Genomic DNA, 55,468 nt, shown 5'->3' with positions numbered 1-55,468 from the left:
CACCCACTGCCAGGTGGGGTGCCGGGGGCGGCGGCGTCACCGTGATCCGGCACCGCGACAGGCGGCCAGGGCGGCATCGCTCCCGGTGCCGACGCCGACCCGCATGCGGCAGCGGCCCCGCTCCCGCGCCGGCGCGGTCGGCCGCCGTACCCGGGCCCGGTTGACGCCCCGGCGACGGTACGGTTCCCCGACGGCCCGCTCGTACGGAACGTCTCGGTGCCCGGCGACGGCGCGCTGCCCAGCGCGGAAACGCTCCGCCCACCCGGGACGCACCGGACGGTCGAACAGGTGCGAGGCGGCGACCGCTTCGGCGACGCAGGCGGCCCGGCGGATCTCCCCGCGTCGTCGTACCACGGCCGGAGTACGCCCGGACAGGCCCGTACACCCCAGGGAGGGCGCACGGCTCCGCCCCACGGCAGCAGCGCTTGTCAGTGGCGGCCCGTACCGTTGACTCATGGATCTTCGACTCCCCGCCCTGCGGGGCCTGCTCCGGCGACCCCGGCGGCTCCTGGCCGCCGGAGCCGCCGTCGTGGTGCTCGCCGGCGCCGGGACGTGGACGGCGGCCGTCGCCTCCGACGACACGCCATCCGTGCGCCGCAGCGACCAGGTCATGGCGGTCGACGGGGTGCGCCTGGACACCTCGTACTTCACCCCGGCCGGCGCCGGCCGCCACCCCGCCGTCCTCCTCGCGCACGGCTTCGGCGGCAGCAAGGACGACATGCGCCGGCAGGCCGAGGACCTCGCCCGGGACGGGTACGCGGTCCTGACCTGGTCCGCGCGCGGCTTCGGCGGCTCCACCGGGAAGATCGGCCTCAACGACCCGAAGGGCGAGGTCGCCGACGTCTCCCGGCTCATCGACTGGCTGGCCCGGCAGCCCCAGGTGCGGCTCGACAGGCCCGGCGACCCGCGCGTGGGCGTGGCCGGCGGCTCCTACGGCGGCGCGGTCTCCCTGCTCGCCGCGGGCCACGACCAGCGGGTCGACGCCATCGCCCCGGCCATCACCTACTGGGACCTCGCGGACGCCCTGTTCCCGAACGGCGTGTTCAAGAAGCTGTGGACCGGCATCTTCTTCACCAACGGCGGCGGCTGCGCGAAGTTCGAGCCCGCGCTGTGCCGGATGTACGACCGGGTCGCCGAGTCCGGCACCCCCGACCAGGCCGCCCGGAAGCTGCTCCAGGAGCGCTCACCGTCCGCCGTCGGCGCCCGCGTCAAGGTGCCCACCCTGCTGGTGCAGGGGCAGACGGACTCCCTGTTCACCCTGGACCAGGCCGACGCGGCCCAGAAGGCGATCCGTGCGAACGGCGCACCCGTCGACGTCGACTGGATCGCCGGCGGGCACGACGGCGGCGACATGGAGACGAGCCGCGTCGAGGCACGCGTACGCGCCTGGTTCGACCGGTACCTGAAGGGCGACAAGGGCACCGACACCGGCCCGGCGTTCCGGATCACCCGCACCGGAGGCATCGACTCCACCGACGGCACCGCCCGGCTCCGCGGCGCGAGCGCCGCCGCCTACCCGGGCCTCGACGACCACCGGCGCGCCGTCGCCCTCACCGGCGGCACCCAGCACGTCGGCAACCCGCCCGGCGCCAGCCCCCCGGGCGTCTCCGCGCTGCCCGGACTCGGCGGCTCCGGCGGACTCGCCCAGCTGTCCGCGCTCGGCGTCGGCGTCTCCCTCGACTTCCCCGGCCAGTTCGCGAAGTTCGACTCGGCACCGCTCACCCGCGACCTGCGCATCACCGGCACCCCGACCGCCACCGTCCACATCACGTCCACCCGCGACGACGCCGTCCTGTTCGGCAAGGTCTACGACGTCGGCCCCGACGGCACCCGGCAGGTGCTGCCCGCCCAGCTCGTCGCCCCCTTCCGGGTCACCGGCGCCAAGGCCGGCAAGGACGTCACCGTCACCCTCCCGGCGATCGACCACGAGGTGCAGAAGGGCCACCGGCTCCGCCTGGTCCTCGCCTCCACCGACCTCGGCTACGCCTCACCGGCCGCACCGGCCGACTACACCGTCTCCCTGGAGGGAGACCTGAGCGTGCCGACGGCGCCCGCCGTCACCACCGCCGCCGCGCCCCTGCCCGCCTGGGTGTGGTGGCTGCCCGCGGCCGGCGCGGCCGTCGCCCTCGCCCTGCTGCTCACCGCCCGCCGCCGCACTGCCGCCCCCGCACCCGACCCTGAGCTGGCCGACGTCCCGCTGGTGATCAAGGACCTGAGCAAGCGGTACGCCGGCTCCGCCGACCGCTACGCCGTCCGGGACCTCTCCTTCCGGGTGGACAAGGGTCAGGTCCTCGGCCTGCTGGGCCCGAACGGCGCGGGCAAGACGACCACCCTGCGCATGCTGATGGGTCTGATCCGGCCGGACGACGGCGAGATCCGCGTCTTCGGCCACGCGATCCGGCCCGGCGCGTCGGTGCTCTCCCGGGTCGGCGCCTTCGTGGAGGGCGCCGGCTTCCTGCCCCACCTGTCCGGCCGGGAGAACCTGGAGCTGTACTGGAGGGCCACCGGCCGCCCGCCCGAGGACGCGCACCTGGACGAGGCACTGGAGATCGCCGGCCTCGCCGACGACGCGCTCGCCCGCGCGGTGCGCACCTACTCCCAGGGCATGCGCCAGCGCCTCGCCATCGCCCAGGCCATGCTCGGCCTGCCCGACCTGCTCATCCTGGACGAGCCCACCAACGGCCTGGACCCGCCCCAGATCCGCGAGATGCGCGAGGTGATGATCCGCTACGCGGCCGACGGCCGTACCGTGATCGTCTCCAGCCATCTCCTCGCCGAGGTCGAGCAGTCCTGCACCCACCTGGTGGTCATGGACCGCGGCCGGCTGGTGCAGGCGGGCCCGGTCCGGGAGATCACCGGCTCCGGCGACACCCTGCTCGTCGGCACCGCCGTACCCGTGGACGAGCCGGTGGCGGAGAAGGTGGCCGCGCTGGCCGGCGTCGCCTCCGCCGTGCGCACCGACGACGGGCTGCTGGTCCGGCTCGAACCCGGCGGCACGGCCGCGCGGCTGGTCGCGGAGCTGGTGCGGCTGGAGGTGCCGGTCGCCTCGGTCGGCCCGCACCGCCGTCTGGAAGACGCCTTCCTCACCCTGATCGGAGGTTCCGCATGAGCGCGCTCACCGAGACCGCCTCCGGCTACCGGGCGGGGCGCACCCTGCCGCTGCGGGTCGAGCTGGCCCGTCAGCTCAAGCGGCGCCGCACCCTGGTGATGGGCGCGGTCCTGGCCGTCCTGCCGGTCGTGCTGCTGATCGCCTTCGCGGTCGGCGGCGACCCGGGTGGCCGGAACAACCAGGTCACGCTGATGGACACGGCCACGGCCTCCGGGGCCAACTTCGCCGCCGTGAACCTCTTCGTCTCCGCGGGGTTCCTGCTCGTCATCCCGGTCGCCCTGTTCTGCGGGGACACGGTCGCCTCCGAGGCGAGCTGGTCCTCCCTGCGCTACCTGCTGGCCGCGCCGGTGCCCCGGGCCCGGCTGCTGTGGTCCAAGCTGGTCGTGGCGCTCGGGCTGAGCCTCGCCGCGATGGTGCTGCTGCCGCTGGTGGCGCTCGCCGCCGGCACCGCCGCCTACGGCTGGGGCCCGCTGGAGATCCCCACCGGCGGCGCGCTGGACACCGGTACGGCGGCCCAGCGGCTGCTGGTGGCCGTGGCGTACATCTTCGTGTCCCAGCTGGTCACCGCCGGGCTGGCGTTCTGGCTGTCGACGAAGACGGACGCCCCGCTCGGCGCGGTCGGCGGCGCCGTCGGCCTGACCATCGTCGGGAACGTCCTGGACGCCGTCACCGCCCTCGGCCACTGGCGGGACTTCCTGCCCGCGCACTGGCAGTTCGCCTGGGCCGACGCCGTCCAGCCCCGCCCCGAGTGGTCCGGCATGATCCAGGGCACCGCGCTGTCCCTCACGTACGCCCTGGTGCTGTTCGCGCTGGCCTTCCGGGGTTTCTCCCGCAAGGACGTCGTCTCCTAGAGGGGTTCCGCACGCCCCGTTGAAGGCGGTCGACCACGCCGACGAGGCCGTCTCCCGCGCCGAGTCGATCCACGCGTCCGCGCTGGTCGAAGGGGAGTGCACGGAGGAGAACGGACTGCTCACCCCGTCCCTGAAGGTCAGGCGACGCGCGGTGACGGCCGCGTACGCCGAGCAGATCGAGGCGCTGTACCGCCGCTGACACGCCGAAGCGGGCCGCCGGACCACCCGGCGACCCGCTTCGGACGGAAGGTCAGCGCTCGCTGTTCTGGGACAGGATCGACACGTCCTCCAGCAGGTGCGCCAGCGCGCCGTCGCGCTTGACGTTCGAGGAGTTCTCGGTGCACTGCTGCTGCATGTGGTCCGACAGGATCGGGATGTCCTGGACATTGACACCGATCAGGGCGCCGACGCCGATCGGAATGTCGTTCAGGGCGATGCACGGCTTGTTGAAAGATCCCTGGATCAGGGCGATCTGCGGGCTCATGTTCCCGTACGTGGCCGAGTTGCCGTAGCTCTGCCAAGCACCGTTGCCGTTGGCGGCGGTCGGCCCGCTGTCGTTTCCGATCGCCAGCGCCTGCGGTGCCGCGGCAGCGGAGGCGCCCATGGCCGAAGCGGCGACGGCCGCGGTGGCAACAATCTTCTTGATCACTGGCCAGTCCTTTCTGAGGAAACCCCGTCCACCGGAGCTCTTTGGTCAACTCCCCGGGCCCCTCTTGGTTTCTGCCGTTCACCCCGTCGGCCGATCCGGTGGGCTGGTGGTGTGTTTGTCCGATTGATGCTTTCTCGTCACCTCTCAGGCGTTTGGGCTCCAACCGAGTGAATCGGCGGAACCATTCCCGGTGCACCGGGTTGATGAGGCCGTAGGGCATGCGTCGCTACGAGGAAAGGAACGCGAAGTGCTCAAGAAGGCAATGGTCGCCGCCGCGACCGCCGCTTCTGTCGTGGGAATGGCGGTGGCGGCCGCGCCGCAGGCGCTTGCCATCGGCAACGACGACGGACCGACCGTCGCGAATGGCAACGGCGCCGCGTCGTCGTGGGGCAACTCGGCGACGAAGGGCAACATGAGCCCGCAGCTCTCGCTGGTGCAGGGGTCGCTCAACAAGCCGTGTGTCGGTATCCAGGACGTCGATGTCGCCGTCGACGTGCTCATCGGCATCACGGCCCAGGACATCCCGATCCTGTCGGACCACCTGCAGCAGCAGTGCAACGACAACTCCACCAACGCCAAGCGCGACGGTGCGATCTCGCACGTCCTGGAGGACCTGTCGGTTCTTTCGGCCAACGGCGAAGGCTGAGCCGACCCGGCGTGGCCCGGGCCGTCCGCTGCACCGTCTGCGGGCCGCCCGGGCCTTTTTCCACGGAATTCAGGCGAGGGAAATACGCGTGAGGAAGCGGTGCGATCGAGTGATTATCACGCGATCCGTGTTCCGCGGTCTCCTGTTGTGTCAATCCCTCGTTCCGTGCCACGACCGTTCACGTCGTGCTCGCACGGTTCTGGCCGTCATCGGGGCATGACCCCAGAGAAGGGAACACTCATGAAGAAGACCGTCGCTGCCGTCACAGGCGCCATCCTGGCCATGGGCCTGGGCGGAACCGCCTTCGCCGACGCCGGTGCGGGCGCCACGTCCGCCAACTCGCCGGGCGTCCTGTCCGGCAACGTCATCCAGGTCCCGATCCACCTGCCGATCAACCTGTGCGGCAACACGATCAACATCGTCGGGCTGCTGAACCCCGCGTTCGGCAACACCTGCGTCAACAGCTGAGGTTCGCCCGCGCACTCCACCAGCTTCCCCGGCTGAGTACAGGCCGGCCCCGGACCGTCGATCCGTCGATTCTTCGTTCCGGGGCCGGCCTTCCCACTTCTTCGAGCAGGAAGACCACGAGATTGCGACAGACTCTCAGCAAGGGCATCGCCGTGGCCGCCGCCGCGACCGGCATGCTGTCCTTGTACGGCGGCGCCGCGCTCGCCGACTCCCGTGCGCAAGGTACCGCCCAGGGTTCCCCCGGGGTTCTGTCCGGGAACAACGTCCAGGCCCCGGTCAACGTCCCGGTCAACGTCTGCGGCAATTCCGTGGACGCGGCCGCGGCGCTGAACCCGGCGTTCGGCAACTCCTGCGCCACCGCCGGACACGGAACGTACGGCCAGGCCGGCAGCGAGTCCCACGAGGAGCACGGCACCCCCGCGGACCACTCCGGTTACGGCACCCCGTCCGACCACTCCGGTTACGGCACCCCCGGCGACTCCGCCGACCTGCCCGGCCCCGGCGACTCCACCGGCCGGCCCGCCCCCGGCGCCGACCACTCCACCCCACCGACCGACGGCGGCAGGACGACCGCACCCCCGTACGGCGGGGAGGAGACGACCCCGCCCCCCTACGGCGGCAAGGAGACGACCCCGCCCCCGCACGGCGGAGGCAGGACGACCCCGCCCCCGTACGGCGGGGAGGAGACGACCCCGCCCCCCTACGGCGGCGGCGAGACGACTCCGCCGGGCGGCGGGTACGGCAGCCCGCCCGGTGGCGAGCACAGCACGCCCCCCGGCGGCGGTCACAGCACTCCTCCCGGCGGCGGGCACACCACACCCCCGTACGGCGGTGGCGAGAGCACGCCCCCGGACACGGACCACACCCCGCCTCCCGGCGGCGGTGGCGGTGGTGAGGAGCACCCAGGGCAGCCACCCGTGCTCGCGCACACCGGCGGCAACGGCCCCGCGTTGATGGCGACCTCGGCCGCCAGTGCCGCGCTGATCGCGGCCGGATCGATCCTCTACCGGCGAGGCCGGGCCACCGCCCGCCGATGACGCGCCGGGTGCCGGACCGGGCGTCCGGCACCCCGCCGCGCCCTGCTCGCAGGGGTGCGTCCGGGAGGAAGGGAGCGGGTATGGCTGCACGCCGGTGCAGGGGGCGGTCCGGGCGGCTGGCCGTCATCGCGGGGTCCCTCGTCGCGTCGGTCGCCCTGGCGGTCGGCCCCGGTTCCGCCGCACGACCCGCGACGGTGCCGGCCACCGCCCCGCCGCCCTTCGGGGCGTTCGTCGACTCCGGGCCCCCCGGGGTCGCGCGGCTGGCCGAGCTGAGCGACTGGCTCGGCGGGACCGAGGTGAAGGTCGCCCACACCTATCTGCCCGGCGGCAGCTGGCAGGACATCGAGGGCCCGCCCGGCTTCCTGGACGTGTGGGCGCAGTGGCGGCTGCAGAAGGCGGACCGGATGCTCGTCCTCAACGTGCCGATGCAGGAGCGCAACGAGGAGGACCTCCCCGACCCGGAGGTGCGGTCACTGCTGGCTCAGGCCGCGGCCGGCGCGTTCGACGGCCACTTCCGGGCCCTGGCCGAACAGCTGGTGCGGCTGGGGGTGCCGGACACGGTGATCGTGCTCGGCTGGGAGATGAACGGCACCACCTACACCCATCGCTGCGGGCCGGACCCGGAGGCCTGGAAGACGTACTGGAACAGGATCGTCGCCGTCATGCGCTCGGTGCCGGGGCAGGCGTTCCGGTTCGACTTCACGCCGAGCCGCGGCCGGGACGCCGTGCCCTGGACCGAGTGCTATCCCGGGGACGACACGGTCGACATCATCGGCATGGACGCCTACGACCAGCCGAGCGGAGTGCCGTTCGAGGAACAGGTCACCGAGCCCTACGGTCTCCAGCAGCACGTGGACTTCGCGAAGGCCCACGGCAAGCCCCTCTCCTATCCGGAGTGGGGGCTGTTCAGCAACGGGGACGACACCGTGTACATGGCGGGGATGCTCGCCTGGATCGAAGCGCACCGACCGCTGTACAACACGGTGACCGACTACTGCCCGCACGGCGTCTGGCAGTGCTCGGACAACCCCCGCTCCTCGTGGATCTACCGGGCCGCCCTCTTCGGCCGTACCTCCGCGCCCCCGGCCGGCTGCCCGTCGTCGCGCTCCCGCCACCGGTGCAGCAGCTCCCTGCCCCGCTGCCGGGCGGTGGCGTCGCACAGCGCGGCCGTCAGCAGCGGGGCGGTACGCCGCCTGGCCATGAGCAGCCGTTGGTTGACGACCCGTTCGGGCCGCCAGTGGTGCTTGTACGGCTCGTCGCCGCGCAGCAGGCTCAGCGTGCCCCGCTGCCCGTCGCCGCTGTGCTCGGCGCACGCCTCCAGCAGCATCACCGCCACGTCCGCCTTCCGCTCCCGCAGCACGGGGTGGGCGCCGTAGAGGTAGCCGCCGGCCAGGCTGCCCGACAGCAGCGTCAGGTCGACCCCCAGCACCTCGCCGTCGACCAGGAACTCGGTGACCACCGCGTCTCCCGAACGCACCATCCACCCCGCCGCGCGCACCAGGTGCTCGCGGAACCGCGGCCGCAGGTGCTCGCCCGTCACCTTCCGCCCCTGCCACTGCAGCCGGTGCAGCTCCAGCAGCCGGCCGAGCGCCGCCTCCACCTCCTCCGGGGCCACCGCCCGCCGCCGCACCCCCAGCGCGGCCAGCCGGCGCAGCTTGGCCCGCGCCCGCTGCCCGGACTTGCCCGAGGGCAGCCGGGCGATCAGCTCCTCCATCGGTACGGCCGGCAGCTCCAGGCACAGCGAGTCGCGGACCGTGCGGCGCGGCCCGGCCCAGCGGTCGTAGACCCGCATCACCGCGCCGCCCGGGCGCACCTCGCGGAAGTCGACCAGCGCGGTGCGCGCCGCGTCCGCGAGCGCCTCGGTGAGGGCGTCGGCCGCCCGCCCGTCGTCGGTGTCGTCCAGCAGGACGTCCGTGTAGTCGGAGATCGCCCCGCCGAGCGGCACCAGCGCGGGCCAGGGCCGGCGGACCAGCATCAGCGGCGCGGCGGCCACCAGTTCGGGCCCGGCCCGCACCACCAGCAGCCGGAGCCGGCCGGGCCGGCCGTACGACAGCCACCACGAGTGCAGCCAGGCGTGGCTCTGGAACGGGGTGGCGGCGGCGCACCGCCGGAACAGCCGCCCCCAGGCGGGCGCCAGCGCGGCGAAGGCCTCCTCGTCCGTGACGACGTCCGTGGTGAGGGCGGGTCCGGTGCCGGGGCCGGCGGGCTCTGTCGCGGTGGCGGGGCGCGCGGTGCCCGCCGGGTAGAGGGCGGTCACCGCCGGCCGTGCGCGTCGGCGGGGACGGCCGGTCCGGGCACCGAGCGCGACAGGAAGGTCTCCGGCTCCGGGCGGCGTCTCGGCCGTACCAGCAGGGCGAGGGCGCCGAGCAGGCCGCCCGCGCTCGCGCCGACCAGTCCGGTCACCCCCGGCGTCGGCGAGGACGGCTCGTCCGGCCGCGCCGCGCGGGAGAACTGCCGCAGTCCCACGTGGGTGTCGGCCTTGGCGGCGGCGGCGTGCCGGGTCAGCGCGCGGGCGACCGCGTCGGCCATGGCGGCGGCCTCGGCCGGGTGCTCGGAGGTGGCGGAGACGGCGACCATCGGGGCGTCCGGCGAGGTCGCGGTGCGCACTCCGGCGCGCAGGGTGCTCACCGGCACCCCGGCCTGCTCCTGGGCGTCGCCGAGCACCGCGATCTGGGTGGCGACCCGGCCGTAGGCCTGCGCGAAGCCGAGCGCGGTGGCGGTGTCGGCCCCCTCCCCGGGGACGGCCACGACATAGCTGGTCGCCGTGTACTCGGGGGGTTTGAGCACGCCGTACCCGCCGCCCAGCAGCCCGCCGGCGAGGACACCGGCCGCCACCAGCGACCAGGGCGGGAGCGTGCGGAGCCGGGAGGGGCGGGAGTGATGGTGGTTCTCGGTCATGACGGGGTGACTCCCTGAAGGGATCGGGGCGGGGGGACCGGGTGGGCGAGCGCCGCCGCGTAGACGTCCATCAGCCGGGCGGCGCTGCGGGTGATGCTGTAGTGGCGGGCCGCGTCGGGGGCGGTGCGCGGGCCGGGGCCGGCGGCGCGGACCTCGGCGAGCGCGCGGGCGTAGGCACCGGCGTCGCACGGCACCCGGACCGCGTCCGGGGCGGCCCCGGGCGGCAGGTCCTCCAGGGCCGGGCAGGAGCTGTAGCGCACCGGGAGCCCGGCCGCGAGCGCCTCCACGACCGCGAGGCCGAACGCCTCCTCGGAGGAGGGCGAGGCCAGCACGTCCATCGCCGAGGCCAGCGCGGGCAGGTCCGGTCCGGCCGAGCCGTCGGGCAGGTACGGGCGCTCCCCGGCGAACAGCACCCGGCCGGCCACGCCCGACTCGTGTGCGGCCCGCCGCAGCGCGGGCTCCTCAGGGCCGCCGCCGACCAGCAGCAGCCTGCAGTCGGCGGGCAGCTCGGCGAGGGCACGGATCAGGACGTCGAAGCGTTTGCCGGGGGCGAGCCGGCCGATGCCGCCGATGACGAACGCGCCGTCGGGCAGGCCGAGGCGGGCGCGGGTACGCAGCCGGGCCGCGGGGTCGTGGGCGAACCGCGCCAGGTCGATGCCGTTGGGTACGACCGCGACGCGCGGCTCGGGCACCCCCCAGCGGGCGAGCCGGCCGGCGACCGTGGGGGAGACCGCGACGGTGTGCCGGCCCAGCCGTTCCCCCAGCAGGTACAGCGCGCGCACCCCGGCGGTGAGCGGCCGGCCCTCCATCTGGGAGTCGCCCAGGGAGTGTTCGGTGGCGACGACCGCGCGGACCCCGGCCAGCCGGGCGGCGATCCGGCCGTACAGGCAGGCCCGGTACAGGTGGGTGTGGACGAGGTCGTACCGGCCGCGCCGGACGATCCCGGCGAGCCGGGGCAGCGCGGCCAGGTCGCGGTTCCCGGCCATCCCGAGGTGGGTCACCCGCACCCCGTCGGCCGCCAGTCCGTCGGCCACCGCGCCGGGGTTGGTCAGCGTCACCACCTCGGACTCGACCGGCAGATGCCGCAGCAGCAGCCGGAGCTGCTGCTCGGCACCGCCCACCCCGAGCCCGGTGATGATGTGCAGGACCCTCACCGCAGCCCCTCCACGGGCCGCCGGCGCAGCCGATGCAGCCGGTGCTTCAGGAACAGGCGCACGGCGGTGTCCCGCTCCCCGACGTAGACGCGCGGCAGCGCGTGCGGGCCGCTCAGCCGGCCGGGGTCGATCGCACAGGCATAGCCGTAACCGGCCTCCCGTACCGCCGCCACGGCGCGCGGGTCGACCGTGCCGTACGGGTAGCAGAATCCGGTGACCGGGACGCCGGTCAGCTCCTCCAGCGCCGCCCGGCTCCCGGCGGTCTCCGCCCTCAGCAGGGTGTCGTCGGCGCGTGTCAGATCGACGTGGGTGAGGCCGTGCGAGCCGATCTCCACGCCCGCGGCGGCGGCCCGCCGGATGCCGTCGGCGGTCAGCAGCGGCTTGCGCGGGCCCAGCGGGTCCCAGACGTTGTCGCCGCCGAGCCGGCCCGGCAGCACGAACAGGGTGGCCGTGCACCCGTAGCGGGCCAGCAGCGGCAGGGCGTTGCCGAGGAAGTCGGCGTACCCGTCGTCGAAGGTGAGCCCCACCAGGCCGCGCCCCTCGCCCCGGGCCCGGGCGGCGAGCAGCTCGGCGACCGACACCCCGCGCAGGCCCCGCCGGCGCAGCCAGCACAGCTGCCGTTCCAGCCGGCCGGGGCTGACCGTGACGCGGTACGGGTCGTCGGCACAGTCGCCGACCGAGTGGTACATGGCGATCCAGGGGACGGGGCCCGGGGCGGAGGCCCGGACGCGGTCCGGGGACTCGACGGAGGACGGCATGGGCGAGCCTTCGGGAGAGGGGGTAGGGAACGGGGTGCGGGGATGAGATGCGGTCGTCTCATTCCCGTCGTCCGCCCGGAGGGCGGGCTCGGCGTCTGGTGCGTGCGGCCGCGAGGCGCCGGAGCGTCCCCGTGACCGAGCCGCTCGGGCGCTCCGGCGACGCGGCCGGGGGCCCGCCCTCCGGGGGAGTGCCCGCCGGGCGTCGCCGAGTGGACGGGAAGTGCACGGCAGGCCCCGGGCCCCGGGCGCCCAGGGGCCGGCCGAGCAGCACGAAGACGACGGTCACCGTGGCGCCGCCCGCGGCCAGCCCGGCGAGCGGCACCGACGGCAGGCCCGCCACCAGCCCGCCGGCCACGGCGGCCACCACCGCCGCCCGCAGCGGCCGGCTCAGCTCGTGCAGCACCGGCCCGGTCCGGATGGGCACGCTGCGCCCGCGCATCCCGGCGAGCAGCAGGGCGGCGGTGAGGGTGATGCCGGTGGCGTTGGCCGCGGCGATCCCGGTCACCCCCCACGAGCCGACCGACCCCGCGCCGATCCAGCAGGTCACGGCGATGCCCACGGCCATCGCGGCCACCGGGTACCAGCTGGCGCGGCCCGCCGAGAAGTAGGAGCGGACCAGCACGCCGGTCAGGGTCTGACCGAGCAGGCCCAGCGCGTAGACCCGCATCACACCGGCGGTCGCCGCGGTGTCCTCGGCGGTGAACGCGCCGCGCTGGAACAACAGCGCGATCAGCTGCGGGGCACAGGCCACGATCGCGGCCGTACCGAGCAGCACCACGCAGCCGGCCACCGCCAGGTCCCGCTCGACCCGGTCCCGGGCCCGCTCGGTGTCACCGTCGGCCAGGGCCCGCGCGACCGCCGGGAAGGTGACCGTGCACAGCATCGTCGACAGCGTCATCGGGATCTGGGCGACCTTCTGCGCGTAGTTCAGGTGCGAGATGGCCCCGGCGGGCAGCCCGGCGGCGAGGAACCGCTCGATCAGCACCTGCGACTGCCGGCACAGCGCGAACAGCAGCACGGTGGACAGCAGCGGCACGTCCAACGGCCGCCCCTGGGCGACGGCCCCGCTCCCGCTCCCGCCCCCATCCGCCCGCCGCAACCGCCGTACCAGGGAGGGGACTTGCACCGCCACCATGAGACAGCCGCCCACCGCGACCCCGAACGCGGCCGACCGCACGCCCCAACGGCCGCCGAGCGCGTACATCGCCGTGATGATGCCGACGTTGTACGCCAGGTAGATCGCGGCCGGCGCCAGGAAACGGCGGTGGGCCCGCAGGGCCGCGCTGCAGTACCCGGCGAGGCCGAAGCTCAGCACACAGGTCGCGGTGAGCCGCGTGCAGTCCACGGCGAGCGCCCGGTCGGGCAGCCCCGGCGCCAGCGCGGCCACGAACTGCGGGGCGGCCAGCGCCAGCAGCGCCCCGACCGCCGTGAACGCCAGCGCCAGCCGGGGCAGGGTCCCGGCGACCAGCGCCCGCACCGGGTCCCCCGGCGCGCCCTGCGCCCGGCGGGCCAGAGCCAGGCTGAACGCCGGGACCAACGCGAAGGCCAGCCCGTCCTCGATCAGCAGCGTCGCCGCGAACTCCGGCACCGTCCAGGCGACCAGGAAGGCGTCGGTGTCCCTTCCGGCCCCGAACAACCGGGCCAGCGACTGGTCCCGCACCAGCCCGAGCAGCGCCGCCGCGACGGAGAGGGAGGCGGTGAGGAGGGTGGCACGGGCCAGGAAACGGGGGGTGAGGAGGGTGGGGCCCGGGGGTGGCGGCGGGGTCGGCGGGGTGGCTGTCCGCGTTGGGGCGGCGGGATCCGCCGGGGCGGTCGGAGGCGTTGGCGTGCTGGTGGATGCCGGATATCGGACCGCTTCCGTGCGCCGGGTGACGGTGCAGGCCGGAGGTGTCGGGGCGGTGGTGTGGGCCGGGACGGTGGGGGTTGCCGCGGGGCGGGGCGGTGGGGGTAGGGCGGGCCGGGCGCCCGGCAGGGGGAATCCGCCGGTGCCGGCCTCCGGTCCCGGCGCCTCGCCGGCCCTGGGATGTGTCATTCCGCCGGCCTCCGGCCGAGGCGGGACGCCGGTGTGGGGGGCAGCCGGCCGGCGCCGGCCAGGGCCCACCAGGTGATCAGGCCGAAGGAGACCGCCGTCAGGACGGTCGCGGGGCCGCCGATGTCGGCGTAGGCGAAGTCCACGAGCTGCCAGACCAGCAGCCCGCAGGCGACCAGCGCGCAGTCCAGGCCCCGGCCGCCGGCCGCACGGGTCCGCCACAGCCCGCGTACCGCGCACACCAGCAGGGCGAGCCAGCCGCCCGCGAGGCAGAGCAGCCCGATCAGTCCCTGTTCGCTGAGGACCAGCAGGTACATGTTGTGCGGGGAGAGCAGCGGCTGCCGGCGGAACGCGGCACCCGCTCCCTCGGTGTCGCTGCCCGACGACAGCGCGAGCGAGGCGTGCCCGTCGCGGTACTCCGGGAAGCCCTTCAGACCGACGCCGGTCAGCGGGCGGTCGCGCCACATGTCGGTGGCCGCCGCCCACATCGTGTACCGGTCGGTGACCGACTGGTCGGGCGCGTCGGTGACCCGGGTGATGCTGTCGATCCGCTCCTGGAGCATCGCCGTACCCACCCCCAGCCCGCCCACCAGCACCACCCCCGCGGCCACCGCGGCCGCCCCGACGCCCAGCGCGCGTCGCGGACCGGCCAGCACCAGCTGGACGGTGAGGGTGACCACGGTGGCGATCCAGGCGCCCCGGCTGAAGGACAGGGCGAGGGGGACCAGCAGGGCGAGTGCGCAGCAGACGGCGAGTGTCCGCTGCCGCGCCGAGGTCCGGCCGAGCGCCAGGCCCACCGCGCACACCAGCCCGAAGGACACGACCGTGGCCATGCCCATCACGTCCGACACCCCGAAGGTGCCGACCGCACGGATGTCCTGGCCCTCGTACGAGGCCCCGGTCCCGGTGACGTACTGGTGCACGCCGACCGCCCCCTGCCACCCGGCGAGGGCCACCAACGACCAGGCCAGCAGCCGGAAGTCGGCCCGGTCGCGGACGAGGAGCAGCACGGCGGCGGGGACCAGCACGAAGACCTGGAGGTAGCGGCCGAGGCCGGTGATCCCGGCGCCCGGCGAGACTGCGTGCAGCGCGGCCAGCGTCAGCCCGGCCACCGGCAGGCCGAGGAGCAGGGCGGCGGTCCGGGTGAGGGGACGGCGGCGCGCGCGCAGCAGTCGTACCGCGCAGAACACGACGACCAGCGCGGACAGCGCGTCGGCGGGGCCCGCGCCGCCGTCGCCGCCGGGGGCGACCGGCAGCGCGAGCAGCGCGACCACGGCCAGCACCGGCAGCACCGGGGAGAGCCGCACCGGGGAAAGCCGCATCGAGGACGGTCGCACCGGGGACCGCCACGACGGGGACGGGTGCGGCGGGGACGGCCGGGCGGGGCGGCGCGGCGGCAGGGCGAAGGCCATCGGTCAGCTCCCCGTGGACCGCACGAGCGCGGCGGCCGTGCGCAGCAGGATGCAGACGTCCTGCCACAGCGACCAGTTGTCGATGTAGGCGTTGTCGAAGCGAGCCCGGTCCTCGATGGAGGTGTCGCCGCGCAGGCCGTGGATCTGGGCCAGCCCGGTGATGCCGGTCTGCACGCGGTGGCGGGCCGCGTAGCCCGGGTAGGTGTGGCTGAACCTGCTGACGAAGTACGGCCGTTCGGGGCGCGGTCCGACCAGGCTCATGTCCCCCCGGAAGACGTTCCACAGCTGGAGGAGCTCGTCCAGCGACGTCTGCCGCAGCAGCCGGCAGAAGGGGCTCATCCGCGACTCGCCGGCCACGCTCCACCGGGTGGCCGCCTCCTGAGGGTCGGCCGGGCGGTGGGTGCGGAACTTCAGCAGCGTGAAGGGGCGGCCGTCCTTGCCGATGCGCTCCTGCCGGAACACCACCCCGGGCCCCTCGGTGAGCCGCAGGACGACCGCGCACCCGAGCAGCACCGGGCAGGCCAGCACCAGCAGCACCCCGGACACCGAGACGTCCAGCAGCCGCTTGGTGACGCCCGTGCGCCGCGGCAGACCCGGGTCCAGCCGGCGTACGGCGAACCCGGCGAGCTGGTCGCGCATCTCGTACGCCGGGCTGTCCGCGTCCACCTCCCACAACGCGCAGCCGGAGGCGGCCAGCGCCCGCAGCAGCGGCCCGTGCGCGGTACGCACGGCCGGGTCGACGGTGAGGACGACCCGCACCCCGTTCTGGATGAGCGCCCGCTCCACCTCGTCGCCGGTGGTGAGCACCGGCAGCCCGCCGGGGCCGTCCGGGCGCTGCGCGACCACGCCCACCGGCCGTACCCCGCAGCGCGGGTGCCGCAGCAGTGCGGCGGCCACCCGCTGCGCGGTCGCCGCGGGCCCGATCACCAGGGCGGTGCGCGGGTGGCGCCGCAACAGCACCCGGCTCCGCCAGTGCACGGCCCCGCGGGCCGCCCCGGCCGCCGCGGTGTGCAGCGCGCAGCCCAGCAGCAGGGTCCGGGCGGTGAGGGCGCGCCCGGGGTCGTACGCGGCGAGCAGCGCGGCCAGGCCCAGCCAGGTCACCACGATCCGCCCGCACACCACGGGCAGTTCGTCGAGCACACCCGGCACCGCACGCGTGGAGCGCGGGCGCAGCAGCAGCGCGCCGGTCAGCAGCGCGGCGACCAGCACCGGGCGGCGGGTGGCCGCGTCCAGCACGGCCGTGCCCGCCAGCGCGGCGAGCAGGTCGGCGGCGAGCAGGGGGAGCGGCGGCGAGGCGCGCCGCGCGGGCGGCCGCCGCAGCGGGAACCGGAAGCTGCCGGCCGTACGGGCCGGCAGGACGGAGACGGCCGGGAGGGGCGAGACCGGTTGGAGCGAGGGGACCGGCGAGATCGGCGAGCCGGGCGGGACTCCGTGGTCCCGTGGCTGCGCGCCGGGGGAGGGGACGGTGCTTTCCGCGGTCACGAGGGGATGGACTCCCTGCACTCGGAGGGCACGAGCCGGGCTGTTCCGCCGGCGTCGTCCGCCGCCGGGGCGCCCTGGCCGGGGCCGGTGTCGAGGAGGTCGCGGTAGACGTCCGCGACGCGTTCGGCGGTGTGCCGCACGTCGTGCGTGTCCAGGACGTGCCGGCGCCCTCGGCCGGCGAGCGCCGCCCGCAGCGGCGGGTCGGCCAGCAGCCCGGTCACCGCGCGGGCCAGGGCCACGGGGTCGTCGGGAGGTACCAGGCAGTGCGCGGCGAGCGAGGGCGGCAGGCTCTCCCGGGCGCCGTCGACGTCGGTGAGGACGACGGGCGTCCCGCAGGCCAGCGCCTCCAGCGGGGCGAGCGCCATGCCTTCCCAGCGCGAGGGCAGCACCACCAGGTCGGCGGCCCGGTACCAGGGTGCGGCGTCGGGGACGGCACCGGTGAACCGCACGGAGGGGGGAGCCTGTTGCCTCAAGGCCTCGCGGTCGGGGCCGTCGCCGACCAGCACGAGTCGTGCCCGCGGCAGCCTCGCGAGGACGTCTGGCCAGGCGGCGAGGAGGACGTCCTGGGCTTTCTGACGGCAGAGGCGGCCTACACAGACGACGAGGGGCGTCCCGTCGGCGGCTGCTTCTGCGCCCTGTGCGCCTTCCGAACCTTGGGGGCTGGGCGAGGAGTCCTGAGCGGCGTGCGGGCCCTGCGGGGTGAAGTGGGTGGTGTCGATGCCGTTCGGGACGACCGTGTACGCGGCGCGTACTCCGGCGCGCAGGCCCGTCGTGCGCTCTGCCTCGCTGACGCACACCACCCGGTGCGCCCAGCGCGCCCCCCACCGCTCCCAGCGCAGGGCGAGCGCCGCGGTGGGGCCGCCGACCGCCTCGAACGACCAGGCGTGCGGCTGGAACACGGTCGGGACGCGCCCGCGGACGGCGAGCCGCGCGGCCAGGCCGGCCTTCGCACTGTGCGCGTGCACCAGTTCGGGCCGCACCTCGTCGATCAGGCGGGCGAGCCGTCGTACCTCGCCCGGCAACCCGGGTCCCGGGGACCTGCCGGCGTGCCAGTCCCGGACGTCGGCGCCCAGCTCCCGCAGGCCCGCGGCCAGCGCGCCGCCGGGGCAGGCCGTCGTGACGCGCAGGCCCGCCGCGAGCTGGGCCCGGGCCAGGTCGAGCACGACCCGGGCGACACCGCCGTCGACGGGCTGTGCGAGGTGCAGGACCCGGGGTCGACGGGCGGGTGCTGACTGGTGCATTCGCGGGTTACCTCGCTCACGGGGGCGCTCGGGCTGCGGTCGTGAACGCGCCTTCCGGTTCCGGGCGTCCACGGCGGCGAGGAGCACGCCGGCCCATGCCGCGTCCGCGTGGGGAACGAGCCGGAGCCCGGGTGGTCACCGCCGCTCCGCGGGGCCGGGCCGAGATCGCACAGGTCGGAGACGTGGCCGGGTGTGTCGGCGTAGACAGGAATCCGTCGTATCGGTACACCACCCGGTGCATTGTGCGTGGACTTTCATACGTCGTCCGCAGGACGGGCGGGAGCCGCTGTGCGCGACGGGCGTACGCCGGGGCGGGAGGAGAGTGTGCCGGAGGGCGCGGAGGAAACCGTGGAGGAGAGGGCGGAGGAAAGCGCGGGCGTGGCGCCCGGGACGGGGAGGGGGCGGGGGAGAGAGCGCGCCGCGCTCCCTGCGCAGATCACTCCTTTGGCGGCACAACTCCCGGGTGTGCCGCGCGTTGACACAGCGCCGGGTATCCCGCCCGGATGTTTGTGTCGATCCCCAAGGAGCACCTCTCCATGTCGCGTATCGCGAAGGGCCTGGTCCTGACCTCCGCCGCCGTCGCGGCCGTCGCCGGCGGCGCCGGCGTGGCCTCCGCCGACGCCGGTGCGGGCGCCGTCGCCGCCAACTCGCCGGGCGTGCTGTCGGGCAACGCCATCCAGGTTCCGATCCACATCCCGATCAACGTGTGCGGCAACACTGTCGACATCATCGCGCTGCTGAACCCGGCGTTCGGCAACACCTGCGTCAACGACTGACCTCGCGACGCAACCCTTCGGCCGGCCGTCCGCCCCGTACGCATCCGTCGCGGGGCGGGCGGCCGGTTTTCTGCCCCGGACGGATCACGGTGGGTAGGTGAGCGGTTGCGCAGAGCGACCGGTGAACTGACGGTGGGCTCAGGTCCCACTGTTCACCGAAAGGAACACCCATGCGTGATCTGCCTGCCCGGCGTCTCGCGTCCACCGTCCTCTGCGCGGCCGTCCTGGTCGGCATCACCGGCCCGGTCGCCGTGGCCACGGCCCGGGAGCACGACCGCGCCGCCTCCCGGGCACCCGTTCCGGCGGCGGAGAAGGAGAGGCTGCTCGCCCAGGTCAGAGCCCTGAGCGCCACCGACTCCGCGCTCACCCCGGTCATCGACCTGCTCAACCAGTCGCTGGAGAAGGGCCAACTTCCCGCCGGCGAGGCCAAAAGGCTCGGCGACGCGGCCAAGGCGGCCATCGCCAAGGCCGCCACCGCCCCCGCCCGGCCGGCGACGCCCGTACGGCCGGCGTCCCTCACCGCGCCCGCGACTCCCACGACGGCTGCGACGCCCGCGACACCCACGACGCCTGCGACACCCACGACGCCTGCGACACCCACGACGGCGGCGAAGCCCGGGGTTACCGCATCGCCCACGGCCCCCGCGACGTCCTCGGCGTCCTCGGCGTCCGCGGCACCCGCCGCCGCCACCCCCACCGCGCCCGCGACCGCACCGGCACCGGCGAAGCCGGCCACACCCACGGCGCCCGCGTCACCGGCGACCCCCACCGCCCCCGTGGCCTCCGCCGCCCCCGCGGCCCTCACCGGGCAGACGGCGATGCGGCACGCGAACATCGCCCGCCAGCCCTCGGCCCGCGATGCCACCAGTGACCTGCTCTCCGCGCTGCAGACCGCGATCGACAACCTGGTGAAGGCGGTCACCGACCAACTCGACCAGATCCTGTCGTCCGCCGGCGACGTGGTCTCGGGCCTGGTCGACCTGCTGGGCGGCACCCTCCTCGGCACGGACGCGGCCGAACCCGCCGTCGAGTCCCTGCCCTCGCTGCCCGCCCTCCCCTCCCTCCCGGCGGAACCGACCCAGTCCACGACCACGACGACCGGCTGACCGCGACCGCGACCGAGTCCGGCCGGCCGCGACCCGCGTCCGGCCGGTGCACGGGATTTCATATGTCTTCTCGGCGCCGGGTTTCCGGCCCGGCCGGAACTCGTTAGGCACGGCGTCAGAAATCCGGGGTGACGTGAGTTGCCGGAGAAAGGAACACGATGAAGTCCCTCAAGGCTGCCGCCGTTGTCGCTGGTTCCGTGGCCCTCGTCGGCGTCGCCGCACCCGCGTTCGCCTACGACGCGCAGCACCTGCCGCCGATGAGCCTCAACGGCGGGCTCGCCCAACTCGCCGGGAAGCCGCCCACGGTCCAGGACCTGATGCCGGTGCAGCACCAGTCGGACGCGCTCGACACCGAGAACAAGGACTCCGTGCTGAGCAGCGTCAAGGGCGCCACCACGACCCTCAACAAGCAGGGCCTGCTCGGCGGCCTGCCCCTGCAGCACTGAGCAGTCTGACGCTCGACACCCCCGCCCGAGGCCGCGTCGCTCGTTCGTGTGGCGCGGCCCCGGGCACTGCTCCGGAAGGGTGAGAAGCCGCCGGGCGGCGCCACGGCCCGTCGATATGGTCGCGCGGTGACCTCAGTATCAAGCGAACCCCGCCTTTTCCGCCCCGCCGACCTGGGCACGCTCGCCCTGCTCGCCTGGATGGCCAGGAACGAGGAGGGCGACGGCAGGACGCCCTGTCTGCTCGCCTGTTCCCTGGGCGACGGCCCCGGCGGCCCGGAGGCCGCGTCCGCCGCCGTCACCCACCTCCTGGAGGACATGGGCCTGACCACGGGCGGCGAACCGGTGGACGGCACCACCCGGCCGAGCCTCAAGGTCAGCATGCTGGTCGTCGCCGGGCAGATCGTCCTCCAGCTGCCCCACAACATCAGCAGCCAGGTCACCCCGCCGGCGGACTGGCTGGAGGCGGTCCAGGAACTCGGTTACACCTACTTCATGTTCACCACCCGGGTCTGCCCCTCGACCGGCCCCCGCGAGCCGGCACAGGGAACCGAGCTGGCCGAGTTCGCCGGCTCCCCGGAGACCACCGACGCCGCCGCACACGTCTACCTGCCCGCCCGCGGCCTGCGGGCCTGATGCGCCGGTACGCGGGCGCCGGCCGCGGTTTCGCCCTGCTGACCGTGCTCACCGGGGCGGCCGGACTGCTCGCCTCCTGGGTCATCACCCTGGACGAGTTCAAGCTGCTCAAGGACCCGGGCTTCGTCCCCGGGTGCAGCCTGAACCCGGTGGTGTCCTGCGGCAGCGTGATGAAGAGCGCCCAGGCCTCGGTCTTCGGGTTCCCCAACCCGATGCTGGGCCTGGTGGCCTACGGCGTCGTGGTCTGCGTCGGCATGAGCCTGCTGGCCGGCGCCCGCTTCCCCGGCTGGTACTGGCTGCTGTTCGAAGCGGGTTGCGTGTTCGGCATCGGGTTCGTGTCCTGGCTGCAGTTCGAGTCGCTGTACCGGATCAACGCGCTGTGCCTGTGGTGCTGCCTGGCCTGGGCCGCGACCATTCTGCTCTTCTGGTACGTCACGTCGCTCTGCGTACGCGAGGGTTTCCTGCCCGCGCCCGCCCCGTCGAAGGCGTTCCTCGCCGAATTCACCTGGGTGCTTCCGCTGCTGCACATCGGTGTGATCGGAATGCTCGTACTGACCCGTTGGTGGGACTTCTGGACGAGCTGACTATTACGGCACTCGGGGGAATTGTGAAATGCAGGCGTTTTCCGCTCGTTACGCGGTAAGGACGTCGAACCCCCGCATCCTGAAAGGGACCGTAGCTGACATGAAGCCGACCACCCGAGGAACCCTTGCCGCCGTCGTCACGGGCGTCGCGGCCACCGTGGGGGCCGCCGGTCCCGCCGCGGCGGCCGGTACGGTCCCCGTCCCCCTGCCGCTGGGCGGCGTCTCCAAGGCGCTCGACATGGAGCTGCCCCGACTCGGTGCCGAGCTGCCGCTGATCAAGCCCGGTGCCCCCGAAGGCCCCCGGTACGTGACGGGCCGGCTCCTGCCCGACCGGGCCCTGCCCCAGCTGCCGGTCAGCACCGGCCTGCCCGGCCTGGACGCCAGGGCCCCGCTGCCGCACATCCTCGGCGACAACGCCTTCGACCACCTCGACGTGGACGGGCCCGGCGGCGACATGCGGGCCCTCGCCCCCGGCCTGTCCGTGGACGCCCCCCTGACCCAGCCCGACGGCGGCAACTTCGGCCTCCCGGCCACCAAGCTCCCCGAGGCCGGCGTCATCGCCCCGGTCGTGCAGACCGTCGCCGGCGGCAACCTGGCCACGGGCCCGGGACTGTAGCCGGACAGGACCGTGTCCACCGGTCGGCAGCAACGCCGTACGGCGGCCCGTCGTACGGCCGTGTCCGTCGTACGGCCGTTCTCGCCGCAGGGCCCGAACCCACCGTACGGCTGCCTCGCACCCGGACGGCTCTCCCGCTGACCCGTACGGCTCTCCCCGGCCCCCGAACCCGTAACGGCCCTCCCCGCTCCCCGGAAGAGGCCACTTCCCGACCCCTGAAGGGACCCTCCCCGATCCTCGAACGGGTCGTTCCCGATCCCCGAATGGCTCCTCGGCCGGCGCTTCGGCGGTGACCGCGCGCGTCCTCGATCGGTTAGCCGGTACGGACATCTGAACCCGGACGAGGAGCGAGCATGGTCGTCGGTGTCGGCGGAGTGGCGGTCGGTGCGGAACAGCAGGGCGGAGCGGGGACGGCCAGACCGTCGCGGAGGGAGGTGGCGCGGGGGCTGCTGGCATCGGCCGCCGCGCTGGGACTGGCCCCGGTCGTCGCCGCCTCCCGCCCCGTGCGGCAGGCCGCGGACCCCGGGGGCGGCTCCTTCGACGAGACGTACCGGGGCCGCCGTATCCAGGGGGTGCTGGTGCCCGTCACCGGGCAGAAGGCGGTCGGCGGTGAGTGGCGGATCACCGTCGACGGCCGCCCGCTGCACCTGATGCGCAGGGCCGACGGCACCTGGCTCAGCATGGTCGACCACTACACGTCGTACCGGACACCACTGGAGGCCACCCGGGCGGCCGTGGACGAGATCGGCCCCCGTCAGCGCCTGCGCGACCTCGCGCCGGGCCGGCTCGACGGCGAACACGGCGGCGCGCACATGGGGGGACGGCATGGCGTACGTGCGTAAGAACGTCAGGACGCTCACGGCGGGCGAGCGACGGCGGTTCGTGAACGCCCTGCTGACCCTCAAACGGCGCGGCGAGTACGACGAGTTCGTGCGCATGCACATCGACTTCTACACCGCCGACGGCGAGGACGGGCTGCGCACCGCCCACATGGCACCCTCCTTCCTGCCCTGGCACCGCAGGTTCCTGCTGGAACTGGAGCGGGCGCTGCGCCGGGTCGACTCCTCGGTGACGGTGCCGTACTGGGACTGGACCAGGGACCGTGGGACGACGTCCGTGCCGTGGACGAAGGACCTGCTCGGCGGGAACGGGCGGCGCTCCGACCGGCAGGTGACGACCGGGCCGTTCGCCTACGCGGCGGGCCACTGGACGATCAAGGAGGGCGTCACCGACGGCAGGTTCCTCACCCGGGACCTCGGCCGCTCCGCCGCGCCCCTGAAGCTGCCCACCCGCAGCGAGCTGCAGTGGGCCCTGGACGACCCCGTCTACGACGCGTGGCCCTGGGACTCGACCGTCCGCAAGGGATTCCGCAACAAGCTGGAGGGCTGGGGTGCCGGAAGCGGCAGCGCCTCCTGGAAGAACCACAACCGGGTGCACCGCTGGGTCGGGGGCGCGATGCTCGGCGGCGCGTCCGTCAACGACCCGGTGTTCTGGCTCCACCACGCCTTCATCGACCTCCAGTGGTCGCGGTGGCAGCGGGCCCACCGCAGCCACCGCTACCTGCCGGCCCAGCCGCCCGGTGTCGCCGACGCCCAGCACCAGCGGGTCGTCGCCCGGCACGAGAAGCTGCCCCCGTGGGACGAGACACCGGACCAGCTGGAGGACGTGAGCCGTATCTACCGGTACGCGTGAGCGCACACGCTGTGCCGGACACGGGAAGAGCCCCGGCGCTCGGAGGGCCGGGGCTCTTGCCTGGGGGTGCCGGTCGGCTCAGTTGCCGTAACCGTTGCCGTAGCCGCCGTGGCTCGGGCCGGGGTTGCCGTGGGTGTCCTTGCCCTTGCCGCTGACGTTGGCGCAGGTGTTGCCGAAGGTGGGGTTCAGCAGGGCGATGATGTCCACGGTGTTGCCGCACACGTTGATCGGGACGTGCAGCGGGACCTGGATGACGTTGCCGGAGATCACACCGGGCGATCCGACAGCCGCGCCCTGAGCACCCGCGTCCGCCAGGGCCAGCCCGGCCCCGCTGACCACCACGGCGCCGGTGCCGACAGCGACAGCGGCTGCCTTCGCGATGCGAGACATCACGTTCTCCTTTTGTAGCTCGGAAAGCGCAGCGGCAGACCAGCCGCCGCACTTCCCGTTCAACGGCGCGACGCGGGCGTGGTCACGGTGATCACCCGGGGATCACTCTTTTAACGGCAGGGCCGGAGGGCCCGCGGCGTGGACGCAGCTCAGGCGGGTCGGACCTCAGGGCAGCCGGCGTACCGGGGAGCCCGCCAGGTACGCCTGGATGTCCTCCACGGCCTGGCCGTAGTACGTCGTGTAGTTGGCGTGGGAGACGTAACCGAGGTGGGGTGTGGCGAGGAGGCGGGGCGCGGTGCGCATCGGGTGGCCGGCGGGCAGCGGCTCGATGTCGAAGACGTCGATCCCGGCGCCGGCGATCCGGCCCTCGTGGAGCGCGGCGAGGAGGGCGTCCTGGTCGACGATCGCGGCGCGGGAGGTGTTGACGAGGTAGGCGGTCGGTTTCATGAGGGCGAGTTCGGCGGCGCCGAGGAGGCCGCGAGTGCGGTCGCCGAGGGCGAGGTGCACGGAGACGAAGTCGCTGTCACGGAGCAACTCCTCCTTGGAGCCGACGAGTTCGACGCCCACCTCCTCGGTCCGCTCCTTGGTGAGGTTCTGGCTCCACGCGCTGACCCGCATCCCGAAGGCGAGACCGACCTGGGCCACCCGGCTGCCGATCTTCCCGAGGCCGAGCAGGCCCAGCCGGCGGCCGTCCAGATCGGCACCCACGGTCGACTGCCACGGCCCGTCGGCGCGCAGGGCGTTGCTCTCCTGGACGATCCCCCGGGCGAGACCGAGCAGCAGCGCCCAGGTCAGCTCGACCGGCGGGGTGCTCGAACTCGCCGTACCGCACACGGTGACGCCGTGCGCCTCTGCGGCGGCGTAGTCGATGACGCTGTTGCGCATCCCGGAGGCGATGAGCAGTTTCAGCCGGGGGAGCCGGGCGATCAGCGATCCGGGGAAGGGGACGCGTTCGCGCAGGGTGACGACGATGTCGAAGTCGGCGAGCGCCGCGGCGAGGGCCTCCTCCCCGTCGAGGTGCTCGCGCAGCGCGACGACCTCCACCCGCTCCTCGATCACCGACCAGTCGGCCAACTCGGTTGCCACACCCTGGAAGTCATCCAGCACCACACAGCGAAGTCGCACGTCGTCTCCCTTCCGCCCCGACTCTAACGACCCCCGCCCCACCCCCTCAGCCGCGCCCGGCCCCCCAGGCAGCCACTCGGCCCGGCTCAGCCCTCTCCCGGCACCCCCTCGGCCGAGCCCGCGTAGGCCGGGGAAGAAGACGAAGAACGCCAGAACCCCAAGACGCCCACGGCGGGAACACGCCGCATGCAACACTGTCCCCCCGTCTGATCCAGGGGGATCGTTGGACGAGACGGAACGAGTCGTCGTTGCTGCCGGGCAGCTGGTGCTTGAACCGCGAGGCCGCCGGTGGGCCCATGCCTCCCTGTGTGTCCTGGACGCCGTCTTCTCCATCAACGCCCATTACGAGCGGCACACGGTCCCGACCTGCCAGCGCTACGCGGCCTGGGCCGGCATCCCGGTCCCGTTGTCAGGTAATGCGCAGCTCCCCGTCCGCGACGAGCAACCCCTACAGGGCTTCGTCACGCACGTCCAGGCCCACGGCGAAGCGGCGTTCGCTTCCGAGGTCCTGGCGAACAGGCAGCGCACACGGGCGCACCGCGATGCCCCCGTGAAGGCTGCCCGTCGGTATGCCGAGATCCTGGTATCCCACGGCATCGCAACTCTCGCTGACGCCAACGCGCTGCTCGCTGATTCGGACAGGCTGACAGCCGTTGAGCGGGACCTCGCGGGGGTTGCCGGCCACGGCTCCGGCGCACGTCTCGCCTACCTGTGGATGCTGTTGGGAGACGACAGCCGCATCAAGCCGGACCGTATGGTTCTTCGATGGTTGCGAACAGTGCTTCAGCGCACGGTGACCACAGCCGAAGCGATCGAACTCATCACCGAGGCCGCGGCGCGCTTGAGGTGTACACCGTGGGAGCTCGACCACGCGATCTGGGAAAGCCGGCGGAAGGCCTGACCGCAGCCGACGTGTGCGCCCTTGTGAGACGCACACGACGACCACCCGCACCTGGCACCGGAGAATCTCCGGGCCGCCGCGTCTTGCCTGGCGGCCCCCCCCGGGCCCTCCAACCGGCTAGCGTTCCGACCGGAGAGTGCGACCAGTGCGACTGCCTCGATGAAGGCGTCCCGAGTAACTGTCAGGCCTCGCGACCCCCGGCAGCCGCGCTGCTACGGGTCGATCGCCCCTGGAAGGACGGGTCCATGACCACGTACACCTGCCCCAACTGCGACGTCGACTTCGGCTACCCGCAGGGCCTGGCCATTCATCAGGAGCTCGGCTGCGAGTGGGGCGACGACGGGACCGACGGCGACGCCAAGTACTGCTGCGGCATGATCTATGAGGAGGGCGAGTCCACCTGTCACAGTTGCGGGGAGCCGCTGTAGCCCTGCCCCGCTCAGCCGGCACCGCTTCTGTGGCTCGAGACACTTTCTGCCCCCGCCGGCATGACTTTCTCGTCCCGACGCACCGTCGGCTCGCTCAACGGTCTGTCGCCGGCGAGCCCGTTGTCACTGCCTGCGTCCAAGGTCTAGAGCGGCCGCACTCTTCCCCGCAGCACGGGAGACGGCCCGCGGCCAGGTGCCGGAGCCGCCGCCATTCGTGCGCCTAAGCTGTCTCGGCCCGCGCCGCACGTAGGACCGAGGCAGGCTCCGGTGCGTCGAGTGGCCAGGTCTCGTCCTCCCCGAAGTCAGGGGCCTGGAAGGGGTTGGTCGTCGCCGGAGGCGGCGATGCTGCGGCGGAGCAGCGGGGCTGCCCTTCCGGGGCGGAAAAAAGCGACGTCAGATCGATGAGAAGACTCTCTTTCGTTACAGGTCCCGCAAGGGGCCTCTGGTGTGCCGTGACCGGGCACAGCGGTCCTACAGTCTGGTCATCTTTCCGTACGGGCTCAAGATCCGCATTTGCGCCGAGCCGAAATCCACGAGCACCGCAATTCCGTCCTCGATGCCGATGACTCGGCCGAGGCCGTACACGTCGTGGGTGACCTGGTCGCCCACGGCGAAGTGCTTGGGAGCCGGTGTGACCGGGGCTTTGAAGGGGCTGGTAGGCAGATGACGCTTCGGCGCAGGTGGCTTTGTCATGGCTCAGTATGAACCCACGCGCACCCCGTTCGCTGTGGCCGTCGGCACAGATCCGGACGGGAGCGATCGCTTCACGCCCCTGACCTGGGGTTTCTCGTTCTGGTGAGGCGAAACTGGACCGTGGTCTCCCGTCGATGACCAGGGTGACCGCCCGTCCCTCCGTGGTTCGAACGGCTGTCGCTCACGCCCGAGGCGTTCAGGTCGTGACCTTGCAACCCGCAACGTGACCGGAAGGGCCGCGCCGAGGGCGAGACGCGCACGTGCCGGGACATCCGGCCCTCACACGCGCGCATCCTGCGGCACCACATCGCCGATGGTCAGCTCCAGCCGGATCTCCTCTTCCAGGGGGAGACCGGTGGCCTCCTCGCCGGCCGGCCCCGTCATCGGCCGGGCGTGACACAGCGCACGGGCGGCCGTACTGCCTCCGCACGTCTTAAGTCAGCCACTGGGGCGGCTGTCTTCGAGTCAGCCACCGGGCGGCGCGTGTACGACAATCGGACACGCGCCTGACGAAGTGACTCAGCGACGGCATCGCGCCCGCCCTGGCGGCGGAGTGGCCCGGGAGCAGCGTTGTCGTGCTTTCTGTCGACCTACGCCACGCCCGGTGCGTCGACGGGCGGCTGCCGGACCTGGAGCGGCGGCTGAAAGCTGCGGGTGATCTTCTGGAGGCGGAGGCGGAGGCGGAGGCGGAGGCGGAGGCGGAGGTGGAGGCGGAGGCGGAGGTGGAGAACGCCGGCTGATCTTCGGCCGGTCGAGAACTCCGACACGATTCGACTCACGTCAGGGAGGCGGCCGCTGCACCGCTCAGCGTCGGTCGCCCGCCTGAGCTGTCTGCGGCAAGCTGCCACTGCGCCTCGGACGGTAGTCAGATCGAGTAGTTCCGTACGAGTCACGAGCAACGAGGCAGGTGTAATGCAGGCCGAGTAGCGAGCCGGCGTCAGTGCCGAGGTTCGCGGCGAGGACCTGAGTGGGCAGCGGATGCTTGTCATGGGGGTCATGGACCGCAACCGAATCAGCCAGTACGCCGCGAATTGCGACCACCTCGTACTCGACTCGGGTACCGAGAGTCGCCTTCTCGTGGGAGTGATCCCCGCCGAGCGGTTGGTCGCACAGGCCGCAGGTGTTGGCATGAGGGGCAGCATCGGTCATGCTCGCCACGCTACCCAGCGACGGCACAACGACCGAGACCTCGGCAGTCTCGGCCGGCGGTCGACCGGGATCCCGTAGACGATCTCGACGTGAGCGGCGGGCACCACGATCTCCGCAGCGGCAGATGCGTCGGTCGGGACGGGTGTGGACCGGGCCGAAGGAGGGTGGGGCGAGGGTGACGAAGACACGGGCGTGGCCGCGGACGGTGGCGGGGACGTCGCGACGGTCGTCCCCGACCGGGCAGACGTGGATGAGGTGGTGAGTGTCGCCCGCGTACGTCCGGCCTGAAACGGCGGATCGAAGCCGGGACGATCTCCCTGAGGTACCCGGCGCCGGCTGCTCCCTGCCCCGAAACCTCGACGCTTATGCGACACGGCCACTCGCGAAAACCCGGTGACAGCCGGACAGCCCCGGATCCGACCCTTGATCACCAAGAGTGCCTCCGAGGTTTCGTCGTACCCATCGACAACCGCTGTGAGCAGCAAAAGCCCTCCCGAGCGGGAGGGCGGAGACAAGCGCCCCCGGCAGGACTCGAACCTGCGGCCAAGCGCTTAGAAGATGCGGGCTCGCCGTGGTGGGCCGGTCCGATCCCCTCCTGCTGCCACCGTGCCGGGTCGCCGAGCGCTGCTGCCGTCCGCCGTCGTTGCCGGCGTTGCCCTCACTGTCGCCCGAGACGCCGTGGGCGGGGCTCACGTGCCGGGCTACTGATCACCGGTCTCTCTCACCAGCGAGGCTGAGAAAGCCCACGGCTCTGAGCAGCTCAGATGCCGTGGGCCTCTGTCGTTGTCGGTTGGCGTCGGGTGACCTCGTACGCCCAGGGACGTCCTGGGGGTGAGCACCGCTTCACGAGTTCGATCCGCGATCGGTCCAGCTGCTGACGTCTTCTGGCGCGGCAGCCGAACAGAGGCGCTGTTCCCGGCCGGGATCAAGCACCCCTTGTGTGGCTGTGCTCTTCACACGGCGCCTTTCGTCCATTGAAGCGCTCAGCCTGTCGAGTGGCGCACGCGGGAGAGGGTCGGCTACGAGCTCGATGACACCAGCCGCGTACGAACGAGGGCTCGCAGCATCGCGGCGCCCGCCCCCACCGCTGCGAGGTGCAGGACTGCCGCGAGCGCGAGGTTTTCCGGCAGGGCTGCATCGGCCGGTTGCGCGACCGCCAGGTACAGGGTGAACGGAAGCTTCCAGCCGCTCCAGGCGAACAACGAGCCCGAGCCGAGCCAGCCGAGCACCATCGGGCCCCATCGGGGAACTCGTGCGGGTCGGCCTCGAACGGCAGCCCAGATGGCGACGGACGCCAGGAACGCCCAGAGTCCGAAGACTCCGGACAGTACATACCAAGCGAGGTCCCGCTCGTCGCGGTGGGCGACACCTGCGGTGCCGCCCACCGCCCAGTACAGCCAGATGAGACCGACTGCGGCGCCGACCACGGTCATCCATGGCAGCGCCCTTGGCGAGCCCTCTCCACCGTCCCCGAGTCGACCCGCGAACGCGTCCGGCCAGCGTCGTCGCAAGTACGTGGGCAGCGCGATGGCCAGACCCAGCCCCATGCCTACAAACCCGATCTGAACCAGGATGGCCTCCCAGACCGGCATCGACGGGCCGGCGTCACTCCCGCTCTTCGGTGTGCCATCCGCCGATCCCAGCAGCGAACTGAGAACGGCGTACGGCAGCACCGGGACGAGGAACCCAGTCCCGACCCAAGCGCAGAAGGCCAAGGGCGCTCCCGGTATGCGCATCCCCCACGGCCGCACCAGCGCGAGGGCCACCGCTATCCCGATCCCTGCCATGCCGATCGTTGCGCTGTTGAGCACCACCCACTCCACCTTGCTGAACCCGGCCCCGACTGGCAGCAGCCCCAAGAGCGAACCGACCACCCACGAAACCTTGATCAGCAAGTAGGGCGTCAGCGCCAGCGCTGCCCCATACGCCGCGGCCCGTCCGACTCGATCCCACCGATCCACCTGAACTCCCATTTCAAGCAACGGAGTTCGAGTCTCATTCACGACTGCCCCCCGGGCGTCAACCGCCGGGTGCATCCATGTCATCACTCAGGAGGAGTGAGAATCAGCCGACGGGAGCACATGGAACTTCTGCAGCACGAGGAGCCGCCGGTTCAAGCTCCCGACCGCGAGATGCGGCGCTCAGTCGCGCCCAGGTCCGCCAGACTCCGGCTCGGCCGGCCGCGCTGCCCTCGCACCCAGGTGAGCACCAGCTCCCGCGCCAGGTAGTGGCTCCGCACCTGCTCCGGTGCCCAGCTCTCTGCTTCGAGGACCTTGGCGAGCGCGTCGTCCATCCGGTTGTGGGCGCTGAGAGCCCGGGCTGCTTCGAGGTTGTGCCGTGTACGGCGTTCCGTCGGCAGTCCTCCAGACGTGGTTGGCGTCAGTGCCGAGTCGGTCGGCTGCCCGTTTCGCCTCGTCCAGGAAGGCCCGTGTCGCGGCCCGGTCGTCGGCACGGGCTGAGGCCATGGACCCCGCCAGGAACAGGGTCCCGTAGATGGACAGGAACTCGGGCGTCGACTCCTGGAGACCTGGCCGGAGGTATTCGCCCGCGTCCCCGACCAGCTGCACGGCTGCGTCGAACCGGCCGTTGGACAGCAGGCAGTGTGCGACGGACCGGAAGAGAGAACCGGTGACGACCGGGTTGCCGGACTGCTGCCAAGCCGCGGTCGGCCGCGATCCATGCCAGGTCGGTCTCACCGAGCTTGGTGAGCACCATGGCCGCAACCTGGTACATCATGGCCATCAGCTCGTGTGCCCGCTCTGGTGACGAGGGTTGTTGCCGTCAGACACACGAAACGCCCCTGAGGGAAGATCCCCTCCAGGGCGTTCTTACCGGCAGGAGGTGGCGCCCCCGGCAGGACTCGAACCTGCGGCCAAGCGCTTAGAAGGCGCCTGGTGTGTGGTGTGCCACCCCATCGCTGACCTGCTGCTCTTACCGCGTCGCGCGCGTCATCGTTTGGACTTCGACACGCATTCGACTGGCTTTTCGCATGCGGCAGAGCTGGCGGCAGGGCACACTTCTCCGCCGTGGACATCGTCAAGGGCGAGCTTCGGCGTCTCCGGTGCGGTCTCGCAGCTGATGCCAGTCAGCAGAGGCCGTTTCTGGTGCGGGCCCAGTTCACCGCTGAAGATCCGGCACAGGTCATCGCGGATGTCCGTGCCGTGCTGGCGTGTGTCGTCGAGCGGACGGATGACTGGCCCGCCTTCGACCGGTGGCCGGAGTTGCTGCCGGCGTAGTTTGTGCAGCGCTGTGCGCCGGAGTGTGCGGAATCGGCGAGCGAGCTGTCCTTCGGCCCCTGGGCCTGGCTCCGGAAGTGGCGGACCATGACGCCTGAGGAGAAGCCGGGCAACAGTCGTGGTCCATGGACGCTGTCTGGCTGGCTCTACTACTTCGACCCCAGCGGGGAGGGTGTGGGCGACGACCGCAGTTGGTGGTGGTGGGACGCGGGGTCGGACGGGCCAGGCAACGGCTGGGTCGAGGTGGCCACCACAGGTTGGCCCTTCGGAAGCGGTTCGCTGTCTTGGCTGATCGAGGCCAGTGGCGGGAAGGACCTCACGTATGGGGCGTGAGCGTCATGGGACGTGCGTCGTCGGCCATGGTGATGTCGGTCGTGGGTTCCAGATGGCCTCCCTTCTGACCTCGGCTAACGGTTGATCGGAATCTCGTAGACGATCTCGCAGTGAGCGGCGGGCACCACGATGTCCGCCGTCTCCACGGGCCGTCCCTCGTCGCTGTAGTACGTCCGCCGGATGTGCGTGACGAGCGCGGCCTTCTGGATGCCCAGGAGTGACGCTTCCTCGGCGGTCGCTTGCCTCGGCTCGGGCTGCTCCACGGCGTGGCTGACGGTGACACCGATCGCGGCCATGCGGTTCACGACCCCCGCCCCGGCGTGCGGCCCTCCCTCCGGGAGGACGACGAGAGTGCCGGCGGTGAGGTCGTACGGCTCCCAGCTCGTGGAAAGCTGCACCGGCCTGCCGTCGGCCAGGAACTCGTACGTCGTCCGAACGCACAGGTCACCCTCGGCGATGCCGAGCCGCGCCGCGATGTCCGCCGGAGCCGGCACCTTGGCCTCAGTCCGGCTCTCCCAATCTCCCTGCCTGCCCACGGCCTTCATGTCCGCCCGGAACGGAGACCCGTCGGGCCGCTCACGCGCTGACGAACGGACCACCCGAACCCGCTGCCGGGGCTCGGCGACGTACGTGCCCGAACCGGCGCGGCCCTCCAGCACACCCTGGGAGATCAACAGCTCCTGAGCCCGGCGGACCACGTTCTCGCCGACCCCGTACTCCTGGCCGATCTGGGCGCGGGACGGCAGACGGTCCCCGGGCTCCCATACGTGCTCCGCGATCCGGCGCCGGAGTTCGTCGGCGATGCGGAGATAGGGCGGCTGCTCAGGCATATGGAAAATCTAGTCCACTAGCTCTAATCTAGTTAACTAGCTTCACTGAAAGTGATCGCCGGTTGACGGAGGCTGCCCTGTGCCCGCTTCGGGATCTCGCGTGGCGGCCATCGTCGCCCGGCTGTCCGCCGTCGGACTTCCCACGCGCGTGGAGGAATACGACCGCTACACGTCGGTCGAAGCGGAGATACCGGAAGCGCCCTCCGCTGACCTATGGCGGGAGGCCCTGGAAGTGGTGGCCGAGGCCGATCGGTTCGGCCTCCTCGCCACCAGCCTGAACGGCCGCACCCTCTGGGCGGTCGTACACAAAGCGGTCCCCGCGACGGGCGATGTCGGGGGACCGAGCCATCAGCGATAGGAGCTGAGCAGCGTGCTCAACCGTATCCGCCGTGCCGTCTCGCTCACCAGAGCGCGGTACGCCCCCAAGGGCAGGCACCGCCGCCCCTTAACAACCTCCCGGTCGACGGTCGCCCCTGCCTGTCCGGCGTCCGCCGATGCGTCGAGGCGGCCACTGGGCCGGGTTTCCGACATCGCTAACCATCGACTCCCGCTCGCAGGGGAGGACAACGCACTCGTCCGCCCCTACCTGCTGGCCTGGGAGGAACGAGTACGGCCGCGGACGGTGGTCGTCGCTTCCCATCTGCCGGCTGAAGCCTGGTCGACCCTGGCGGGGGCCTGCTGATGTCTCGACGCCAACAGCTCCGCGTCACCGAAGCATCTGCCGTCCCCTACCGGTCGACCGCCTGCCGCATCGGCACACACCCGCTCTGCACGGAGTCCTCTCCCGTCTCCGCGCCGATCGACCTGCCGGTTGTCTACGAGGCGTGCGCGTGCCCGTGTCACTCGGTCCCGGGCGGCTCAGAGCCCAGGGAGATGCAGCGGTGAGCGGCTGGGCACCGGGCGGCGCGCTGGTTGCCACTGTCGAGGTCACGGCCACCACCGTGCAGCGTGGCGACGTCATCCAACTGGGCGGCAGAGCGTGCCGGGTCATGGACCTCTTCCAACTTCCCCAAGGGGCCAAACGGCTTCTCTTCGAGTCGGGCGAGTTGCTGACCATACACACGCGAACTCGGCTTGCCGCCGTTCGCGTGCAGAGAAGGCGGTGACCCGGTCTGTGCCTTCACGCCATCACGACATCGCCGACGATCTCCGGCGCCAGATCACACCCGGCGCAGTCAAACCGGGTGAACGCCTGCCTTCCGAGGCAGACCTCGCCGACCGATACAAGGTCAGTACGGCCACACTGCGAAGTGCGCTCGCAGTCCTCCAGGGTGAAGGCCTTGTCGAGAAGATCCACGGGAAAGGCAACTTCGTCCGCCCGCTGCCTCCGCAAGGTCGCGTACGTCGGGGGGTGGGGAACGCTGGATCCATGGACCACCGCTGAAGCGGCCATGCACGTCACTGTTCACACCACCACCGTGCAGGCAGACGGCCATCTGACGTCCTTGCTGAGGGTGCCGACGGGCAGCCCTCTCACTGAGTTCTTCTGCATCAGCCACGAGGGAGACTCGCCGCACGGTCTCGCCCGCATCTACATCCCGCGCGACCTGGCACCGGTCGGCGTGCTGGGCGACGACTCCTCGTGGCGGGACACGGCCACGCGATTCGCCGTCCTCGGCTCGGCGCCGGCAACTGTCCGGGAAACGGTATGTGCTCGTCCACCGACACCGGACGAGGCATCCGCCCTCCGGATCGGCCCAACGGCGGCAGCCCTCGCGATCACACGGGTCGCGACCGACTCCACGGGTCGAGTTGTCGAGGCCGCGCTACTCGTGTTCCCAGGGGATCGCGTCGACGCGGTCTTCACCACCCACGACGTGACCGATGAGAAGGGCACCCAACGATGACGGCACCGAACGAACTGCGACTCCTTCCGTGGTCGGGGCCGGACGGCAAACCCTGCTACTTGGACACCGACGACAAGGCCGGCTACATGTCCCGCCTGGCGGACAACATCGAAGCGGTGCAACTGGGGACGGCGGCCGAGTTGCTGGAGCATGCCTTCGACACCCTCGACGACCAGGACGCCGACCCGGAGGACTTGCACCGGCTGGCGAGGGAACTGACCAGGGCGTTGCGGGATGTTCTCCGCGTTGCAGTCAGTCGCGGTCACCTCCTGGCGGTGAGCGACCCTCATCGCTCCTGAAGGGGAACTCGGTGGCTGCGGCACTCGGACTCCTTCACGGCCACGTCCTGGTTGGCCTGACTTGCCTGTCTACTGATCACGGGCCTCGCTGACCAGCGGGCCTGACGAAGCCCACGGCTCTGACGTGCTCAGAGGCCGTGGGTTTCTGTCGTTGTCGGGTGTCGTCGGCTGCCCTCGGACGGCCCCAGGTCGGCCCAAGAGTGAGCCCGCAGCGCTTCTGCGACTGCCGTACGCGCTCTTCCGGCAAGCTGCCGAGGACTGCACAATCGCCATATGCCGGACAGCACGCTGTGGGTGGCCTGCCTTACCGCGGGCACAGCTATCGCAGCCAGTTGGGTATCAAGTCGCGGCAGCCTGCGCGCCGCAAGGGAGCAGGCACATGCTTCTGCAACGGCTCAGCGGGCCAACGCGTTGGCCCAGTCACGCCGGGACTCGTACATAGGGGTTGTCGACCAAGCTCATCGCATGGGCGCGTTATACCGGGAACTGCCAGGCGTCCTATCGATGCCGGCCGGCACCGACAAGGAAGCTGCTGTGCAGGAGCATGCTAAGCGCCTACGCGAAGCCTACGGACCCTTCACCCTTGCTTGCGACGTGATGATCGTTGACGGTGGCAACCCCGTGGCCGAGGCGGTCAAGGCTGTCTTCAGGGACTCCCGGGCGATCTACATGGGTCTGCTCACCGGGGCGGACGGTGAGCAGGCCAGCACTTCGTATGACATCGCTATCAGGTCCTACTGGGACTCCGTGAACGTCATGGTTTGGGAGATGCATTACGAGGCGAATCGCGACAGAGCTGACAGCCCGCTGCGTAGAGCGACTGTGCGCCGTCCGTGGCGTCCGATCTCTCGTGACTCCTAGCACAGCGGCCGGACGATGTGGTCGCCAGCGCTGCCGACGACCACCGTTTTAAGGAGACCATTCCGACGATGTAATGATCAGCGCTGCGACTCTCCCCGCCCGCTCTGGATGGTGTGGGGCTGGTTCTCCAGATACGGCAACGTGCGCCGGTGTTTCCGTCAAGAAGTACCGTCAAGCTTTCAGCTCCCCACAGGCTGCCATCGGCCGCAGCTCTCGCTGTTAAAGGAGTAATCGCTGGCGAGGATGGTCACCTGGACCCGCTTCGCAGCAGAGACGAAGTTGTTGTCGATCGTCTCCCCGTTGGCGTCGGTCCTTTCCCAGTAACACCCGTCGACGTCGGTGGTGTAGTAGGTGCCCGGCTTGACTTCAGAGCCCACGCGGTAGACACCGTCGCCGAAGACACGCCCCTCATCTTCAAGCTTGTTGCGCTTTGAAGCGCTCCCAACCAGCTCTTCGACCTCGCTCTTGTCGGGGTGATCTGGGCACAACAGCAGGGCCCCACGAACTTCGGCGAGCTGCTCCTTGGATCCAGCCTGCTGGAGGTACGACCAGCTGCCCGAACCGGACTGTGCGCAGATGCCGTACAGGGTGCCTAAGCTGTCGAGGTCCCCCTCATCCCCATAGGCGACCCGCAGGGCTTTCGTCTCTGTGTCGCTCGTCTCCGTGCCGCTGAGGGTGGCATCGCAGTCTTCCTGCTTGTCCGCCCATGCCTCCTGCACCATGGAGTAGTAGTCACCAGAGCAGTCGATCTCGTCCACCGTGACCGGATCCGATGTGTCGACAGCCTGGGTCTCCTCAGTCGGACTCTTAACGGCGTCAGTAGCAACCGCGCTCGACTCCTTCTTCGAGTCAGTGTGCTGAGATTTCTCCGACTCGCTGGAGCACCCTGCAAGCAGCAGACCCACAGCTGCAACGACCATAATCTTTTTCATTGGTTGCCCCCACATGCGCACCGCGGCACTCACGTCTCTGAGAGTTCGACGCTGGGCTGGCCGATGACTTCTAGATGGTCAAGCACGATTTCGCAGCTGGCGACAAAGTCGAACGCCGCATCCGGGAAGACGGTGTGATCACCATGGGAGACGCGAGCTCGCAGTCGTGCAAGGCGGACCATCGTCTCCGCGACCGAGTGCGGCAGGCCCCTCCCCTCAAGCTGCCGTGCGGCCTCCTGCACGGACCGTGTACCGCCGAGCAGATCGCGGTATGTGACCTCGACAGCCCGCCAGGCAAGCATCACGGCACTGTCCGGTGAGCTACCGACCAAGTCCAGCGCCTGGTCGAGGGCTTCGTATTGAGTGGAGCGGGCGCGCAAGTGAGGACGAACCACGTTGCCGGCCTGCGAAGGCAGCGGCCTTGACGGCCGTCCGGACTCTCCTGGAGGCGACGACGAGGTTTGCTCCCGGGTTCCGTCGTAAGTGCGTCGTGCCTCTTCAGCGAAATCGATCGCTCCCGCCGGGGTCTCCAGCCGCGTCATACGGGCGAAGGCCCGCTTGAGGTGGTGCCTGCACGCCCAAGCAAGCACCAACGTCACTACGGGCCATACAAGTGCCTCAACGTACTTGAGGACCAGTTCAGCTACTTCCACACGGCCATCTAACCGCAGCTCTAACTCACCAGGTTGTGGTTTGACCGCTTCGTCCCGAAGTAACTTGGGTGAGTGTTCGGCCCTGGGCGGGTGTGCCGCTTACCTGCGCTGACGGTCCACTAGCGTTCGCGTCCGTCCGTCGTTGTCTGCTGGCGTTGTCACGCAGTTAGACACTCACCCGAGGCGGGCGCGCGTTCTGGCAGGGCCTGCCCTCAGGGACCGAGCACACCCAGCGCGCCGAGTACGAGGCACGCGGTACCGAAGAGGAAGAACCCACCCACGGCTATCGCGGCTGCTCCGAGCTTCATAGCGCCGGCACTTTTGCCCTCTTGCGGCACAAGCGAGCCCGACGCCTGCTGTTTGAAGTCGAGATACGCAGGGAGGCGACCGGTTCGCCGTAGCGTCCGCCCGACACTAATGAGTGCTATGCCAAAGATCAGCGTGAGCAAGCTCGTCTGGAGCTGGTAGGCCGGGTCATGCCCGTCCGAGACAGCGATGATCACGAAAGTCCCCCCGGACGTGGCGGACAGCGCTGCTGCCCGGCGGAAAGAAGCGCCCCATCTTGCCGTACGGCCACCCCTGGGCGGAAACGCGTATGGTCCGGGCGCGCTGACCTGGGGCTTCGCTGCTGCGTGCTGTGGCTCTGTCCCTGTCGGTCGCCGTTGGTCGGCCTGCCCCCTCGCACGGCCCAGAGACGGCCCAGAGCTGATCACCAGGACCGGTTCGCCGGCCGACGGCGGCCACCATCGCACGGGCCGCATGAACCTCAGCCGCCGACAGCCAGCCACGGCGGCGGACGCGCCGACCGACCAGGCGCGCGTATGTCTCGCTGCACCCCCACCGGCCTCAGCCACGGTGCAGTGCCGTCGCCGGGAGCAGCCACGCCGGCCGGGCCGTGCGGTCGGGTCGGAGTCGATCGCCCCCCAGCCCTCAGCTTGGGAGCTGCGATCATCTGGAGGCAGTTGAAGGGCCGACCTGGGCGAACGGTCGGTACGTGGCCCTCACGCACTCGGCATCTTTCCCCGTGACTCCCCGCTGTTCCCCGCCCGATCTAGTGCGGTTGTGGTGCCGCGCTTGGTAGGTGGCCCGGCCTGGACCGAGCTGCCTCATGGTGGTGCAGCCTTTTGTTCGGTAGTTCTACAGAGGTCGGTCGCTGAGGCTGCTGGACCTCGTTGCTGTTTCGCAGCCGCCCCACCGGGCGCGTCTGTCGTGTCGTACCCCGCCTCAGCTCGGACGGTCTACCGGGTTGGCGGCGGGGTATGCATCATGTAGCTTCGTGACGGAATTCACGACAGCGCTAATAGCGGGCTTGATCGGACTTATCGGAACTGGGATCGGCGCGGCTGCTACAGCATGGGCTGCAAAGATCGGCGCCAACAAGAATGTCGAGGCTGTACGCGGACAGGCGCAAGATCAGGCCGCGAACGAACACGCGCACTGGTTACGACAGCAACGTCTCACAGCATGCGAGGGGTTTCTCGACGCATGGGACGAATGTACCCGCAGGCGCAAAGAGCTTGCGCGAGGTGTAGACGCCAGCCAACACGATGCTCTCCGCGCAGAATTGAGTCGATCGGCTCAGCTCATGTTGGAACGTGCGAGGCGTATATCAATACTTGGCCCCAAAGAAGTTTCCCTAGCAGTAGAATCCATATCCCAGGCGACACTAGAGAACGTCGAGAAGGAAGATAGGTTCGGCCGGTACATCACACAGGCGCTATCGAAGCTAAGGGAGCAGGAAGCCCAGATGCGGGACCTCCAACCTAACCTTCAGTTAGACGAGTTCAAACAGGTAATCCAGCACGCCGGGGACTTGGAGAAAGTGATGGAGTTGTACCCCGTCGAGCAACTGGAGGGGATCGTAGGGCGGGCTGAACAATCCGTCGGCGAGATGGAGGCGTGGGCGCAGAAGGCGGCCGAATTTGGGAAACTCGGGAGTGAAATAAATGATGAAGGTGCGCGTTTCTTAGAAGAATTCAAGCGCAATATAAAGGTTGCGGAAGACAACAGGGCGATCTTCCTTCAAACGGTCCGGAGTGCACTTGCAAGTCCACCAACCCGTAAAGGTTAGGCGTTCGAGCTAGAAGCGAAGACGGATGTTCGCTACTGGCACTCTCCCGCTAGTCTTCATCGCGCTGAAACTCAGGTCGCGTGGCGAAACCGTATTCCTGCATCCAGATCCTCGTACAGCAGGTTATTTTCTCCAGGCTAGTTACCTGGGCTCCGAACTTCTTTCCGAGACCGGTGAAGCTGAATGCATACGTTGCCGTTGAGGCATCCACCTGAGAGCCGGTGAGAGCTAGATCCTCAAGAGGAATATCGTAGTGGGCGTGGATCTTCATCCGCGCAAGATTGCGCGCCTCTTCTTCTGAGGCTAGGTTCTCCCATGAATCACGCGTAGCGCGCTTTCTGATTTTTTCGAAAGCCCCTTTAATGGCGGCCTGTACGGCTACTACGCCCAAGCCGCCGCCCATGCCGCTACTCATCTGGATAACGAACTCTGCGAACGATCCGGAGGCACCCCAGGAGTGGTGGCCATGCCTCCCACTCAGGACGAAGTTGGCTGGATATTTGCCGCCCTCGGCCCATGCTATACGAGACAGTTCCTCAAGAATCTCCTCGGTAGACATATCGACGTGTTCAAGATCGACCTCCCACACTTCTTCCGGATAGGCAGTCGGGTGAGGGACAATCTGGACCGTGATACGAGATTCTTGTGCTTGCACCGTACCTCCAGAGGAGACTGTGGCGGATAATACACAGACGCCAGGTCTCGTCTGGTGGGTTTCAGAAGATTGGGCGGTCCGACCGTCCAAGCCACGACGTACCTCTTCTCTGACGTCAGGCAGCTGATTGTTGTGCGCGCAGCCCGGGCGCCGGCCGGGCTGGAGCGGGGCGGAGACAGGAGCGCAGGCCCGGCCGGGGGCCGGGCCGCGCGCGGTGAGCGGAGCGAGCCGCCTTGATGAAGTAGGGAAAGTCTTATCCCTCGGGCTGGGACCGCTCGGCTCGGTACTCGTCGAGGAGGCTGAAGAATAGCTCGATCGCGGGTACGCCTGCTGCTTCGGCGTCACGCTCAATCTCGACCGGCCATCCCAGAGCGCTGTGCTGGCCACGACGCTGCTGCACCCACTCTTCGAACGGGCCTCGGTCGTCGACACCCCAGAGAGGGAAGTCGTCCTCGTGGACGCCGTGGACTTCCATCGCGACTCTGTAGCCGATCAGGATCGAGTCCAGGTGCTGGAGGGAGCGGCGGCGCACCCACATGCCAGGGCGTTGCCGTATCTCGTCGAGGAACTCGTAGACGCCTCCCAACGCGCTGAGACGGCTGGGTTCCTTGGCCGAGGTGCTCTCCGCTGTCATGACTGCCCCCTACCGGCGAAGCAGGTGCTTGCCGTCGTGACTACGAACGTGTGGGCCGTCGCTGTCCAGTGCGTCCAGGAGGCGGACGGCGAAGACTTCCGACATACGCTCAGACACTTCTTCCGGCGTGAGCCAGTCGACGGCCGTCGACTCGCTGGACGTGCGCTCGGCCCCGCCGGAGGGCTTGCACCTGAAGACCAGGGCAACGACGCCACGGGTCGTGTTCTTGTAGACCCCGGTCAGTTCGTCCACCTCGACGTGGATGCCGGTCTCCTCCAGGACCTCGCGGGCGACGCCGGCCTCCGGGGTCTCGTCGAGTTCGAGTACGCCGCCGGGGAGCTCCCGCCGCCTGATGGAGACGTCATACGACGTGAAGATCTACAAGATCCTTACGTACAGGGGCGCTCGGAAGACCACGTACACGGTCCGCTGGGTGGTCGCGGGCAAGCGCTGGCGCGAGCCCTTCAACACCGTCGCGCTCGCCGAGGGCTTCCGCTCCGAACTCATCCGGGCGACGGGCAAGGGTGAGGCGTTCGTCATCGCGACCGGTCTGCCGGTGTCTCACCGCTCCAAGTCGGCTGCCACGAGCTGGTACAGGTTCGCCATCGAGTACGTCGACGCTCGGTGGCCTCAACTCGGCGGCAACAGCCGCAAGAACACGGCCAAGACCCTGACCGCGACCACCATCGCGCTGCTGCGGGCCAAGCCCACCCAGTTCGCACCCTCGGCCGTACGCACTGCTTTGCGCGAATGGGCGTTCAACACCAACCGACGCCCGGACGCGCCCCGGGACGTGCTGGCCATCCTCCGGTGGGTTGAGCGGAACTCCTTGCCCGTCTCGGCCTGGGAGGACCCCGAGAAGGTCGACCAGGTCCTGCTCGCCATCGACACGCGCCTCGACGGCAAGCAGGCGGCGGCCTGGTCGAGGAAGCGCAACCGCCGGATCCTCAACGTCGCCATGAAGTACGCGGTCCGCCGGCGCATCCTGCGGGTCAACCCCCTGCCCAAGGGCAAGGAGTCCACGGCCGTCACGAAGACCACGAACGCCGTCGACAAGCGGTCCCTCCTGAATCCCGAGCAGGCCGCGGCGATCCTCGACTGGATACGGCGCCGGCCCCGGGGTGGCAAGCGGCTCCACGCCTTCTTCGCCACCTTGTACTACTGCGGGCCCCGGCCTGAGGAAGCCGTAGCCATGCGCGCCGAGGACGTGACGCTGCCCGTGCCAGGTGCCGACGACCAGGGGTGCGAGCTGCTGATCCACACGGCGACCCCGGAGGTCGGGAAGCAATGGACCGACACGGGGGAGATCCACGAGCGACGCGATCTGAAAGGACGTGCGGAGGGTGAGACACGCACCGTTCCCGGGCATCCGGCCCTCACGCGCATCCTGCGCCGACACATCGAGGACGAGCAGCTCCAGCCGGGTGATCTGCTCTTCCAAGGCGAGTTCGGCGGCATCCTCGCCGGTTCCGTCATCCGGCGGGCGTGGCGCAGCGCGCGCAAGGCCGTGCTGCCCCCGCACGTCTTCGAGTCGCCCACCGGGCGGCGCGTCTATGACAACCGGAACACGCGCCTGACGAAGTGGCTCAACGACGGCATCCCGCCCGCCCAGGTGGCCGAGTGGGCCGGAAACAGCGTCGCCGTGCTCCTGGCGACCTACGCCCGCTGCGTCGACGGGCAGCTGCCGGACCTAAACGGCGGCTGGAAGCTGCGGGTGACCTCCCGGAGGAGGGGCCGGGCGCTGGCTGACATACCGCCGGTCAAAAACTTCGACACGTATTCGACACGGCCACCCGCGAAATCCCGGTGACAGCCGGACAGCCCCGGAGCCTGCCCTTGATCGTCGAGAGGGCGTCCGGGGCTTCGTCGTGTCGGCTGGCACCTGTCCCGACCAGCAAAAAGCCCTCCCGAACGGGAGGGCGAGGGGTGGCGCCCCCGGCAGGACTCGAACCTGCGGCCAAGCGCTTAGAAGGCGCCTGCTCTATCCACTGAGCTACGGGGGCCGGGTGGGGTGGCCTCGTGTGCGGTGCCCTGGTGGGGGCTGACCCGTGACGCTGCCGGGGACAAGGATAGGGCTCCCGGTTCCTTGACCCTGTCGCTTCCCCTCCGTGGCTCGATGTGGAGGTTCGGTGAAGCGGTCCTGATAATCGCAGGCAGGTACGAATCGTGCACCGCTTTTGGCGTCCGACGCCCCCTGGTGTTGTGCACTCGTTATGCCTGGCCTGTGCCCTTGTCCTGGTCGTCCCTTCCATCCGTTCTGTCCTGTCGGCGCGCAGACATGTCTATATGCTTCAGAATTCCCCTAAAATTGGGCATTCTTCGCATGTGGTGACCTTGGACGTACGGCCTCAGCTGCTCGACACACTTTCCGCTCTGCGCGACCGTGTCGCCGCCGCACGCTTTCCGCTGCCCCTCGCGGGGGCGCCACGCGCGCGTGCCAACCGCGACGAACTCCTCGCGCAGCTCGACGACTATCTCGTACCCCGCCTACGGGAGCCCGAGGCGCCGTTGCTGGCCGTCGTCGGCGGTTCCACCGGCGCGGGCAAGTCGACGCTCGTGAACTCCCTCGTCGGTCGGCGGGTGAGCGAGGCCGGCGTGCTGCGGCCGACCACACGGACACCGGTACTGGTCTGCCATCCGGAGGATCATCACTGGTTCAGCGGCATGCGCGTGCTCCCTCAGCTCACCCGCGTGTGGGTGCCCCACCAGGACCCCGCCGACGAGTTCCTGCTCACCGAGGAGGACCCCGGGCGCGTGCTGCGCGTCGAGACCGCCGACAGCCTCCCGCGCGGGCTCGCCCTCCTCGACGCCCCCGACGTCGACTCCCTGCTCGCCGACAACCGCGTCCTCGCGGCGGAACTGATCTGCGCCGCCGACGTCTGGATCATGGTCACCACGGCCGCCCGTTACGCCGACGCCGTCCCCTGGCACCTGCTGCGCACCGCCAAGGAGTACGACGCGACCCTCGTCACCGTCCTGGACCGGGTACCCCACCAGGTCGTCTCCGAGGTCTCCCGGCAGTACGGCGCCCTGCTCACCAAGGCCGGGCTCGGCGACGTGCCCCGCTTCACCGTGCCCGAGCTCCCCGAGTCCGCCTGGGGCGCCGGCCTGCTGCCCGCCACCGCCGTCGCGCCCCTGAAGAGCTGGCTCGTCCACCACGCCCAGGACCCCGCCGCCCGGCAGCAGGTCATGGCCCGCACCGCCCACGGCCTCCTCAACTCGCTCAGATCCCGCATGCCCGAGCTGGCCGGCGCCGCAGCCGCCCAGTACGCGGCGGCCCTCCGGCTCACCAACGCCGTGGAGACCGCCTACGACAAGGAGCACGCGCGCGTGCGGGCCCGCCTCCAGTCCGGCGCCGTACTCGCCGGGGACGCCCTCAAGCGCTGGCGCGCCTTCCCGCTGGACTGCACCGCCGGGGAACTCCTGGACGCCCTCGTGGAAAGCCTGGCCGCCCTCCTGCTGTGCGCCGTCACCGCCGCGGACGAGCGCGTCGACGACGCGTGGCGGCGCGAGCCCGCCGCCGAAGCCCCGGAACTCGCCGCCCGCGAGACCTCCCTGGAGAGCGCCGAGCACCGCATCGGGCTCGCTGCCCGGCGCTGGCGGCGCGAGCTGGAGGAGTACGCCGAGGACGAGGTACGGGTCCTGGAGCGCACCGGCGCACCCGACCCCGAGGTCGTCGCCGCCCTCGTCGCCACCGCCGTTCTGGGCGGGCGCCGGGCCCGTACCGCGGGTGAAGGGCTCGCCGAGCGGCTCGGCGCCCACGGCGTGCTGCGGCTGCGCGACCGGGCCGGACGGCTGCTCGCCGAGCACGTGGACCGGGTCATGCACGCCGAACGCGAGCGGCGCCTCGCCCCCCTCGACGCCCTGGACGTCCATCCCGAGCCCCAGGCCGAACTCATCGCCGCGCTGTCGGTACTGCAGAAGGAGAGGTGACCCGTGACCGCCGTCACTGACCACGACCACATGGATCACACCGAGCACATGAGGCGCATCGACCACGGCAGCGACCACGGCAGCGACCACGGCGGCAACACCGGTGACAGTGGCGAGCGCCGTGACAGCAGGGGCATCGAGCAAGCGCGGTCGAGCGGCCTGGAAGGGGAGCGCGGCGAGGACGAGCGCGGCGACGGCGAGGCCGGCCGCTTCACCCCTCCGTCCCGGGACGCGAACCCCTCCAACGACGTGAAGAAGAAGGAGGAGAGGGAGGAGAGGGAGGAGAGCGACGGGAGCGGGGGCGCGGGCCGCGGCGCGGGCGCGGACACCGCCGGCGGGCGTCCCGTGCGCGTGAGGGACGAGCTCGCCCAGAGGGACAACCAGAAAAACAACCAGTACGACAGGGGCGGCATGACCGGGCCCGACGCCGAAGGCAAACACTCCGCGCGCGGGCACAGCGCCGACCACCCCGCGCGCGGGCACAGCGCCGAGGAGAGCGGTGCCGTATCCGTCCCCCGGCCGCACACCTACTCGCCGACGAAACCCCGCCCCGCGGCCGACGACACCCCCTCCACGGCCGGCCACCCCACCGGCTCGCCCACAGCTGCCCCGAAGAGCGGGCACGCCACCGGCGCCGAAGCCACCCCCTCGAAGACCGGCCACCGCACCGACCCCGGCGCCACACCTCCGAAGTCCACGGCGGTAGCCCCTGCCGCGCCCTCCAAGCCGGCCGCCGGACCCCGTTCCGCGCCCCCCGCGCCCGCCGCCGGTTCCGACGCGTCGCCTTCCCGAACCGGCACCGACGCCGCGCCTCCCAAACCCGGCACGGATCCCGACTCCGACGCCTCCGCGGAGGCCTGGGACGACGGGCTCATCGCGCGCCGAGTCACCGAGGCCAACGCTGCCGCCCTCGCCGCCGAGCGCGCCTCCGCCGCCGAGCCGGCGCACCGCGGACCCGGCAGTCACGCCCCGGCCCCACTGGCGTACGACGGCCCCTTGCGCTCCCGTCTGGACGCCCTGCGCGAACTCGTCGGGCTCTCCCGCACCCGCCTGGACAGCCGTACCCTCGCCGAGGCCGGCCGTGTCCTGGACGAGGCCGCCGCGCGCCGCAAGCTCTCCGGCCGGCACACCGTCGTCGCCCTCGCGGGCGCCACCGGCAGCGGCAAGTCCCAGCTGTTCAACGCGCTCGCCGGCGTCCCCATCTCGGAGACCGGCGTACGACGGCCGACCACGGCCGCGCCCATCGCGTGCAGCTGGAGCGACGGCGCCGCCGGCCTCATCGACCGGCTGGGCATCCCGGGCCGGCTGCGCCGCCGCCCGCTGCACGGCCCGGACGCCGAGGGGCAGTTGCGCGGGCTGGTCCTGGTCGACCTGCCCGACCACGACTCCGCCGCCGTACAGCACCGCGAGCAGGTCGACCGGATCCTGAAGCTGGTCGACGCGGTGATCTGGGTGGTGGACCCGGAGAAGTACGCCGACGCCGTCCTGCACGAGCGCTATCTGCGGCCGATGGCCGGCCACGCGGAGATCATGTTCGTCGTCCTCAACCAGGTGGACCGGCTCCCCGGGGACGCCGCCCACCAGGTCCTGGACGACCTGCGGCGACTGCTGGACGAGGACGGCATCGCGCTCGGCGAGTACGGCGAAACGGGCGCCACCGTGCTCGCCCTCTCCGCGCTCACCGGCGAGGGGGTCGACGATCTGCGCGAGGCGCTCGGCCAGTTCGTGGCGGAGCGCGGCGCGGCGGCCCGGCGTGTGTCGGCCGACGTGGACGCCGCCGCGGCCGAGCTGCGGCCCGTCTACTCCACCGGGCGGCGGATCGGCCTCAGCGAGGAGGCGCGTGAGGAGTTCGCCGCGCGGCTCGCGGACGCGGTGGGCGCCACCGCCGCGGGCGAGGCCGCCGAACGCGCCTGGCTGCGCAACGCCAACCGGGCCTGCGGCACGCCCTGGCTGCGGCTGTGGCGCTGGTACCAGGGCCGGAGCGACTCCACGACGGGCCGCCACCAGGTGCGCACCCAGGCCGACGAGGAGGCCACGGCCCGTCAGCGTGTCGAACAGGCGGTCCGTACGGTGTCCGACCGGGCCTCGGCCGGGCTGCCGGTGCCCTGGGCGCAGGCGGTGCGCGAGGCCGCCGTACGCGGCTCCCAGGGGCTGCCCGAGGCGCTGGACGAGCTGGCGGCGCGGGCCGGGCTGCCGACGGGCCGGCCGCTGCGGCCGGGCTGGTGGCCGGTGGCCGTGCTGGTCCAGGCGGCGATGACCCTGTTGCAGATCGCGGGCGGCGCGTGGCTGGCGGGGCAGATCGCCGGGCTGATGGCACCCAACCTGGGGGTTCCGGTGCTGCTGATGGTGTGCGGGATCATCGGCGGGCCGCTGGTGGAGTGGGCCTGCCGGATGGCGGCGCGGGGTCCCGCACGGCGCTACGGCCAGGAGGCGGAACGGCGCCTGCGGGAGGCGGCGGCGAGCTGCGGCCGGGCCCGGGTGCTCGATCCGGTGGCATCGGAACTGCTGCGGTACAGGGAGGTGCGGGAGCAGTACGGCCGGGTCGTGCGGAGCGGGGCCGGCGTGGGCTGAGGGGGTGTGCGGGGTGGTGGGTGCCTGAAGGGCCGCCGAGGGGGGAGCCGGTGGCGGGGGGAGAGAGAGGGTCTCCGGGGCGGGGGATGAGGGTGTCCGGGGTGGATGGGGGGGGTGGGGAGACGCGTCCTCACCCGAACGGGTGGCGGAGTTCTCCACAGGCGGGGGGCCGTCCACAGCGCTCAGCGGGCTCGGCCCGACGGAGGCAGTCTGGGGTCACGGCGATCGCACGGCGGGTCCGGCCGGAGAGACGGCGGGCGGTGCGGGCGGTCACGGGCTGGTGCGGCGCGTACGGCAGGTCGTACGCGCCGCACGGCGGACGCAGCCGTACGGGACGGGCCCGTACGCGTGCCCGCCCGGCCGCAAGGGGACGGGCGGAGGAGGGGAGCGAGGACATGAACGAGACCATCGTCTGTGTGGTGGGCAACGTGGCGACCCAGCCGGTGTACCGCGAGGTCGCGACGGGGCCGTCGGCCCGGTTCCGGCTGGCGGTGACCGCGCGCTACTGGGACCGGGAGCGCGGCGCGTGGACGGACGGGCACACCAACTTCTTCACCGTGTGGGCCAACCGGCAGCTCGCGACCAACGTCGCCGCATGCGTGGAGGTGGGCCAGCCGCTCGTGGTCCAGGGCCGGCTGAAGGTGCGCACGGAGGTCCGGGAGGGGCAGCAGCAGTGGGCCTCCGCCGACATCGACGCCGTGGCGATCGGCCATGACCTGTCGCGTGGTACGGCGCTCTTCCAGCGCGCGGCCAAACCCGACGGACCACCGGTGGCGGCCCGGCCCGAGCCGGCCTGGGAGACACCGCGGCCGGCCGACCCGCAGGACGACCAGGTGCGGCAACGGGCGGAGGAGGCAGTGGCAGTGACGTGACAACAGGCGGAGGACGCGGTGGCCGTGGCGTGACAACGGGCAGCCGACGCCACGGGCGTGACGGGACATCAGGCTGCGCGCCGCGCGTGTCCCCGCACTCGTTGGCCGCTGCCGCACTGGCGGAGCCGTCGGTGTGAACACGCCGTACGAACCGGTGGATTTGTCGATATGGCCAGCTCACGCAGGGTCCCGGGGATAACGATTGCGGATCGGATCGGCCATCGGATGATCCGACCGTCGGGTGGGGCTCCGGCTGATCCATAGGATGCCGGAGCGTGCCCCTAGGGGCTGCCGATTCTGCTGGTGGGACCGTCCCCCACGTCCAACGGGTCCTGCTCGAAGGGGAATTCTGTGCTTGCTGCGCTCTCTGGGTTCCGCCGGTCCACCCGACCGGCCCGCCTGGCCACCGCCGCCACGGTGTCCGGCCTCGTGGCCGCCGGCGTGCTCTCCGGCGCCGGTACGGCCCTGGCGGAGGGCAGACCCCAGACGCAGGGCGGGGCCACGGCCACGCTCAACGGCCTGAAGACCTACGGCGAGGCCGTGATCCACGAGGACGGCGGCGACCAGCGGGTGTCGGCGGGCCTGTTCGAGATGTCCGTGGACGGCGGCGGCACCCTGCAGACGTACTGCGTCGACCTGCACAACCCCACCCAGCGGGACGCCAGGTACCAGGAGACGCCCTGGAGCGGCACCTCGCTGGGCACCAACAAGGACGCGGGCCGGATCGGCTGGATCCTGCGGAACTCCTACCCCCAGGTCAACGACCTGGCCGCGCTCGCCCGGCGGGCGGGCACGAGCGGGCTGACCGAGCAGGACGCGGCGGCCGGCACCCAGGTGGCCATCTGGCGCTACTCCGACGGCGCGAAGGTCGACGCCGTGGACCCACAGGCGGAGAAGCTCGCCGACTATCTGGAGAAGAACGCCCGGGGCGTCGCCGAACCGCAGGCCTCCCTCACCCTGGACCCGCCCGCCGTCTCCGGCCGGCCGGGCGACCTGCTCGGACCGGTGACCGTGCACACCAACGCGGGCGCGGTCACCGTGAGCCCGCCGGCGGACGCGGCCGCCGACGGCGTGCGGATCACCGACCGGACCGGCAAGGTGATCACCTCGGCGAAGGACGGCAGCCGGCTGTACTTCGACGTCCCCGAGGACGCCACTGGGGACCCCGCCGACGCTTTCGGCAGCGAGGGAGGCACGGCCCAGCTGACCGTGCAGGCGTCGACCACCGTCCCGGTGGGCCGGGCCTTCGCCTCCGAGAGCCGCAGCCAGACCCAGATCCTGGCCGGTTCCAGCGAGTCCACGGTCTCCGCGACCGCGACGGCCGTCTGGGCGGCCGACGGCGCCATACCGGCGGTCTCGGCCCGCAAGAACTGCGCCAAGGGCGGCGTGGACATCACCACGGTCAACAAGGGCGACGAGCCGTTCACCTTCCGGCTGATGGGCGCCGAGCACACGATCCCCGCGGGCGCGGTCCGCACGGTGACCGTGCCGCTCCAGGAGGACCAGGCCTACGACTTCACGATCACCGGCCCGCACGGCTTCAGCCACCGCTTCACCGGCGTCCTGGACTGCAGGACCCAGGGCGCGGTCACCACGCAGACGGCCCAGCTCCGCAACGAGCCCAGCCCCGCCACGGTCGGGGGCGGCACGGTCCCCGACACCAACCTGGCCGAGACCGGCGGCTCCGCCATCACGCCCCTGATCGCGGGCGTGGCCATCGGCCTGGTGGTGATCGGCGGTGCGGTGCTGGTGGTGCTCCGCCGGAAGGAGACCCCGCCCGGCGCGTGAGCGGCCGGTCAGCAGGCGATCGGTGCGGACCCGGCGGCCACGTCGTCGAACCACAGGGTGTCGTCGCCGGTGCCGTAGCTCTCCCAGCCGAGCCGCAGCGCGGTCGGCCGGGGCGGCACGGTCCGGGAGAGCCACTGCTGGTCGACGTCCTGCGTCGGCACCCCGTCGGCGTGCAGGCCGGGCACCTGCTCGTCGCCGAGCCAGGTGTCCAGGCCGGGTGCCGAGGTGTCGACCGCGAACCGCAGGCACTGCCAGGTCCCCGTCGGCAGCGGCCTGCTCAGCGCGACCCCGGCGGGGCTCTGCGCGGGGAGGGTGGCGTCGTCGCTCTCCCGGTTCCACTGCAGGGCGCCGTTCTGCCCGCCGACCCGCAGCGCCCGGCCACCCTGTGAGGTGTCCGGCATGGACACGAAGGTCACGTGGGAGGAGGGGAGGACGGTGGTGTGCCGGACCCACAGGCGGACGTACAGCACCGGGCCGGCCGAGGACAGGTCGGTGGTGGCGGCGACGAAGGCGTGGTTGCAGTAGCCGGCCCGCCCGTCCACCCGCACCGACCTCGTGCCGCTGTGCGCGACCGACGTTTCGACGGCGGCCGTGCCGGTGCCCTGGCAGTCGGGGGCGGTGAACCGCCAGCCGCCGGAGGGTGAGGTGCCGGTCTGGTCCTCGAAGTCGGTGCAGAGGACGGCAGCGCCGCATCCGGCGGGTGCGGGGGTGGGTGTGGGAGCGGGCGTGGTGGGCGGTGGGGCCGGCGGCTCGGTCCCGTCGCCGGTGCAGGGGGCGCCGTTGAGACGGAAGTCGGTGGGTGCGGGGTCGGCGGACCGCCAGGTGCCCTGCAGCCCGAAGTCGGTGCCGGCACCGCCGGCCAGGACGGCGTTCCAGGCCGTGCCGACGGCGGTCACGGAGCGGCCGGTCTGGGTGACGGTGGCGTTCCAGGCGGAGGTGACCTGCTGGTCGCCGCCGTAGGTCCAGGTCAGCCGCCAGCCGTTCAGGGCGGCACCGAGGTTGGTGACACGGATCTGGGCGGTGTAGCCGCCGGCCCACTCGTTGACGGTGTGGTCGACGCGGCAGGCGGGGGCGGTCCCGGCGCTGCCGGCGGCGGGCGCGGCGGCGAGGAGTGACCCGGCCAGCGCGAGGGCGGCCGCGACCGCCCCCCAGGGTCCGCGTATCCAGCGCGGGCAGCGGGCGAGCAGGGTGGACATGTGGGCCTCCTGAGGGGGCGGGTGGCGGCGGTTCCGGGAGCGCTCCCGGTCGGAGGCGGGGCGCGGCCCGGCGAGTCGGGCCGCGCCCGGTGGGGCAGGCCGCGCCCGGTGGCCGGGGTGGGCGGCGACGGCTGATCAGCGGAAGTTCACGTCACTGCACAGGAAGTAGGTCTGGTCCATGTGCGAGGCCTGCCAGATGGTGTAGACGACATGGCGCCCGCTGTAACCGGAGGTGCTCACGGGGATCGAGTAGTTCTGGCTCGGCGCGTACTTGCCGGTGCGGGTGACGAGTTGCAGGTCGTTCCAGGTCAGCGGCCGGCTGGTGGGGTCGAAGCCCTGCCGGGTGACGTAGACGAGGAAGTAGTCCGCGCCGTGGCCGGCCTGGTCGTACAGCTTCACGGTGAAGTCGGCGCCGATGTCCGTGGTCTTCCAGGGGCCGACGGCGTCCAGGGAGTTGTAGCGACCGCCCTCGGTGTGGCCGCCGCTGCACAGCTGCCCGTCGGGGACGACAGCGGGGAAGTTGCCGGCGGAGCCGTTGCGGTACAGGCCGTTCCAGTTCCACATGGCGTTGGGGTTGGCCTGCCACGCCTGCCAGCACATGGGGTCGAGCTCCGCCATCGCCGGGTTCTGGAAGTCGCTGCCCCAGCGCTGCCAGCAGCCGTAGTTGCGCGAGGCGGGGTCGACCACGGAGCCGTGGGCGGACGCCGCGCCGCCCCAGGTGACCAGGCTGACCAGCACCGCGACGAGAGTGCCGAGGACGAGGGCCAGACGGCGTGGTCCCGACCAACGATTCTCATGCTCATGACAATGCATGACGAAGATCTTCCTGTGGGGGAGTCGGTTCACTGTGGGGGTGGAGGCAACTGTGGGAGCGCTCCCGCAGTCGCGGTTCCAGGCTGCGCGGCGGACAGCGAGGCGGCAACGGCTGGTTTCCGCCAAACCTGGCCGACCCCGTCCCGGCCGTGCGGCAGCGCCGTGAAAGCGCAGGTCGGCGGGGCCCGACGGAACGGGTTACCACCCAGGGGTCGCCGTCAGGCAAGATGGGGTGTATCTGCCCACTGCCAGATTTCAAGCTGCCGGACGGTTTCTCTTGGCTGAGTACATCTACACCATGCGCAAGGCGCGCAAAGCGCACGGCGACAAGGTGATCCTCGACGACGTCACCCTGAGCTTCCTGCCGGGGGCGAAGATCGGCGTCGTCGGGCCGAACGGCGCGGGTAAGTCGACCGTCCTGCAGATCATGGCGGGACTGCAGCAGCCGTCCAACGGTGACGCGTTCCTGTCGCCGGGCTACAGCGTGGGCATCCTGCTGCAGGAGCCTCCGCTGGACGAGGAGAAGACCGTTCTGGAGAACGTCCAGGACGGTGTCGCCGGGATCAAGGGCAAGCTCGACCGGTTCAACGAGATCGCCGAGCTGATGGCGACCGACTACTCCGACGCGCTGCTCGACGAGATGGGCAAGCTGCAGGAGGAGCTCGACCACGCCAACGCGTGGGACCTGGACGCCCAGCTGGAGCAGGCCATGGACGCGCTCGGGTGCCCCCCGGGCGACTGGCCCGTCACCAACCTCTCCGGTGGTGAGAAGCGCCGCGTCGCGCTCTGCAAGCTGCTGCTGGAGCAGCCCGACCTGCTGCTCCTCGACGAGCCCACCAACCACCTCGACGCCGAGTCGGTGAACTGGCTGGAGCAGCACCTGGCCAAGTACCCGGGCACCGTCGTCGCCATCACCCACGACCGGTACTTCCTGGACAACGTGGCCCAGTGGATCCTCGAGCTGGACCGCGGGCGCGCCTACCCGTACGAGGGCAACTACTCCACGTACCTGGAGACCAAGGCCACCCGTCTCAAGGTCGAGGGCCAGAAGGACGCCAAGCGGCAGAAGCGGCTCAAGGAAGAGCTGGAGTGGGTGCGGTCGAACGCCAAGGGGCGCCAGGCCAAGTCCAAGGCGCGTCTGGCGCGGTACGAGGAGATGGCCGCCGAGGCCGAGAAGATGCGGAAGCTGGACTTCGAGGAGATCCAGATCCCGCCGGGCCCGCGCCTGGGCAACGTCGTCGTCGAGGTCAACAACCTCAACAAGGCCTTCGGCGACAAGGTCCTCATCGACGACCTCTCCTTCACCCTCCCGCGCAACGGCATCGTCGGTGTCATCGGCCCGAACGGCGCCGGCAAGACCACCCTGTTCAAGATGATCCAGGGCATCGAGGAGCCCGACTCCGGTTCGATCAAGGTCGGCGACACCGTCAAGATCTCCTACGTCGACCAGAGCCGCGAGAACATCGACCCCAAGAAGACGCTGTGGGCCGTCGTCTCCGACGAGCTGGACTACATCAACGTCGGCCAGGTCGAGATGCCGTCCCGGGCGTACGTGTCGGCCTTCGGCTTCAAGGGCCCCGACCAGCAGAAGCCGGCCGGTGTCCTCTCCGGTGGTGAGCGCAACCGCCTCAACCTGGCGCTGACCCTGAAGCAGGGCGGCAACCTGCTGCTCCTCGACGAGCCCACCAACGACCTCGACGTCGAGACGCTCTCCAGCCTGGAGAACGCCCTGCTGGACTTCCCCGGCTGCGCCGTGGTCGTCTCCCACGACCGGTGGTTCCTCGACCGCGTCGCGACGCACATCCTCGCCTACGAGGGCGAGTCGAAGTGGTTCTGGTTCGAGGGCAACTTCGAGTCGTACGAGAAGAACAAGGTCGAGCGGCTCGGTGCGGACGCCGCGCGTCCGCACCGCGCCACCTACAAGAAGCTGACCCGGGGCTGATCGGTCTTGCGCCACGTCTACCGCTGCCCCCTGCGCTGGTCCGACATGGACGCGTACGGTCATGTCAACAACGCGGTCTTCATCCGCTACCTGGAGGAAGCCCGGATCAACTTCCTGTTCCGCCCGGACAAGGAGTTCAAGCAGGGGTCCGTGGTGGCGCGCCACGAGATCGACTACAAGCGGCAGCTCGTCCACCGGCACCACCCGGTCGACATCGAGCTGTGGGTCACCGGGATCAAGGCCGCGTCCTTCACGATCACCTACGAGGTGAAGGACGACGACCTGGTCTACGTACGGGCCTCGACGGTCGTCGTGCCGTTCGACTTCGAGACCCAGCGGCCGCGCCGGATCACCGCGGAGGAGCGCGAGTTCCTCCAGGAGTACACGGACGAGGCCGACGAGGAGGCCGTCGCGGCATGACCACGCTGCACCTGGCCGACGAGAGGGAGGCCGCGGACCTCGCCGCCTTCCTCTCCCGGCTGCTCCACTACGACCGTGGGGCCGCGGTGCGGCTGCAGGCGGCCGGCACCGCCCTCGCCGTCTTCGGCCGGCCGCCGTCCTTCGAGGTGCTGGCCGTCCGCGCGGTGCGGCTGGCGAAGCCGTACGAGGACGGGCTCGACGTCACCCTGGACGTGACCGTCCCCGCCGGCGAGTTCCTGGAGTCCGTGGACGAGCGGGCGGCCACCGCCGCCGTCCCGGGCGCGGTCACCGGACCCCCGTGGGCCGGAGTGCTGCCGCCGCGGAGCGGCTGGCGGCCGGAGCCGGGCCTGCCGGCGCCGGACGCGCTGCGCGCCACGGTCGGCGCGGCGGTGGCCGAGTTCCGCTCCCGCACCGAGGAACTGGGGCCCGAGGGCCGTACTCGCGCGGAGCTGGACCGGATCGGGCGGGACATCTGGTCCCGGCGGCTCCAGGGCACCGGGCTGCCGGTGCGGGCCGTGCACGCCGCCCAGTCGCTGGGCTTCCTGCGGCCCGGGACCGGGCCGCAGGAGATCGGGCTGTTCTCCTCGGGGGCGTGGCTGCGGCTGCGTACGCCGTACGGGTCCGTGGCCGTACGAGCGGCAGGGCTCGGGTCCTTCGGGCTCAGCGTGCGCTGAGCGCTCTCACCTCACTCGGTGTCGTCCGGCCACACGCCGATGTGGTCGGACTCCAGTTCCAGGGCCACCCGGTCACGCATGTCCAGGGCGCGGAGGTAGTCCGCGGGCAGCTGGAGGCGGCCGGCGCGGTCGAGCATGGCGTACTCGCGGGCCACGACCGTCTCGTGGCCGGTCGCCGCGTCGATCTCGCTGCGGCGCAGCACCTCGGTGGAGGTACGGCCGTCGCGGATCGCCACCGTACGGCGGACCTCGCTCGCCACCGCCTGGTCGTGGGTGACGATGACGATCGTCGTGCCGAGGGTCTCGTTGGCCGTGCGGAACGCGTCGAAGATCCGGGCGGCCGTCCGGGAGTCGAGTTCACCGGTGGGTTCGTCGGCGAGGAGCACCGCGGGGTCGTTCGCGAGGGCCACGGCGATCGCCACGCGCTGCTGCTGTCCGCCGGACATCTGCCGGGGGTGGCGGTCGCGGCAGTCGGCCACCTGGAGCAGGTCCAGCAGTTCCAGGGCGCGTTCGGCGCGGGCGCGGCGGCCCTTGCGGGTGCCGGCGAGCTGGAGGGGCAGGGCGACGTTCTGGGCCGCGGTGAGGTAGGGCAGGAGGTTGCGGGCGGTCTGCTGCCAGACGAAGCCGACGACGTC

Annotated in this window: 55 protein-coding genes, 1 tRNA gene and 3 pseudogenes (1 of these 59 only partly in view); 33 read left to right on the top strand and 26 right to left on the bottom strand. The window is 71.5% G+C overall.

Features of this window, described 5'->3' with window-relative positions:
- Positions 1–454 precede the first annotated feature (454 nt).
- Genes ACZ7N4_RS04650 through ACZ7N4_RS04640 form a run of 3 tightly spaced genes read left to right on the top strand, consistent with a single transcriptional unit; the run spans position 455 to position 4,159 of the window.
- The gene (locus ACZ7N4_RS04650; protein ID WP_471353713.1) at positions 455–3,109 is read left to right on the top strand and encodes a CocE/NonD family hydrolase; all 2,655 of its coding nucleotides are present in this window, start codon (positions 455–457) and stop codon (positions 3,107–3,109) included.
- Entirely contained in the window at positions 3,106–3,960 is an 855-nt protein-coding gene (locus ACZ7N4_RS04645; RefSeq protein ID WP_471353711.1) for an ABC transporter permease, read from the top strand. Before ACZ7N4_RS04650 ends, ACZ7N4_RS04645 begins: the two co-directional genes overlap by 4 nt.
- A gap of 19 nt (positions 3,961–3,979) precedes the next feature.
- Positions 3,980–4,159: a hypothetical protein gene (locus tag ACZ7N4_RS04640; RefSeq protein ID WP_471354290.1), complete on the top strand. Its 180-nt coding sequence runs from the start codon at positions 3,980–3,982 to the stop codon at positions 4,157–4,159.
- A 51-nt stretch (positions 4,160–4,210) separates the two neighbouring features.
- On the opposite strand, the gene ACZ7N4_RS04635 is transcribed toward ACZ7N4_RS04640, so the two are convergent.
- Positions 4,211–4,609, bottom strand: coding sequence for a rodlin (locus ACZ7N4_RS04635; protein WP_471353708.1), 399 nt, complete (start codon positions 4,607–4,609; stop codon positions 4,211–4,213).
- Between the two features lie 247 nt (positions 4,610–4,856).
- Between ACZ7N4_RS04635 and ACZ7N4_RS04630 the strand changes: the two genes are divergently transcribed.
- The 4 genes and pseudogenes from ACZ7N4_RS04630 to ACZ7N4_RS04615 form a co-directional block, all read left to right on the top strand.
- Positions 4,857–5,255: a rodlin gene (locus tag ACZ7N4_RS04630; RefSeq protein WP_467930009.1), complete on the top strand. Its 399-nt coding sequence runs from the start codon at positions 4,857–4,859 to the stop codon at positions 5,253–5,255.
- Between the two features lie 240 nt (positions 5,256–5,495).
- On the top strand, positions 5,496–5,723 hold the full coding sequence (locus tag ACZ7N4_RS04625; RefSeq protein ID WP_471353705.1) for a chaplin: 228 nt from the start codon (positions 5,496–5,498) through the stop codon (positions 5,721–5,723).
- Positions 5,724–5,845: 122 nt separating this feature from the next.
- Positions 5,846–6,760, top strand: a complete 915-nt coding sequence (locus ACZ7N4_RS04620; RefSeq protein ID WP_471353702.1) for a chaplin — start codon at positions 5,846–5,848, stop codon at positions 6,758–6,760.
- An 80-nt stretch (positions 6,761–6,840) separates the two neighbouring features.
- Positions 6,841–7,842, top strand: a pseudogene (locus ACZ7N4_RS04615) (glycoside hydrolase family 26 protein); the annotation flags it as partial.
- Here the strand turns inward: ACZ7N4_RS04615 and ACZ7N4_RS04610 are convergent.
- The 8 genes from ACZ7N4_RS04610 to ACZ7N4_RS04575 all read right to left on the bottom strand — a co-directional run bounded on the left by ACZ7N4_RS04610 (position 7,806) and on the right by ACZ7N4_RS04575 (position 17,734).
- On the bottom strand, positions 7,806–9,017 hold the full coding sequence (locus tag ACZ7N4_RS04610; protein WP_471353700.1) for a GNAT family N-acetyltransferase: 1,212 nt from the start codon (positions 9,015–9,017) through the stop codon (positions 7,806–7,808). The pseudogene ACZ7N4_RS04615 and the gene ACZ7N4_RS04610 overlap by 37 nt on opposite strands.
- Positions 9,014–9,658, bottom strand: coding sequence for a YveK family protein (locus tag ACZ7N4_RS04605; RefSeq protein ID WP_471353698.1), 645 nt, complete (start codon positions 9,656–9,658; stop codon positions 9,014–9,016). The genes ACZ7N4_RS04610 and ACZ7N4_RS04605 overlap by 4 nt, the downstream gene beginning before the upstream one ends.
- Positions 9,655–10,812, bottom strand: coding sequence for a glycosyltransferase (locus ACZ7N4_RS04600; protein WP_471353696.1), 1,158 nt, complete (start codon positions 10,810–10,812; stop codon positions 9,655–9,657). Before ACZ7N4_RS04600 ends, ACZ7N4_RS04605 begins: the two co-directional genes overlap by 4 nt.
- Complete coding sequence (locus ACZ7N4_RS04595; protein ID WP_471353694.1) at positions 10,809–11,570, bottom strand: polysaccharide deacetylase family protein; 762 nt, start codon at positions 11,568–11,570, stop codon at positions 10,809–10,811. Before ACZ7N4_RS04595 ends, ACZ7N4_RS04600 begins: the two co-directional genes overlap by 4 nt.
- Positions 11,571–11,628: 58 nt before the next feature.
- Positions 11,629–13,602, bottom strand: coding sequence for a murein biosynthesis integral membrane protein MurJ (gene murJ / locus ACZ7N4_RS04590; protein WP_471353692.1), 1,974 nt, complete (start codon positions 13,600–13,602; stop codon positions 11,629–11,631).
- Complete coding sequence (locus tag ACZ7N4_RS04585) at positions 13,599–14,921, bottom strand: O-antigen ligase family protein (RefSeq protein ID WP_471354268.1); 1,323 nt, start codon at positions 14,919–14,921, stop codon at positions 13,599–13,601. The genes murJ and ACZ7N4_RS04585 overlap by 4 nt, the downstream gene beginning before the upstream one ends.
- A gap of 93 nt (positions 14,922–15,014) precedes the next feature.
- Positions 15,015–16,493, bottom strand: a complete 1,479-nt coding sequence (locus tag ACZ7N4_RS04580; RefSeq protein ID WP_471353689.1) for an exopolysaccharide biosynthesis polyprenyl glycosylphosphotransferase — start codon at positions 16,491–16,493, stop codon at positions 15,015–15,017.
- Entirely contained in the window at positions 16,490–17,734 is a 1,245-nt protein-coding gene (locus tag ACZ7N4_RS04575; RefSeq protein WP_471353686.1) for a glycosyltransferase family 4 protein, read from the bottom strand. Before ACZ7N4_RS04575 ends, ACZ7N4_RS04580 begins: the two co-directional genes overlap by 4 nt.
- A gap of 536 nt (positions 17,735–18,270) precedes the next feature.
- Here ACZ7N4_RS04575 and ACZ7N4_RS04570 point away from each other — a divergent pair.
- From ACZ7N4_RS04570 to ACZ7N4_RS04535, 8 genes are all read left to right on the top strand, one after another.
- Positions 18,271–18,510: a chaplin gene (locus ACZ7N4_RS04570; protein WP_467930022.1), complete on the top strand. Its 240-nt coding sequence runs from the start codon at positions 18,271–18,273 to the stop codon at positions 18,508–18,510.
- Positions 18,511–18,680: 170 nt separating this feature from the next.
- Positions 18,681–19,616 carry a hypothetical protein gene (locus ACZ7N4_RS04565; RefSeq protein ID WP_471353683.1) on the top strand — a complete coding sequence of 312 codons (936 nt, stop codon included), beginning with the start codon at positions 18,681–18,683 and terminating at the stop codon, positions 19,614–19,616.
- A gap of 158 nt (positions 19,617–19,774) precedes the next feature.
- Positions 19,775–20,062 carry a hypothetical protein gene (locus ACZ7N4_RS04560; RefSeq protein WP_471353681.1) on the top strand — a complete coding sequence of 96 codons (288 nt, stop codon included), beginning with the start codon at positions 19,775–19,777 and terminating at the stop codon, positions 20,060–20,062.
- A 126-nt stretch (positions 20,063–20,188) separates the two neighbouring features.
- A complete protein-coding gene (locus ACZ7N4_RS04555; RefSeq protein WP_471353679.1) occupies positions 20,189–20,695 on the top strand; it encodes a DUF5949 family protein in 507 nt (168 codons plus the stop codon).
- Positions 20,695–21,279, top strand: a complete 585-nt coding sequence (locus ACZ7N4_RS04550) for a vitamin K epoxide reductase family protein (RefSeq protein WP_471353677.1) — start codon at positions 20,695–20,697, stop codon at positions 21,277–21,279. Before ACZ7N4_RS04555 ends, ACZ7N4_RS04550 begins: the two co-directional genes overlap by 1 nt.
- 100 nt (positions 21,280–21,379) lie before the next feature.
- On the top strand, positions 21,380–21,895 hold the full coding sequence (locus ACZ7N4_RS04545) for a hypothetical protein (protein ID WP_471353676.1): 516 nt from the start codon (positions 21,380–21,382) through the stop codon (positions 21,893–21,895).
- A 353-nt stretch (positions 21,896–22,248) separates the two neighbouring features.
- A complete protein-coding gene (locus ACZ7N4_RS04540; protein ID WP_471353675.1) occupies positions 22,249–22,737 on the top strand; it encodes a tyrosinase family oxidase copper chaperone in 489 nt (162 codons plus the stop codon).
- Entirely contained in the window at positions 22,721–23,587 is an 867-nt protein-coding gene (locus ACZ7N4_RS04535; RefSeq protein ID WP_471353673.1) for a tyrosinase family protein, read from the top strand. Before ACZ7N4_RS04540 ends, ACZ7N4_RS04535 begins: the two co-directional genes overlap by 17 nt.
- A 78-nt stretch (positions 23,588–23,665) precedes the next feature.
- Here the strand turns inward: ACZ7N4_RS04535 and ACZ7N4_RS04530 are convergent, their stop codons facing one another.
- Together ACZ7N4_RS04530 and ACZ7N4_RS04525 are read right to left on the bottom strand one after the other, a co-directional pair.
- Complete coding sequence (locus tag ACZ7N4_RS04530; protein ID WP_471353671.1) at positions 23,666–23,977, bottom strand: chaplin; 312 nt, start codon at positions 23,975–23,977, stop codon at positions 23,666–23,668.
- A gap of 165 nt (positions 23,978–24,142) precedes the next feature.
- On the bottom strand, positions 24,143–25,102 hold the full coding sequence (locus ACZ7N4_RS04525) for a D-2-hydroxyacid dehydrogenase family protein (protein ID WP_471353669.1): 960 nt from the start codon (positions 25,100–25,102) through the stop codon (positions 24,143–24,145).
- A gap of 223 nt (positions 25,103–25,325) precedes the next feature.
- Here ACZ7N4_RS04525 and ACZ7N4_RS04520 point away from each other — a divergent pair, with 223 nt between their 5' ends.
- Positions 25,326–26,003: a hypothetical protein gene (locus ACZ7N4_RS04520; protein WP_471353667.1), complete on the top strand. Its 678-nt coding sequence runs from the start codon at positions 25,326–25,328 to the stop codon at positions 26,001–26,003.
- Between the two features lie 245 nt (positions 26,004–26,248).
- Entirely contained in the window at positions 26,249–26,431 is a 183-nt protein-coding gene (locus ACZ7N4_RS04515) for a hypothetical protein (protein ID WP_471353665.1), read from the top strand.
- A gap of 471 nt (positions 26,432–26,902) precedes the next feature.
- Here the strand turns inward: ACZ7N4_RS04515 and ACZ7N4_RS04510 are convergent, their stop codons facing one another.
- Positions 26,903–27,124: a hypothetical protein gene (locus tag ACZ7N4_RS04510; protein ID WP_471353663.1), complete on the bottom strand. Its 222-nt coding sequence runs from the start codon at positions 27,122–27,124 to the stop codon at positions 26,903–26,905.
- A 575-nt stretch (positions 27,125–27,699) separates the two neighbouring features.
- Here ACZ7N4_RS04510 and ACZ7N4_RS04505 point away from each other — a divergent pair.
- A complete protein-coding gene (locus tag ACZ7N4_RS04505; protein ID WP_471353660.1) occupies positions 27,700–27,864 on the top strand; it encodes a hypothetical protein in 165 nt (54 codons plus the stop codon).
- A gap of 64 nt (positions 27,865–27,928) precedes the next feature.
- Here the strand turns inward: ACZ7N4_RS04505 and ACZ7N4_RS04500 are convergent, their stop codons facing one another.
- The 3 genes and pseudogenes from ACZ7N4_RS04500 to ACZ7N4_RS04490 form a co-directional block, all read right to left on the bottom strand.
- Positions 27,929–28,273 carry a hypothetical protein gene (locus ACZ7N4_RS04500; RefSeq protein ID WP_471353658.1) on the bottom strand — a complete coding sequence of 115 codons (345 nt, stop codon included), beginning with the start codon at positions 28,271–28,273 and terminating at the stop codon, positions 27,929–27,931.
- 105 nt (positions 28,274–28,378) lie between these two features.
- Positions 28,379–28,552 (bottom strand): annotated as a pseudogene (locus ACZ7N4_RS04495) (replication initiator); the annotation flags it as partial.
- A gap of 740 nt (positions 28,553–29,292) precedes the next feature.
- Positions 29,293–30,246, bottom strand: a complete 954-nt coding sequence (locus ACZ7N4_RS04490) for a hypothetical protein (protein WP_471353655.1) — start codon at positions 30,244–30,246, stop codon at positions 29,293–29,295.
- A 1,053-nt stretch (positions 30,247–31,299) separates the two neighbouring features.
- Here ACZ7N4_RS04490 and ACZ7N4_RS04485 point away from each other — a divergent pair.
- Positions 31,300–31,509 (top strand): hypothetical protein, encoded by a 210-nt coding sequence (locus tag ACZ7N4_RS04485; RefSeq protein WP_471353653.1) that lies wholly within the window; start codon positions 31,300–31,302, stop codon positions 31,507–31,509.
- 407 nt (positions 31,510–31,916) lie between these two features.
- Here the strand turns inward: ACZ7N4_RS04485 and ACZ7N4_RS04480 are convergent, their stop codons facing one another.
- On the bottom strand, positions 31,917–32,672 hold the full coding sequence (locus ACZ7N4_RS04480) for a GntR family transcriptional regulator (protein WP_189813427.1): 756 nt from the start codon (positions 32,670–32,672) through the stop codon (positions 31,917–31,919).
- A 79-nt stretch (positions 32,673–32,751) separates the two neighbouring features.
- On the opposite strand from ACZ7N4_RS04480, the gene ACZ7N4_RS04475 reads away from it, so the two are divergent.
- The 5 genes and pseudogenes from ACZ7N4_RS04475 (at position 32,752) to ACZ7N4_RS04455 (ending at position 35,679) form a co-directional block, all read left to right on the top strand.
- Positions 32,752–33,030, top strand: coding sequence for a hypothetical protein (locus tag ACZ7N4_RS04475; RefSeq protein WP_351749328.1), 279 nt, complete (start codon positions 32,752–32,754; stop codon positions 33,028–33,030).
- Between the two features lie 523 nt (positions 33,031–33,553).
- Positions 33,554–33,778, top strand: a complete 225-nt coding sequence (locus ACZ7N4_RS04470) for a hypothetical protein (RefSeq protein WP_471353650.1) — start codon at positions 33,554–33,556, stop codon at positions 33,776–33,778.
- Positions 33,775–34,519, top strand: a pseudogene (locus ACZ7N4_RS04465) (GntR family transcriptional regulator). Before ACZ7N4_RS04470 ends, ACZ7N4_RS04465 begins: the two are co-directional and overlap by 4 nt.
- Positions 34,516–34,818, top strand: a complete 303-nt coding sequence (locus ACZ7N4_RS04460; protein ID WP_471353648.1) for a hypothetical protein — start codon at positions 34,516–34,518, stop codon at positions 34,816–34,818. The pseudogene ACZ7N4_RS04465 and the gene ACZ7N4_RS04460 overlap by 4 nt, the downstream one beginning before the upstream one ends.
- Before the next feature lie 273 nt (positions 34,819–35,091).
- Positions 35,092–35,679, top strand: a complete 588-nt coding sequence (locus ACZ7N4_RS04455) for a hypothetical protein (RefSeq protein ID WP_471353645.1) — start codon at positions 35,092–35,094, stop codon at positions 35,677–35,679.
- Positions 35,680–35,858: 179 nt separating this feature from the next.
- Here the strand turns inward: ACZ7N4_RS04455 and ACZ7N4_RS04450 are convergent, their stop codons facing one another.
- The 3 genes from ACZ7N4_RS04450 to ACZ7N4_RS04440 all read right to left on the bottom strand — a co-directional run bounded on the left by ACZ7N4_RS04450 (position 35,859) and on the right by ACZ7N4_RS04440 (position 37,767).
- Positions 35,859–36,644, bottom strand: coding sequence for a hypothetical protein (locus ACZ7N4_RS04450; RefSeq protein ID WP_471353643.1), 786 nt, complete (start codon positions 36,642–36,644; stop codon positions 35,859–35,861).
- A complete protein-coding gene (locus ACZ7N4_RS04445) occupies positions 36,641–37,264 on the bottom strand; it encodes a hypothetical protein (protein WP_471353641.1) in 624 nt (207 codons plus the stop codon). Before ACZ7N4_RS04445 ends, ACZ7N4_RS04450 begins: the two co-directional genes overlap by 4 nt.
- 212 nt (positions 37,265–37,476) lie before the next feature.
- A complete protein-coding gene (locus ACZ7N4_RS04440; RefSeq protein ID WP_471353639.1) occupies positions 37,477–37,767 on the bottom strand; it encodes a hypothetical protein in 291 nt (96 codons plus the stop codon).
- 773 nt (positions 37,768–38,540) lie between these two features.
- Between ACZ7N4_RS04440 and ACZ7N4_RS04435 the strand changes: the two genes are divergently transcribed.
- The gene (locus ACZ7N4_RS04435) at positions 38,541–39,335 is read left to right on the top strand and encodes a hypothetical protein (RefSeq protein ID WP_471353637.1); all 795 of its coding nucleotides are present in this window, start codon (positions 38,541–38,543) and stop codon (positions 39,333–39,335) included.
- A 49-nt stretch (positions 39,336–39,384) separates the two neighbouring features.
- Here ACZ7N4_RS04435 and ACZ7N4_RS04430 read toward each other — a convergent pair whose 3' ends face one another.
- The 3 genes from ACZ7N4_RS04430 to ACZ7N4_RS04420 form a co-directional block, all read right to left on the bottom strand.
- On the bottom strand, positions 39,385–39,990 hold the full coding sequence (locus tag ACZ7N4_RS04430; RefSeq protein WP_471353635.1) for a hypothetical protein: 606 nt from the start codon (positions 39,988–39,990) through the stop codon (positions 39,385–39,387).
- Between the two features lie 253 nt (positions 39,991–40,243).
- Positions 40,244–40,624, bottom strand: a complete 381-nt coding sequence (locus ACZ7N4_RS04425; RefSeq protein WP_471353633.1) for a hypothetical protein — start codon at positions 40,622–40,624, stop codon at positions 40,244–40,246.
- Between the two features lie 9 nt (positions 40,625–40,633).
- The gene (locus tag ACZ7N4_RS04420; RefSeq protein ID WP_471354266.1) at positions 40,634–41,002 is read right to left on the bottom strand and encodes an NUDIX hydrolase; all 369 of its coding nucleotides are present in this window, start codon (positions 41,000–41,002) and stop codon (positions 40,634–40,636) included.
- On the opposite strand from ACZ7N4_RS04420, the gene ACZ7N4_RS04415 reads away from it, so the two are divergent.
- Entirely contained in the window at positions 40,977–42,434 is a 1,458-nt protein-coding gene (locus tag ACZ7N4_RS04415) for a tyrosine-type recombinase/integrase (RefSeq protein ID WP_471353631.1), read from the top strand. The genes ACZ7N4_RS04420 and ACZ7N4_RS04415 overlap by 26 nt on opposite strands.
- Positions 42,435–42,551: 117 nt before the next feature.
- Here ACZ7N4_RS04415 and ACZ7N4_RS04410 read toward each other — a convergent pair.
- Positions 42,552–42,627 (bottom strand) — tRNA-Arg (locus ACZ7N4_RS04410).
- Between the two features lie 322 nt (positions 42,628–42,949).
- Here ACZ7N4_RS04410 and ACZ7N4_RS04405 point away from each other — a divergent pair.
- The 4 genes from ACZ7N4_RS04405 (at position 42,950) to ACZ7N4_RS04390 (ending at position 49,788) form a co-directional block, all read left to right on the top strand.
- On the top strand, positions 42,950–44,557 hold the full coding sequence (locus ACZ7N4_RS04405) for a dynamin family protein (RefSeq protein WP_471353629.1): 1,608 nt from the start codon (positions 42,950–42,952) through the stop codon (positions 44,555–44,557).
- Positions 44,558–44,560: 3 nt separating this feature from the next.
- Positions 44,561–47,128: a YfjP family GTPase gene (locus ACZ7N4_RS04400; RefSeq protein WP_471353626.1), complete on the top strand. Its 2,568-nt coding sequence runs from the start codon at positions 44,561–44,563 to the stop codon at positions 47,126–47,128.
- 395 nt (positions 47,129–47,523) lie between these two features.
- A complete protein-coding gene (locus ACZ7N4_RS04395; RefSeq protein WP_471353624.1) occupies positions 47,524–48,000 on the top strand; it encodes a single-stranded DNA-binding protein in 477 nt (158 codons plus the stop codon).
- A gap of 351 nt (positions 48,001–48,351) precedes the next feature.
- Positions 48,352–49,788, top strand: coding sequence for a Cys-Gln thioester bond-forming surface protein (locus ACZ7N4_RS04390; RefSeq protein ID WP_471353622.1), 1,437 nt, complete (start codon positions 48,352–48,354; stop codon positions 49,786–49,788).
- Positions 49,789–49,796: 8 nt separating this feature from the next.
- Here ACZ7N4_RS04390 and ACZ7N4_RS04385 read toward each other — a convergent pair whose 3' ends face one another.
- Positions 49,797–50,984, bottom strand: coding sequence for a cellulose-binding domain-containing protein (locus ACZ7N4_RS04385; RefSeq protein ID WP_471353618.1), 1,188 nt, complete (start codon positions 50,982–50,984; stop codon positions 49,797–49,799).
- Positions 50,985–51,119: 135 nt separating this feature from the next.
- A complete protein-coding gene (locus ACZ7N4_RS04380) occupies positions 51,120–51,797 on the bottom strand; it encodes a lytic polysaccharide monooxygenase auxiliary activity family 9 protein (RefSeq protein WP_471353616.1) in 678 nt (225 codons plus the stop codon).
- A gap of 277 nt (positions 51,798–52,074) precedes the next feature.
- Here ACZ7N4_RS04380 and ettA point away from each other — a divergent pair, with 277 nt between their 5' ends.
- From ettA to ACZ7N4_RS04365, 3 genes are read left to right on the top strand one after another with little or no spacing between them, the layout of a single operon-like run.
- Positions 52,075–53,739: an energy-dependent translational throttle protein EttA gene (gene ettA / locus ACZ7N4_RS04375; RefSeq protein WP_471353614.1), complete on the top strand. Its 1,665-nt coding sequence runs from the start codon at positions 52,075–52,077 to the stop codon at positions 53,737–53,739.
- A gap of 6 nt (positions 53,740–53,745) precedes the next feature.
- The gene (locus ACZ7N4_RS04370; protein WP_471353611.1) at positions 53,746–54,159 is read left to right on the top strand and encodes an acyl-CoA thioesterase; all 414 of its coding nucleotides are present in this window, start codon (positions 53,746–53,748) and stop codon (positions 54,157–54,159) included.
- A complete protein-coding gene (locus ACZ7N4_RS04365) occupies positions 54,156–54,833 on the top strand; it encodes a DUF8185 domain-containing protein (RefSeq protein ID WP_471353609.1) in 678 nt (225 codons plus the stop codon). Before ACZ7N4_RS04370 ends, ACZ7N4_RS04365 begins: the two co-directional genes overlap by 4 nt.
- Before the next feature lie 11 nt (positions 54,834–54,844).
- On the opposite strand, the gene ACZ7N4_RS04360 is transcribed toward ACZ7N4_RS04365, so the two are convergent.
- Positions 54,845–55,468 carry the 3' portion of an ABC transporter ATP-binding protein gene (locus ACZ7N4_RS04360; protein WP_471353607.1) on the bottom strand. Its footprint extends 327 nt past the window's final position, so 624 of the gene's 951 nt are visible here — the last part of the coding sequence; its start codon lies beyond the right edge, outside the window — the gene reads right to left on this strand; it ends in the stop codon at positions 54,845–54,847.

Source organism: Streptomyces sp. NPDC107654 (assembly GCF_055639035.1).
This window is presented reverse-complemented; position numbering and strand designations above follow the sequence as displayed.

Bases quoted from the DNA above. Each gene is read 5' to 3' on its own strand.
- ACZ7N4_RS04480 (WP_189813427.1), bottom strand. From the start codon at position 32,672: ATGCCTGAGCAGCCGCCCTATCTCCGCATCGCCGACGAACTCCGGCGC.
- ACZ7N4_RS04560 (WP_471353681.1), top strand. From the start codon at position 19,775: ATGAAGTCCCTCAAGGCTGCCGCCGTTGTCGCTGGTTCCGTGGCCCTC.
- ACZ7N4_RS04380 (WP_471353616.1), bottom strand. From the start codon at position 51,797: ATGCATTGTCATGAGCATGAGAATCGTTGGTCGGGACCACGCCGTCTG.
- ACZ7N4_RS04415 (WP_471353631.1), top strand. From the start codon at position 40,977: ATGGAGACGTCATACGACGTGAAGATCTACAAGATCCTTACGTACAGG.
- ACZ7N4_RS04550 (WP_471353677.1), top strand. From the start codon at position 20,695: ATGCGCCGGTACGCGGGCGCCGGCCGCGGTTTCGCCCTGCTGACCGTG.
- ACZ7N4_RS04625 (WP_471353705.1), top strand. From the start codon at position 5,496: ATGAAGAAGACCGTCGCTGCCGTCACAGGCGCCATCCTGGCCATGGGC.
- ACZ7N4_RS04515 (WP_471353665.1), top strand. From the start codon at position 26,249: ATGACCACGTACACCTGCCCCAACTGCGACGTCGACTTCGGCTACCCG.
- ACZ7N4_RS04490 (WP_471353655.1), bottom strand. From the start codon at position 30,246: ATGGGAGTTCAGGTGGATCGGTGGGATCGAGTCGGACGGGCCGCGGCG.
- ACZ7N4_RS04500 (WP_471353658.1), bottom strand. From the start codon at position 28,273: ATGACCGATGCTGCCCCTCATGCCAACACCTGCGGCCTGTGCGACCAA.
- ACZ7N4_RS04545 (WP_471353676.1), top strand. From the start codon at position 21,380: ATGAAGCCGACCACCCGAGGAACCCTTGCCGCCGTCGTCACGGGCGTC.
- ACZ7N4_RS04385 (WP_471353618.1), bottom strand. From the start codon at position 50,984: ATGTCCACCCTGCTCGCCCGCTGCCCGCGCTGGATACGCGGACCCTGG.
- ACZ7N4_RS04595 (WP_471353694.1), bottom strand. From the start codon at position 11,570: ATGCCGTCCTCCGTCGAGTCCCCGGACCGCGTCCGGGCCTCCGCCCCG.
- ACZ7N4_RS04650 (WP_471353713.1), top strand. From the start codon at position 455: ATGGATCTTCGACTCCCCGCCCTGCGGGGCCTGCTCCGGCGACCCCGG.
- ACZ7N4_RS04535 (WP_471353673.1), top strand. From the start codon at position 22,721: ATGGCGTACGTGCGTAAGAACGTCAGGACGCTCACGGCGGGCGAGCGA.
- ACZ7N4_RS04575 (WP_471353686.1), bottom strand. From the start codon at position 17,734: ATGCACCAGTCAGCACCCGCCCGTCGACCCCGGGTCCTGCACCTCGCA.
- ACZ7N4_RS04455 (WP_471353645.1), top strand. From the start codon at position 35,092: ATGCCGGACAGCACGCTGTGGGTGGCCTGCCTTACCGCGGGCACAGCT.
- ACZ7N4_RS04585 (WP_471354268.1), bottom strand. From the start codon at position 14,921: ATGCGGCTTTCCCCGGTGCGGCTCTCCCCGGTGCTGCCGGTGCTGGCC.
- ACZ7N4_RS04425 (WP_471353633.1), bottom strand. From the start codon at position 40,624: ATGACAGCGGAGAGCACCTCGGCCAAGGAACCCAGCCGTCTCAGCGCG.
- ACZ7N4_RS04395 (WP_471353624.1), top strand. From the start codon at position 47,524: ATGAACGAGACCATCGTCTGTGTGGTGGGCAACGTGGCGACCCAGCCG.
- ACZ7N4_RS04645 (WP_471353711.1), top strand. From the start codon at position 3,106: ATGAGCGCGCTCACCGAGACCGCCTCCGGCTACCGGGCGGGGCGCACC.
- ACZ7N4_RS04565 (WP_471353683.1), top strand. From the start codon at position 18,681: ATGCGTGATCTGCCTGCCCGGCGTCTCGCGTCCACCGTCCTCTGCGCG.
- murJ (WP_471353692.1), bottom strand. From the start codon at position 13,602: ATGACACATCCCAGGGCCGGCGAGGCGCCGGGACCGGAGGCCGGCACC.
- ACZ7N4_RS04540 (WP_471353675.1), top strand. From the start codon at position 22,249: ATGGTCGTCGGTGTCGGCGGAGTGGCGGTCGGTGCGGAACAGCAGGGC.
- ACZ7N4_RS04510 (WP_471353663.1), bottom strand. From the start codon at position 27,124: ATGACAAAGCCACCTGCGCCGAAGCGTCATCTGCCTACCAGCCCCTTC.
- ACZ7N4_RS04460 (WP_471353648.1), top strand. From the start codon at position 34,516: ATGACGGCACCGAACGAACTGCGACTCCTTCCGTGGTCGGGGCCGGAC.
- ACZ7N4_RS04570 (WP_467930022.1), top strand. From the start codon at position 18,271: ATGTCGCGTATCGCGAAGGGCCTGGTCCTGACCTCCGCCGCCGTCGCG.
- ACZ7N4_RS04530 (WP_471353671.1), bottom strand. From the start codon at position 23,977: ATGTCTCGCATCGCGAAGGCAGCCGCTGTCGCTGTCGGCACCGGCGCC.
- ACZ7N4_RS04365 (WP_471353609.1), top strand. From the start codon at position 54,156: ATGACCACGCTGCACCTGGCCGACGAGAGGGAGGCCGCGGACCTCGCC.
- ACZ7N4_RS04605 (WP_471353698.1), bottom strand. From the start codon at position 9,658: ATGACCGAGAACCACCATCACTCCCGCCCCTCCCGGCTCCGCACGCTC.